Here is a 56,143-nt window from a genome sequence, read left to right as displayed (position 1 = left end):
AGCCGCTGGAGATCGTCACGGCGAAGGGCCGGACGACGTTCATGGTGGAGATCGCCGACGACGACCGTGAGCGCGCGCAGGGCCTCATGTACCGCAGATCCCTGGCGGCCGATCGCGGCATGCTGTTCGACTTCAAGACCGAGCGGTCGGTCTCGTTCTGGATGCGCAACACCTACATCCCGCTGGACATGATCTTCATCCGCGCCGACGGCCGCATCCGCTCGATCGCGCGCAACACCACGCCGATGTCCGACCAGGGGGTGCCCTCCGGCGGGCCGGTCCGGGCCGTGCTGGAGATCCCCGGCGGCCGGGCGGCGGAACTCGGCGTCCTGCCGGGCGACCGCGTCGTCCACCGGATCTTCCCCCGTGGCTGACGACCTGCGCGACGCCGAAGGCGTGCCGCCGCCGCCGGCGGGTTTCGTCCGCTCCGAAGGACGGGGGAACTTCTCCAGCCACAACGGGCCCTACTTCCACAAGGCCGAGCAGGGCGAACTGACCGAGCACGCCTTCTTCGCCCTGCAGCGGCACGCCAACGGCCTGGGCCTCGTCCATGGCGGCATGCTGTCGAGCTTCCTGGACGGGCTGATGGGCGCCGCCGTCTTCCGCGCCGCCCGCCGGCCGGGCGTGACCATCCACCTGTCCGTCGACTTCCTGCACATGGCCCGGGTGGGGGAGTGGATCATGGGCGAGGCGAGGGTGACCCGGGCCACCAAGGACGTCGCCTTTGTCGAGGCGCGCGCCCATGTGGCCGGCCGCGACGTCGTCCGGGGCTCCGGCGTCTTCAAGCTGATGCACCGCCGCGGCGGCTGAGCGCAGAGGCCGTGGAGCGCCCCGGCCGCAGATTGCGGCGCAGGGCGCGGCGTGGCATGAGACGCTTCGCTGGCGTCCGTTCCGGGGCGTAGCGCAGCCTGGTAGCGCATCTGCTTTGGGAGCAGAGGGTCGCGTGTTCGAATCACGCCGCCCCGACCAGCCGCCGGCGGCCGTATCGAGATTGGGACACGCACATGCTCGCGCGCATCTTCCGCCCCGCCAAGAACGCCATGCAGTCGGGCCGCGCCAAGTCGCGCGACTGGGTTCTGGAATTCGAACCGGCCAGCGCGCGCCGGCCCGACGCCCTGATGGGCTGGACCCAGACCGACGACACCCGCGCGCAGGTGCGCATGTCCTTCGACTCCAAGGAAGAGGCCGTCGCCTACGCCGAACAGAACGGCATTCCCTTCGAGGTCTTCGACCCCAAGCCGGCCAAGCGGATCATCAAGGCCTACGCCGACAACTTCGCCTTCGGGCGCAAGATGCCCTGGACGCACTGAGCCCTGCGTCGACGGGCCAGGGCGCCCTTAGCTCAGCTGGATAGAGCATCCGCCTTCTAAGCGGACGGTCGCAGGTTCGAATCCTGCAGGGCGCGCCACCTTCCTCCGGCGGATCCGCCGGCCGCCTGATCTCGCCTCAGACGCGCGCGCAGACCCCCGCCACGAGGCGGTCGATCACCAGGTCGAGACGGGACAGCGCCGCCGCGTCCAGCTCCGCCCAGCCCAGGATCGAGAGCGAAACGTCGCGGCCGGCATGGAAGGCCAGAAGGCTTGAGATCAGCATGAGGGCTGCGGCCCGGTCGTCCGCCGTGGCGGCGTCGCGGTCCTGGGCGCCGGCGATCAGCCGGGCGACGAGGTCTGCGCCCGGCTTCCAGAGGCCCTCGTACAGCAGCCGGAAGGCCGGCCCCCGCTCGCGGATCTCGCGCTCGACGAAGGCGCCGCGGGCCTGCGCCTCGTCGGCGCCGGCGAAGACCCGCAGCAGCATGCGAAGCACCTGACGCAGACAGGCGCGGCAGTCCTCGGGCGAGGCGCCCGCCCTGACAGCCTGTTCGGCTTGGAAAGCGACCGGGCCGGCGTGTTCGTAATAGCGGGCGACGATGTCCTGGGCGCAGGCGCGATACAGCCCCTCCTTGCCGCCGAAGTGGTAGGCGATGACGGGGAGGGTGACGCCCGCCGCCTCGGCGATCTTTCGGGTCGTCGCACCGGCGTAGCCGCGGGCACCGAACTCCGAGAGCGCCGCGGCGATCACGGCGGCGCGGGTCTCCTCACCCTTGGCGTAGCCGGCCCGCCGGGGCGGCGCCTCGATGGCGTGCGCCTCAGCCATGGGCGCCGCGATAGGTGGCGGCGTCGGAGACGAAGTCGGCGTGACCGTAGCGGGCGAGGAGGCCATGCAGCTTCTTCACCAGCCGGCGGTCGGCCGCCTCCCGAACCACGGGGATCGACCTGAGGGTCTTGTAGAAGCGCAGCTGCGAGAAGATGCGCACGGCGGCCACCAGGGCCAGCTGACGGTCGGCGAGCGTATAGGGCACGCCCATCCGGGCGGCGCGACGGACGTCCCCGCGCAGGAAGTGCCGGATGAAGAAGGCCTTGGAAAAGCTCCGCTCCAGCTGGCGGTCCACCTGGCCGGCGAGGGACGCCTCGTGGGACAGCTCCGTCGTCATGGTGCCGCGCACCAGGGCGCCGCAGACCTCGTCGTCGAAGGCGCTGCGCAGGGTGGCCTGGCGGGCCAGCATCAGGCGGGCGATCTCCTGCGGCGTCTCGCCCAGAAGTTCCTCCGGCAGGCCCAGCAGGAAGCAGCGATAGCGGGCGATCTCGATGCGGGCCCGCTCGTCGGCGGTGAAGTCGCGGCCCTCGCGCAGGCACTGAAAGGCTATGAGGAAGGAGCTGATCTGGCCCGCCGGCATCTGGTCCACCTGGGGGATCGGCACGCCGTAGACCCTGCTGTCCCAGAGGCCCGGCTTCTGCATGACGTTGAAGCGGACCATGGCGTGCATCAGACGCACCATGGCCGCCGCCTTGAAGGCCGGGCCGAAGCGCTCCAGCGCGCCGGGGATGACGGTGAGGGTGAAGAAGGTCGCCGTCTCGTGCACCCGCTTGGCCGCCAGCCTGTCCGACAGCGAGCCGGTCAGCGCCATGGGCAGGGCCGAGTACTTGTTCATGAAGGTGGCGAGGAAGGCCCCGCGGATCGCGAACGGCACGAGGTGGGCGTAGGAGTTCCGCTCCAGCCGCGCCCCCTCGTTGACGAGGTCCATGTCGAGCCAGTTCGGCCGACGTTCCATGTCGGCGATCAGGGCGGCCAGTTCTGGGGGCGCGTCGGCGACCGCCTCCACCCCCCGTTCGCAGGCCAGGGTCAGCATGTCGATCAGGCGGCGGAAGCCGAAGGCCGGGATGAGGGCCGCATAGGCGTCGGCCGCGGCGTCTCCCATCAGGGTGTAGGCGGCCATGGTCTCCAGCAGGTCCGGATCGGCCAGGATGTCGGGGACGAGGCTTTCGAAGCCGTCGACGGCCTCACCGTCGGGCGCGGTCGTGAATCGCTCCGGCATCCGGGAGAAGTCGATCCCGCCATAGATGGCCGGCGTCTCTGCGGCCTGGGCCTCGACACGGCGCCAGAGTTCCGAACGACTGCGCTGCATCTCCATGGGCGGGCTCCTCGACAGGCTCTCGCAGAGATATCTATCGATTGATAGGATTCAAGGTCGTCACCTTGCCGCAGCATGTCGCGCGCCCGGCGAGGAGGGGGCCGACAAACGGCGTTCCGCCTTGGGAACGTCAACAGGCGGTCACCGTTTACTGCGCTACTCCGCCCCGGATGCGGGCGGGCGTAGGAGTGAGCGTATGGCGTGGTTTGTGGCGCCTGGGCCGGATTCGGCCCTCGACAATGTGGTGGCGGTTCGTCCTGTGGACGGCGGGTGGAGCGTCATCTCCTGTCTCTCGGACCAACCCCTGATGTTCGTGTCCGGCGCGGCCGCCGAGGCGAAGGCCCGCAGCCTGGCCCAGGTGATCGCCCGCGCGGGCGGGGACGCCCTGGTGGTCATCCATGACCGCCGCGACGTGATGGTGGGGACGTTCCGGTACTTCGCCGAAGACTCGCCGGCGGCGGAGGTCACCGCGCCGCGAGCGGCGACCGATCGGATCGCAGCCGAATGACCGTCTCGGCGCGCCCGGGCATCTCCCTCAGGATGTGCCGGGTGAGGCGTTCGTAGAGCTGTACGAACCGCGCCACCTCGGCGTCGGACATGGTCCGGCCGGGATCCTGTCCGGCCGCCTGCCGCCGGGCGCGCAGCTTCCGCTCCTGCTCCTGCCGCCATCCGGCCACCACCTCGAAGTCCGGCGGCGCCAGAAGCGCGAGGTGGTCGATCCGGGCGAACAGGCTCTGGTAGGCGCCGGCGAGGGCCTCGTTGACATAGCTGCGCCACACCCCGTCCGGATCCTCTTCCGCCTCCCGCCTGTTGATCGGGGTCGCCAGTTCGGCGTCGGCCTGGGGCCGGGCGCCGACGCACCAGCCTTCGAAAATGGTGACCTGCGGAGGATCTCGCACGATCGGCCAGGTCGAGGCCGGCCGCCGATCGTCGGCGGCCTTGTCGAAACGGGGAAGGGCGGTGGGGCCGGAGCCGGCGAGGCCGTCCAGGACCTGCAGGCCAAGAGCCACGTCGTGCGTTCCCGGCGGCCCCCGGACGGCCAGGAGCGGATGGACGTCCGCGGCCAGGGCGAGACGCGCCGTCCGCGACAGATAGAGGTCGTCGATCGACAGCCATGCGCAGCTCAGGCCCTGGGATTCCAGCGCCCGGGCCAGGGCGAGGGTCATGGTCGACTTACCCGAGGCCTGCGGGCCGCAGAGACCGAGAACGAAGGACGAGGGCTTGGCTCGGGCCTCGGCTGCGACTCGCTCGGCCAGCGGCAGGACGACCCCCTCCACCGTCGCCAGATAGGACCCCGGAAGCGCCTGCTCGGCCAGGAAGGCGTCGATCCAGGCCGGCGCCACGGCTTCAGCCCCTGCGGGCCGCCGCAAGGCCGCGCTCGAGATCGGCGATGAGGTCGCCGACATTCTCCAGCCCGATGTGCAGTCGGATCAGGGCGCCGCCATATTCGGGCGGCGTGGCGCGCACCTTCAGCTGCGGGTCACAGTCGATCGCCAGGCTTTCGAAGCCGCCCCACGAGAAGCCGAGGCCGAAGACTTGAAGCGCATCGAGAAACGCCGCCGCGCTGAGCTCCGGCGCGAGGACGAAGGCGAAGAGCCCGCAGGTTCCGGCGTAGTCCCGCGCCCAGAGGTCGTGCCCCGGGGCTCCGGGGAGGGCGGGATGGAGCACCTGCGAAACCTCCGGCCGGGTCTGCAGCCAGCGCGCCGCCTCCAGGCCCGAGGCGCCGTGACGGGCGAGGCGCACCGCCAGCGTCCGCAGGCCCCGCAGCATCAGATAGGCGTCGTCGGGTGCGACCGCCCAGCCGAGATCGAGCACGCCGTCCGAAAGGGCCCGCGCCACCTGCGGATCGCGGGCCGCGGCCGACCCCATGAAGACGTCGGAATGGCCGCCCACATACTTGGTGAGCGCCTGGACGCTGATGTCGACGCCGTGGTCCAGCGGCTTGAAGAGATGGCCCGCCGCCCAGGTGTTGTCGATGAGGGTGAAGGCGCCGTGCGCCCGCGCCATCCGAGCGATGGCGGGGACATCCTGCATCTCGAAGCTCAGGGAACCCGGAGATTCGAGGACGATCAGCCGCGTGGCCGGGGTGCAAAGTCTCCCCACCTCGTCGGCGTCGAGGCCGGGATCGTAGTAGCGCACCGCGACCCCGAAGCGCCGCAGCACCCGGTCGCAGAAGCGCCGCGTCGGCTTGTAGACGGTGTCGACCACCAGAACCTCGTCGCCGGCCTTCAGCACCGCGAGCATGGCCCCGGTCAGCGCGGCGAGTCCGGAGGGGTAGAGGGCGACTTCGCGCGCATTCTCCAGTTCAGCCAGGGCCGAGGCGAGCGCCGCCTGGGCCGCCAGGCCCTGCCGGCCATAGGTCTGGTGGTGGGCGTCGTCGTACAGCGCCGCCGCATCAGGCAGCAGGACGGTGGAGCCGCGCTGAATGGGCGGGCCCACGGTGCGGGCGAGCGGCTCTGCGGCCTGGCCCATGTGGATCAGGCGGGTTTCTTCGGTCATGCGGGTTGACGGGGGGCGAACATCAGGGGCGTAACTTTGGCCTACTAGACCCCCCAAGGCCCAACCGATCAAGGAGTCCCCCATGATCCGACGCCTCGCGGCGTCCGCCGTTCTGTCCCTGGCGCTGGCCGCCTGCGGCCGGGAGGCGGCCGAGGCGCCGGAGCCCGAACCGGCGGAGCCGGTCGAGCAGGTGGCCGTGGCGCGCGACTTCGCGCCGACCGAGAGCCCGACGCTCGAGGCCGTGCGGCGGCGTGGCCATGTGCGCTGCGGCGTGCATTCGGGGCTGGCGGGCTTTGCGGTTCAGGACGTGCGCGGCGCCTGGCGTGGCTTCGACGTGGATATCTGCCGGGCTGTGGCTGCGGCCGTGCTGGGGGACGCCGACGCCGTCCGGTTCCGCCCGGTGTCGGCGCAGAATCGTTTCGCCGAACTTCAGGAAGGCCGCATCGACCTCCTGTCGCGAAACACCTCCTGGACGCTCTCGCGGGACGCAGGGCTGGGCATCGATTTCGCCGGCGTCACCTATTATGACGGCCAGGGCTTCCTCGCCCCACGCTCGCTGAACCTGACCAGCGCCGACGAGCTCAACGGCGCGCGCATCTGCGTCCAGGCCGGGACGGTGGCCGAGGTCAACCTCGCCGACTACTTCCGTGCGCGCGGGCTGGAATACACGCCCGTCGTGGTGGACAGCGAAGCCGAGGCCCGCTCGGCCTACGAGGCGGAGGCGTGCGACGTCTTCTCCGCCGACGTCTCCGCCCTGGCCTCGGCGCGTTCGATCACCAACAATCCCAACGCCCACGTCATCCTGCCGACGGTGATCTCCAAGGAGCCCCTCGGCCCGGCCGTCCGGCAGGACGACCCGGCCTGGACCGACATCGTCAGATGGACCATCAACGCCTTGATTTTGGCCGAGGAACTGGGCGTGAATTCAACGACCGTGGAAAGCTCTCGCGAGACGGCCTCCGATCCGGAGACTCGACGACTGCTGGGCGTGGACGGCGAACTGGGGGCCTTGCTCGGGCTCGAGCCGGACTGGGCGTTTCAGGCGATCTCCCAGGTGGGCGCCTACAACGAGGTCTTCCGCCGCAACCTCGGCGCGGACTCAGGACTGAAGCTGGAGCGGGGTCTCAATGCGCTCTGGAACGCGCCTGATCCCGGCCTGCTCTACGCGCCGCCCGCGCGCTAGAGGCGCAGCATCATGGCGCAGCGGCGCGCCGGATCGAGCCCGCGTCCGGTCTCACGGTCCAGATAGGCGATCAGCCACTCAGGAGCGTCCGGGCGCTCGACGATCGCGAAGCCGGCCGAAGCGTAGAAGGGCGCGTTCCACGGGACGTCGCGGAATGTGGTCAGGCTCAGCCCGCCGAACCCGCGCCGCCGGGCTTCGGCGATCGCGAAGCTGAGAAGCGCCCGTCCGACGCCGCGGCCTTGCTCTTCGCGCCGCACGTCGAATTCCAGGATGTGCAGACTGTCGGGCTCCTGGCGCGCGGCGAGGAACGCTGCGGGCCGGCCGCCGGTCTCCGCCACCCAGACCAGGCCATCGGCGACGATGGGCCGCCAGATGTCGGGCGGGGTGAACTCGATGGGGTCGTCGGCCGCCTCGCCGGGGAAGATCTCGATCCCCGCGTCGCGGAAGAGCGAGGCGGCCGATATCTCGATCTCGGAGAGATGGGCCACGTCCTGGGGGCCGGCCAGCCGGATGAGCGGCGGACTCACGGGCCTTGCACGACGGGCGTGTCGGTCCGTCCGCCCCACTCGCTCCAGGAACCGTCGTAGATCGCCACGTCGTGGCGGCCGAGCACGGCCAAGCCGAGGGTCAAGACCGCGGCCGTCACGCCCGAGCCGCAGGTGGCGACGATCGGCGCCTCAAGCGAGACGCCGGCGCGTTCGAAGGCGGCCCGAAGCTCGTCCGGCGGACGCATCCTGCCGTCGCTGACCACCTCGCTCCAGGCCAGGTTCAGAGCTCCGGGCATGTGGCCGCGGCGAAGGCCTTCGCGCGGCTCGGCCGCCTCGCCCCGGAACCGCGGCCCGGGCCGGGCGTCGAGCACCTGGGCCGTCCGCCCCTGCAGGCTGCCGCGGACCTGTTCGAGATCGCGCACCAGATGGGCGTGGAAGACCCCGGCGGCGTCGGCCGCGGCAGGACGCGGCGCGGGATCGCCGGTCTCCAGCGGACGCCCGGCGGCGCGCCAGGCCGGCAGGCCCCCGTCAAGGACGGCCACGTTCGGATAACCCATCACCCGCAGCGTCCACCACACGCGGGGCGCGGAGAAGACGCCCTGTCCGTCATAGACGACGATGACGCTGGCCGGGGAAAGCCCCAGCCCCGCCGCGGCCTCTGCGAAGGCGTCCGGCCGGGGCAGCATGTGGGGCAGGTCGCTCGTGCGATCGGCGATCTCGTCGATGTCGAAGAAGACCGCTCCGGGGATATGCCCCTTCCGGAACTCCTTGAGGCCGGGCCGATTCTCCGCGGGCATGTGCCAGGTGGCGTCGACCACGCGCACGTCCGGATCGTCCAGGCGGGCGGCGAGCCAGTCGACGTCGACGAGAGGGCCCGGAAGCATGGTCAGAGCCAGGGCGGGGCCGGCAGACCCTTCTCTGCGAGAAAGGTCGGATTGAAGATCTTGCTCTGGTAGCGCGCGCCCTGGTCGCAGAGGATCGTCACGATGGTGTGGCCGGGTCCGAGATCGCGGGCCAGGCGGATCGCCCCGGCGACGTTGACCCCGGTGGAGCCGCCCATGACCAAGCCCTCGTGCTCGACCATGTCGTAGATGGCCTGCAGCATCTCCTCGTCGGAAATGCGATAGGCCCTGTCGACCTTCAGGCCCTCCAGGTTGGCGGTGATCCGCCCCTGGCCGATGCCCTCGCTGATCGAGCCACCCTCGGACTTCAGCTCGCCCTCGGTGTAGTAGCTGTAGAGGGCCGCGCCGTAGGGATCGGCCAGGCCGATCGTGACGTCGGGCCTGTGCGCCCGCAGCGCCTCGGCGACGCCGGCCAGCGTCCCGCCGGACCCCACGGCGCAGATGAAGCCGTCGATTCCGCCCTGCGTCTGACGCCAGATCTCAGGTCCCGTCGTCTCCACGTGCGCCTGCCTGTTGGCGACATTGTCGAACTGATTGGCCCAGATGGCGCCGTTCGGGTCGCTCTGCGCCAGTTCCTCGGCCAGACGCCCGGAGTAGCGGACGTAGTTGTCGGGGTTCGAATAGGGGACGGCGTCCACCTCGACCAGTTCAGCGCCATAGAGCCGGATGGCGTCCTTCTTCTCCTGGCTCTGGGTGCGCGGGATGACGATGGTCGAGCGATAGCCCAGCGCCTTGCCCACCATGGCCAGACCGATGCCGGTGTTTCCCGCCGTGCCCTCCACGATGCGGCCGCCCGGCTTCAGCAGGCCCCGCCGCTCGGCGTCGCGGACGATGAAGAGGGCGGCGCGGTCCTTGACCGACTGGCCCGGGTTCATGAACTCCGCCTTGCCCAGGATTTCACAGCCGGTGAGTTCGCTGGCGCGGTTGAGGCGGATGAGCGGCGTGTTGCCGATGGCGTCGAGGACGCTGCGTGCGATCGTCATGGGGCGCTACTTAAGCGCAGGCTCGCCCCGCGAACAGAGGGCGCGCGTGCAGGAAACCTCAAGGCCGGGTCAAGCCGAGCTGAACGACATTGGTCCGCTCCGTCCGGAAACCCGCCTCGCAATAGGCGAGATAGAAGCTCCACAGGCGGCGGAAACGCTCGTCGAAGCCGAGCGACCGTATGTCGTCCCAGGCGGCTTCGAACCGCCGCGTCCACTCGGCGAGCGTATCGGCATAGTGTTGGCCGAACCGCTTGATTCCGCTCCAGGCGAGACCCGCGGCGCCGGTCTCGGCCTTCAGCCGCGCTTCGCTGATCAGCATGCCGCCGGGAAAGATGTAGCGCTGGATGAAGTCGGCCCGGCGGCGATAGTCGTCGAACAGCTCGTCCTGGATCGTGATGATCTGCAGGCTGGCGCGGCCGCCGGGATTGAGGACCTCGGCGATCTTGCCGAAATAGGCGGGCCAGTACTTCTCGCCGACGGCCTCGAACATCTCGATGGAGGCCACGCGGTCGAAGCGTCCCTCGACGTCGCGGTAGTCCACCATGCGGATCTGCGCCCGGTCGGCCAGTCCCTGGTCGAAAATGCGCCTGGCGGCGAAGTCGTACTGCTCCTGGGAGATGGTGATGGCCGTCACCTTGGCGCCCACTTCGCGGGCGGCGAACTCGGCAAAGCCGCCCCAGCCGCAGCCGATCTCAAGCACGCTGTGGTCGCGATCCAGCTCCATCTGGCAGGCCAGCGACCGGTACTTGTTCCGCTGGGCCTCGGCCAGCGGCTGCCCCGGCGCCTCGTACAGGGCGGCGGAGTAGGTCATGGTCGGGTCGAGCCAGCGCGAATAGAAGGCGTTGCCCAGGTCGTAGTGGGCATGGATGTTGCGCCGGGCGCCGGCCCGCGTGTTGGGCCGGAACAGATGGACGAGCCGGTTGAACGCCCCCATGACCCGATTGCCCAGGACGATCCGCGCCAGCCGGTCGAAGTTCAGGCTGAAGACGCAGAGCAGGGCGGCGAGATCGGGCGTCTCCCATTCGCCGGCCATATAGCCCTCGGCGAATCCAATATCGCCGGCGGCCAGCACCCGGTTCATGAACCGGAAGTCGCGGACCATCAGGCGGGCTTCCGGCCCCCTCTCGGCGCCCTCGAGCCGGAGTTCGCGCCCGGAGGGCAGGACGAAGGTGAGGGTTCCGACGCCCCAGTTGCGGGCCAGGATGCGCAGGGCGCTGCGGAAGGCGGCCGGGGCGCCGAGCAGTTCCGGGGCCTGGTGGAAGGCCCGCCGCGAAGCCGCCAGTTCCGCCAGCGAAGACGAGTCGTGGGCGATGGTCATGGTCGCTTCCCCCTCGTTTGGTAAGGACACTAGCACGGATCGGCGAGGAGGTGACCCGCGACCCAGGCCAGGGGTACGGCTCGGGACCCCAAGCGGACGCATCCCCGGGCGGGGGAATTCAGGCTTGTTTCGCGGTCAGGCGGGCGCCACTTAGGCCCGATCCGCGACTCCGAGGGATCGTTTCATGGCCGGGCTCACACTTCAGAAGTGGAACATCACGTTCGGCGGCGACGCGCCGCTCGTGGTCATCGCCGGGCTGAACGTGCTGGAGGACCTGGAGCTGGCCCGCGACGCCGCGCGCCACCTGAAGGCCGTGACCGCCGATCTTGGGCTGCCCTATGTCTTCAAGGCGAGCTTCGACAAGGCCAACCGCTCCTCGATCCGCAGCTATCGCGGCCCGGGCCTGGAGGAGGGGCTGAAGATCCTCCGCCAGATCAAGGACGAGTTCGACGTTCCGATCTGCACGGACCTGCATGAGATCGCCCAGGCCGAGCCCGTGGCCGCCGTGGCCGACCTCGTGCAGATCCCCGCCTTCCTGTGCCGGCAGACCGATCTCGTCGTCGCCACGGCCGAGGCCACCAAGGCCGCCGGCGGCCTGCTGCACGTCAAGAAGGGCCAGTTCCTGGCCCCCTGGGACAGCCGCAACATCCTCGACAAGATCAAGGAGGTCGTCGGCGTCGACATGACCATCATGTGCGAGCGCGGCGTCAGCTTCGGCTACAACAACCTCGTGGTCGACATGCTGGGCATCGGCGAGATGCAGAACCTCGGCGTCCCGGTGACGATCGACGCCACCCATGCCGTGCAGCTTCCGGGGGCCAATCCGAGGTCGAACGGCGCCTCCACCGGAGGCCGCCGCGAGGGCGTGCCGGTCATCGCCAAGGCGGCGGTGGCCGCCGGCGCTGACGGCGTCTTTCTGGAGTTCCATCACGATCCGGACCGCGCGCTGTGCGACGGGCCGAGCTGCCTGCCGCTGACTTCGGCCGAGGGCCTCCTGCGGACGCTCAAGGCGGTTCACGAAGCCGTCCGGGCCTGAGCCATGGACCTCTCCGCCCTGCAAGGCCTGCTCTCCACCGTCCCGGGCATCCGCGTGGCCTGTGTCGGCGACCTGATGCTCGACCGCTTCGTCTATGGCGAGGTGAGCCGGGTGTCGCCCGAGGCGCCCATCCCGGTGCTGGCGCGGCAGAGGGAGCTGGTCATGCTGGGGGCGGCCGGAAACGTCGCCCGCAACGTGGCGGCGCTCGGCGGACATGTCTGCCTGGTCGGAATCCTGGGCGGCGACGCCGAGGGGCACGAGGCCCTGCGGCTGGTCTCGGCCGAGCCCGGGGTGGAAGGCTTCATCGTCACCGACGCCAGCCGGCCGACCACCCTGAAGACCCGCTTCGTCTCGGGCGGTCAGCAGCTCCTGCGCGTCGACAATGAGATCAGCGCGCCGGCGTCGGGCGAGGCCGAGGAGCGGCTGGTGCGCACGATCCGCGACGTGGCCAGCGACGTGGGGCTGATCCTGCTGTCGGACTACGGCAAGGGCGTGGTGACCCCGGCCGTCATCGCCGCCTGCCGTGAGACGGGCGCGCAGATCATCGTCGACTCCAAGGCCCGGAGCTTCGCCCGCTACGGCGAGGTGGACATCGTCAAGCCGAACGCCGCGGAACTGGCCCACGCCACCGACATGCCGACCTCCACGAACGAGGAGGTCGCCGCGGCGCTGGAGCACGCCCTGACCCTGTGCGAGGCGCGCGCCATTCTGGTCACCCGTTCGGCCAAGGGCATCTCGCTGGCCGTGCGCGGGGAGCCGGTGCGGCATTTCCCAGGCGTGCCCAAGGAGGTCTTCGACGCCTCGGGCGCAGGCGACACCACCCTGGCCGCCCTGGGCCTGGCGCTCGCCGCAAAGGCTCCGGTCGAGGAGGCCATCGCCTTCGCCATGCTGGCGTCCGGCGTGGCGGTCGGAAAGGCGGGAACCGCCGTCGTCACGCCGGCCGAACTGGTCGAAGCCTCGCTCTCGGCCCACCTGGCGCCGGCGGAGGCCAAGGTGGCCACGGCGCAGCGCATGGCCGACGAGGTCGCCCGCTGGCGCGCCCAGGGGCTGCGCGTCGGTTTCACCAACGGGTGCTTCGACATCCTCCACAAGGGGCATGTGGCCTACCTCAACCAGGCGCGGAGCTGGTGCGATCGGCTGATCGTCGGCGTCAACGCCGACGCCTCGGTCAAGCGGCTGAAAGGCGAGGGACGTCCGGTCAACGACCTGGAGAGCCGCGCCATTGTCCTCGCCGGTCTCGGCTGCGTCGATCTGGTCGTGCCGTTCGAGGAGGACACGCCCCTGAAGCTGATCGAGGCTGCGCGCCCCGACGTGCTGATCAAGGGGGCGGACTATACCGAAGCCCAGGTGGTGGGCGCCGATCTGGTCAAGGGCTGGGGCGGAGAGGTGCGGCTTGCCGAGATCGTGCAGGGCTTCTCCACCACGGCCGCCATCGCCCGCATGCAGGAGAAGGCATGAGCCGCCGTATCGTCTTCGTGACCGGCGGGGCCGGTTTCATCGGCTCCAACATCGTCGCGCGCCTGGCGCAGGACCGGGCGCTGGACGTGGTCGTCTGCGACCGCCTGCGGGAGGCCGAGCTCGGCAAGTGGCGCAACATCGCCAAGCATCCGATCGGCGACTTCGTGGCGCCGGAGGACATGTTCGACTGGCTGGAGAAGCGCTGGCGCGACGTCGAACTGGTCGTCCACATGGGGGCGGTGTCGTCCACCACGGAGCCGGACGCCGACAAGATCGTACAGTCGAACTTCTGCCTCTCGCGCGACCTCTTCCGCTGGTGCACGGACCGCCAGCGGCGGCTGATCTACGCCTCGTCGGCGGCGACCTACGGCGACGGTCATCTGGGCTTTGGGGACGACAACAGCTTCGAGGCTCTGGCGGCCCTGCGTCCGCTGAACGCCTATGGCTGGTCGAAGGCCCAGTTCGACCTGTTCGCCGTCCGTCAGGCGGCTCGCGAATATGCGCCGCCGCAGTGGGCGGGCCTGAAGTTCTTCAACGTCTACGGCCCCAACGAATACCACAAAGGGTCGATGAAGTCGGTCGTGGCCCAGATCTGGCCGAAGGTTGCGGCCGGGGAGACCGTGCAGCTCTTCAAGTCGCACCGCGAGGGCGTGCCCGACGGCGGCCAGATGCGGGACTTCGTCTATGTCCGCGACGTCGCCGACGTGGTCGCCTGGCTGGCCGCCAATCCGCAGGTGAGCGGGGTCTACAATCTGGGTTCGGGCCAGGCGCGCAGCTTCGCCGACCTGGCGAAGGCGACCTTCGCCGCCGCCGGCCGCGCGCCTGCGATCGACTATGTCCCCACGCCGATCGCCATCCGGGACAAGTACCAGTACTTCACCGAGGCCGGCATGACGCGGCTTCGCCAGGCGGGCTACGAGGCGCCGTTCACCGCCCTCGAGGATGGGGTCAAGGACTACGTCACAAGCTATCTGGCGACCGACGATCCCTATCGCTGAGCGGCTTTCGCAGGCCCCGTCGGCTGTGGAATAGTCGCGCAGCATGCTCGACCGATCCCGACGCACGAAGATCTGGCTGGCGCTCGCCGGCGCCCTCGTCCTGGCGATCGTGGCCACGGGCGTCCTGGTCTGGCGAGACGACATCCTGCGGACGGGTCTCGACCCGAAGGTGCCGTTCCAGACCTATGATCCGCCGCCCGCGCCCGACTATTCGGACCGCGCCGCCTGGCGGCTACTGCCCACCGATCCCCTGACCTGGAGCGACGAAGCGCCGCCCGCCGACGTCTTCTTCGTCGGACCGACCCTCTATGACGGGGGGCGGCACTGGAATGCGCCGATCGACGATGCGCGCGCCGACCGCTTCTTCCGGCGCACGGTCGGGCCGAACTATGTCGGGCCCTTCGTGGAGGCGGGGCGCGTCTTCGCGCCGCGATACCGGCAGGGCAGCCTCTACACCATGCTGACCTTGCGGGATGACGCGCGTGAGGCGCGCCGATTCGCCTACGAGGACGTCCGCCGCGCCTTCCGGCACTACCTGGCCGCCTACAATTCCGGCCGGCCGCTGATCCTCGTCGGGGTGGAGCAGGGCGGCGTCCTGGCGAGCCGCCTGCTGGCCGAGGAGATCGCCGGCGACCCGGAACTGGCGCGCCGCCTCGTCGCCGCCTACCTCGTGGAGACGGCGGTGGAGGCTCAGAACCCGCCGTTCACGCCCTGCGTGGCGGCGGCCGAGCCCGGATGCCTGGCGGCCTGGGTTTCGGCCTATGAAGGCGAACGCGACCGGGCGCAGAACCTGAGGGACCGGTCGCTCGTCTGGAACGGGCAGGGGGAGCTGACCAATCTGTCCGGCCCGCCGCTCTGCTTCAATCCGCTCCTCGGCCGCGTCAGCCAGGAGGCCGCGCCGGCGCGGCTGGCCAAGGGGGCGACCAACGCCACGGGGCTCGAATGGGGCGCCCGTCCGGCGCTGCAGACACGGCAGGTCTCGGCCAAGTGCGAGCGCGGCGTGCTGATGGTTTCGCGTCCCCGCTCGGCCGCCTTCAAGCGGGCCGGCTCCTGGGCCGACCGGCGCAAGGTGCCGGGCTACAACCTCTTCTACGGCGACCTGGAGGCCGACGCCGAGGCGCGCCTGGCGACCCTGCTGGCCGACCCGAACTTCCCCCGCGCGGCCCGCCCGATCGTGGAGACCGCCGAGGTGCCCCGGGCCCCCGTCCACCGGATCGACTAGCCCGCCTCCTGCGCTGCCTGGGGCCGCCAGTCGAACAGGGCCTGCAGGACCCGCAGGGCCTGCCCCCGCTCGGAGGTCAGTTCCGGATCGCGGGCCAGGATCAGGCGCGCATCGTCGCCGGCGGCGGCGATCAGGTCGCGGTGGGCGATGGGATCGGCGAAGACATAGTCCGGAAAGCCGCTCTGGCGCAGGCCGAGCGGATCGCCGCCGCCGCGCAGCTCCAGGTCCGTCTCGGCGATCTGGAAGCCGTCGTCGGTCCGGCGCAGGACATCCAGGCGCTTCTGGCCGGTCTCGGAGAGAGGCGGGTCGTAGAGAAGCACGCAGGCGCTCTCCGCCCGTCCGCGGCCGACGCGGCCGCGCAACTGGTGCAACTGAGCCAGGCCGAAGCGCTCGGCCTGCTCGATCACCATGATGGTGGCGTTGGGCACGTTCACCCCGACCTCCACGACGGTCGTGGCCACCAGCACCGACAGGCGACCTTCGGCGAAGTCGGCCATGACGGCGTCCTTCTCCGCCGGCGGCATCTTGCCGTGGACCAGGCCGACGCCCGCCCCCACCCGGGCCCGCAGTTCCGCGGCGCGGCGTTCGGCGGCGGCGAGGTCCGTCTTCTCCGATTCCGAGACCAGCGGGCAGATCCAGAAGGCCTGGGCGCCGGACTGGGCGGCCGCCTTCAGCCGCGCCTCGACCTCGAAGATGCGGGCCATGGGAACCGCGCGCGTGGCGACGGGCGTGCGCCCTGGCGGCTTCTCGTCGATGCGCGAGACATCCAGGTCGCCGAAGACGGTGAGTTCGAGGGTCCGCGGGATCGGGGTGGCGGACATGGCCAGCAGGTGGGTCGCCTCGCCCTTGGCCTGCAGACGCTGGCGTTCGGCGACGCCGAAGCGATGCTGCTCGTCGATCACGGTCAGGCGCAGGTCGTGAAACACGACGTCGTTCTGGAAGAGCGCGTGGGTGCCGACGGCGACCTGGACCGCGCCGCTGGCCAGGGCGCGGAGTTTCTCGGCCCGCGCGGCGCCCTTGTCGCGCCCCGTCAGAAGCACCGCCGCGATCCCCTGGGCTTCCAGCGGCGCGGCCAGGGTCTCGAAGTGCTGGCGGGCGAGGATCTCCGTCGGCGCCATCAGGGCGCTCTGGCCGCCGGCCTCCGCCACGTCGGCCATGGCCAGCATGGCCACGACGGTCTTGCCGGAGCCGACGTCGCCCTGGACCAGGCGCGACATCCGCTCCCCGCTGGCGAAGTCCCGGCGCACGTCGGCGAGCGCCCGGCGCTGCGCGCCGGTCAGCGCAAAGGGGAGGGCGGCCTCCAGCGCCTCGGCCACCCGTCCGGAGGCGATCGGACGCGTCGGTTCGGCCCGCCGCACGGCCCGGCGCTGGCCCATGGCCAGTTGGTGGGCCAGCAACTCGTCATAGGCCAGGCGGCGGCGATGGGGCGCCTGCAGCGAGAAATCCGCCTCGACGGCCGGCGAATGCAGTCGCCGCAGCGCCTCAAGCCAGCTGGGCCAGGCCTGGCGGGCGAGCCAGGCGGGGTCCTGCCACTCCGGCAGGTCGGCGGCGCGCGCCACCGCGTCGAGGACGATCCTGCGCACCGTGCGGGCGGGCAGGCCCGCAGTGGCCGGATAGACGGGCTCGATCTCCGGGATCTGGTCGGCCTTCTCGACCGGCAGCAGGTAGTCCGGATGGGCGACCTGAATCTCCGACCCGAACCGTTCGACCTTGCCGCTCACCAGCCGGCGCGCGCCGACCGGATGCTGCGCCTCGAGCCGCCCGCCCATGCCGCCGAAGTAGACCAGGGTGAGGAACCCCGTGCCGTCGAAGGTCCGAACCCGCCAGGGCTGGGACGGGTTGCGGGGCGGCTGGTAGGCGTCGATGGTGACGGCGAAGGTCTGGACCGCCCCCTCCAGCGCGCTGGCCACGGTGGCCGGGACGCGGTGGATGACGCTGTGCGGCGCCAGGAAGGCCACGTCGCGCACGTGTGGTCCGGCCAGCTTCGCCAGCAGAGGCGCGACGCGCGGCCCCACGCCCTTCAGGGCGCCGATCTCGGCGAAGAGGGGATACAGAATCTCCGGGCGCATGGCGGCGAACATAGCGCGGCCGCCGTCGGCGCGCGCCCTGGACCGCCGAGCGCCGCTGTGATGATCTCACCGGCACATCGAACAAGGGGGAGTTTTCGATGAAGCCCTGGATGATCGCGCTCACGACGGCCGCGGCGCTGGCCGCCTGCAGTCCGCCGGCCGACGCGCCGGAGACGCCCGAACCCGTGACGCCGGCCGTGGCGACCGCTGAGACGGCTACGCCCGAACTGACCGGCTTCACCCATGCCGCGGGCGAGGACCTCTTCGGCTACTACATTCCCACCCAGGAGGTCCGCATCGGCGACCTGAAGCTCGATCACCTTCACATCGGCGGCGAGACGGAGTTCCAGGCCTGGGCCCGCGGCGAGCGGAGCGAGACCTATGCGCCCGTGATGCTGGAGTTCTCCGATCTCTCGAGCCCGACGGTGACCAACGAACTCGGTCAGGTGGTCCATACCAAGACCGTTCGCGTCCTGCCCTCGGCCTACAAGCTGGGCCAGGGCGACTTCCGCTTCGTCGGCAGCCATCCGGAAATCGGCGACGTCCGCATCGACGGGACGATCGACCTGGAGCAACTCAACGCCGAGCGGCTGGACGCCAATGTCGCCGCCGGAGAGGCGCAGCCCGTCCTGCGCGCCGCCGCCGAGATCGGACCCGAACAGCTGAAGACCCTGTCCTTCTACTGGTTCGGCGGCGACTGACCGGAACGCCGGACGGTCGGACACGTTGAGGGCGCTGGCGCCGGCCGACCGGGCGCTCTATATCCGCGCCCTCAATGGCCGAAACGCACGACATCCGACTCAAGCGCCTGAAGTACCGCGCATGGCACCGCGGCTTCGTCGAAGCGGACCTTATCCTGGGCCCGTTCGTCGACGCCTATGCCGCCGACTTCACGCCCGCCCAGCTCGACGAGCTGGAGCATCTGTTCGATCAGCCGGACCAGGACCTCTACGCGTGGATCGTCGAGCGCACGCCGACGCCGCCGGAGTTCGACGGCGAGATGATGAGCCGCATCAAGGTCTTCAGAGACCAGGCGCATCTTCGCAACGGAGCCTCCAATGGCTGACGGCGCGGCGGGGCCCAGCACGACCCAGCTGAAGCGTCTGAACACCGACCCCGAGCGCATCGACATCGTCGGCGCGCCGGAGGGCGTGGACGCGCTCACCCTGGCCGACATCGTCCGCGCCCGCGGAGCCTTGAGCGTCTACATCGCGCGCGACACCACGCGGATGTCCGCCTTCGCCGACGCCTTCGCCTTCTTCGCGCCGGATGTGGAGATCCTGCGCCTGCCGTCGTGGGACTGCCTGCCCTATGACCGCATCGGCCCCTCGGCCGGGGTGGCGGCCCAGCGGATGAGCACGCTTGCCCGCCTCGCCAAGGGCGGGTTCGAGCCGAAGAAGCCGGCCCTGCTGGTCGCCGCCGTCCCCGCCACCATCCAGCGCGTGCCGCCCCGGGCCACGGTGCAGGCCGCCTCCTACGCCGCGCGGACCGGCAATCAGGTCGAGATCGCCGACCTGGAGCGCTATTTCGCGATCAACGGTTATCAGCGCGCCTCGACCGTCTCCGAGAAGGGCGAGTTCGCCATCCGCGGCGGCGTCATCGACGTCTTCCCGCCCTCGGCCGAGGAGCCCGTCCGCCTCGACCTCTTCGGCGACATCCTGGAATCGATCCGCGCCTTCGACCCCGAAACCCAGCGCTCGACGAAGCAGCTGAAGGAGGTCGAGCTTCTCGCCGTCAGCGAGGCCCTGCTCGATGCGGACTCAGTCTCGCGCTTCCGCAAGGGCTATGTCGCCGCCTTCGGCGCGCCCGGCGACGACCCGCTCTATGCCACCGTCAGCGAAGGCGGCCGGCGCGCCGGCATGGAGCACTGGCTGCCTCTCTATTACGAGCGCCTGGAAACGGTGTTCGACTATCTGCCGGACGGGACCCTGATCGCGGTGGATCACCTGGCCACGGACGCCCGCGACGAGCGCCTGGCCATGATCGCGGACGCCTATTCGGCGCGGATGGAGGCGGATCGCAAGTCGAACTACCGGCCGCTGGCCCCAGATCTGCTCTATCTCACGGCGCAAGAATGGGAGTCCGCGCTCGCCGTGCGGCCCACGCGGCGCTTCTCGGCCTTCAACACGGTCGAGGGCGAACAGGTCGTCGATCTCGGCGCGCGCGCGGGGCGCAACTTCGCTCCGGAACGCCAGCGCGACAGCGTCAATCTGTTCGAGGCGGCGGTGGATCACGCCAAGGCGCTGTCGGAGGCGGGCAAGCGCGTCCTCTTCGCCTCCTGGACCGAAGGCGCCTCAGAGCGCCTCGGCGTCATGCTGACCGACCACGGCCTCGGCAAGGCGCCCTTTGCAGCCTACTGGCAGGCCGCCAAGGCGGCCGATCCGAAGATCCCGCAGCGGGTCGTCCTGCCGCTGGAGGCGGGGTTCGAGACCGACAGGCTGGCGGTCATCTCCGAGACCGACATCCTCGGGGACCGGCTGGCGCGGCCGCGCAAGCGCCGGCGGGCGGCCAACTTCCTGGCCGAGGCCTCGGCCCTCACGCCCGGCGACCTCGTGGTCCACATCGACCACGGCATCGGCCGCTATGACGGGCTGAAGACGCTCGAAGTCCAGGGCGCCCCGCACGACTGCCTGGAGCTGCAGTACGGCGGGGAGTCCAAGCTCTACCTGCCGGTCGAGAACATCGACCTGCTGACCCGCTACGGCTCCGAGACCGAGGGGGTCATGCTCGACCGCCTGGGCGGCGCGGCCTGGCAGGCGCGCAAGGCGCGCGCCAAGGAACGCCTGCGCGAGATGGCCGAGGGGCTGATCCGTCTGGCGGCCGAGCGCGCGCTCAAGACCACGCCGGAGATCGATCCGCCGCAGGGGGTGTTCGACGAGTTCTGCGCCCGCTTCCCCTACGAGGAGACCGACGACCAGCTGGCCGCCATCGGCGACGTCCTGACCGATCTCGGCTCGGGCAAGCCCATGGATCGGCTGGTCTGCGGCGACGTGGGTTTCGGCAAGACCGAGGTGGCGCTGCGGGCGGCCTTCGTGACCGCCATGAGCGGCCAGCAGGTCGCCGTGGTCTGCCCGACCACCCTGCTGGCGCGACAGCACTTCAAGACCTTCGAGACGCGGTTCCAGGGCTGGCCGGTGAAGGTGCGGCGCCTGTCGCGCCTGGTTCCCGCCAAGGAAGCCGCCGAGACCCGCGAGGGCCTCAAGAACGGGGAGGTCGAGATCGTGGTCGGCACCCACGCGGTGCTCTCCAAGCAGGTCGGCTTCAAGGACCTCGGCCTCGTCATCGTCGATGAGGAGCAGCACTTCGGGGTCAAGCACAAGGAGAAGCTCAAGGAGCTTCGCGCCGACGTGCACATGCTGACGCTCACCGCCACGCCGATCCCGCGCACCCTGCAGATGTCGCTCTCGGGGATCCGCGAGATGTCGATCATCGCCACGCCGCCCGTCGACCGGCTGGCGGTGCGCACCTACGTCACCCCGTGGGATCCGGTGGCCATCCGCGAAGCCCTGCTGCGCGAGAAGTATCGCGGCGGCCAGGCCTACTTCGTCACGCCGCGGATCTCCGACCTGCCCAAGCTGGAGCAGTTCCTGCGCGAGCACGTGCCTGAGGTGCGCTACGTGGTCGGCCATGGCCAGATGTCGGCCACTCAGCTCGAGGAGGTCATGTCGGCCTTCTATGACGGCCAGTACGACGTGCTGCTGTCCACGACGATCGTCGAGTCGGGCCTGGACGTGCCGACGGCCAACACCATGGTCATCCACCGCGCCGACATGTTCGGCCTGGCCCAGCTCTATCAGCTCCGCGGGCGCGTCGGCCGGGCCAAGGCGCGGGCCTATGCCTACCTGACCACGCCCGACGACAAGCAGGTGACGCTGTCGGCGGAGAAGCGCCTGCGGGTGCTTCAGTCGCTCGACAGCCTGGGCGCCGGCTTCCAGCTCGCCAGCCACGACCTCGACATCCGGGGCGGGGGCAACCTCCTGGGCGACGAGCAGTCGGGCCACATCCGCGAGATCGGGGTCGAGCTCTACCAGCAGATGCTGGAGGACGCGGTCAACGAGCTGAAGTCCCTGGCCGGCGCCGAGGGCGTGGCCGACCGGGGCTGGTCGCCGCAGATCAACACCGGCGCGGCGGTGCTCATTCCCGAGGAGTACGTGCCCGACCTCAACGTCCGGCTGTCCCTCTATCGCCGCCTGTCCGACGCCGAGAAGTCGGCCGACCGCGAGGCGCTGGCCGCCGAACTCATCGACCGGTTCGGTCCCCTGCCGCCGGAAACCGACCAGCTTCTCAAGGTCGTGGCCATCAAGGGTATGTGCCGCGAAGCCAACGTCGCCAAGATCGACGTCGGGCCGAAGGGCGCCGTCGTCACCTTCCGCAACGACGAGTTCCCCAACCCGGCCGGGCTCGTGGGGTTCGTTCAGAAGAACCACATGGGCTGGAAGCTGCGCCCCGACCACAAGGCCGTGGTCAAGGGCGAGTGGGAGAGCCCCGAGCAGCGGCTGAACGCCGCCGAGCGCATCCTGACCGAACTGTCCCGGCTGGCGACGGGCGGCGCCTGAGGCTTTCGCCTCAGGTCGCCATGGCGCGGCTGGCGGCCTCTTCGAGGGCGCGACCGACGCCCTGGGTCGGGCTGACCTCGGCGACGCCGATGTCGAACTCCACGACGAAGGGACTGCGGCCTTCGCCCGCCTCGAAGGCGGTGCAGCCGATGACGGCGGCGATCCGTTCGCCCGCCGCGCGGGCCGCGGCCGCCCCCGTGGCGGGCAGGGCGAGGGCGAAGACCTCGTGGCTGAGCCGTGCGGCGGTGTCCTCCACCCGCACCAGCCGGCCGATCATGGCCCCGATCTGGGGGATCGCCCGGTCGAGCCAGCCCTGGGCGCGAGCCTCGGCGACATCGGTCCGCTCGGCCACCTTCAGCACGCAGACCGACAGCGGCCGGTTGCGGATACGCGCGGCCTGGGCCAGCCGGCTGAGGTGGGCGGCGAAGAGGTCGCGGGTGAAGAGTCCGGTGGCGGGGTCCATCAGGCCGGAGCTGCGCGCCCGCTCCAGCGCCTTTCGGACGCCGGACTGCGCGCGATAGCTGCGGGCCAGCTCGATGACCCGGCCCGCGGTCTCGATCTCCGGAGTGCCGGGTGAGGCGACGTCGGAGACCCCGCGGTGATAGGCCTCCGACATGGTGAGGTAGGACTCCTCGCGCATGTAGAGCAGGGCCGGCACGTGGTAGAGGCGGGTGTTGCGCCGCATGCCGGCGGCGATGGAAAGCGCCTCGTTGGGATTGTCGCCGGCCCACAGCACCACGGCGTCGAACGCCCGCTCGTGCAGGTAGTCGAAGGCGGTGTAGGCGGTGAAGGCGCCGACCACCTCGGCGCCGCTGCTGGCGAGCGCGTTCGACAGGGCCAGGAACTGTGGCGCGGGTTCGCCGATCGCCAGGATGCGGAAGGGTTCGGCCTCCGGCTCCACCGGATCGAGCCGTCGGCCGCGCTCGCCGAAGGTCTCCTGCCGCAGCTCGTACTCTTCCTCGGCCACCGCCAGGCGCACGAGGTTCTCCAGGCGCAGCACCGCCTGGGCGGGGTGCAGGGGGGGAGCCAGGATCAGATCGAAGTCCTGGAGCTTATCGTCGGGCTCGCCGATGGCCACCACCGGGAGGCGGCGAGGATGGCATGCCGCCTTCAGCCGGCGCGCCAGCGTCCGCGCCTCCGGACCGCCGCTGGGCAGGTCGATGATGGCCGCCTCGATCTGCAGGTCGCTCAGCGCAGCTATGGCGGCGTAGGGCCCGCGCGCGGTGATCGTCCGCCAGCCGAGACGGTCGAGCCCCTCGGCCAAGGGGCCGGCCAGCGCGTCATCTCGCGCGACGATGAGGACCCGCGCCTGGACGCCTGCGGCCATTCTCTGCACCTTTGACGCATTCACTCAAACTCGTCCGCCCGGCGTCTCCAGACGACGGGAATCAGACGAGGACAAGATATCCCGCCCTTGGCGGTCGGGACAGGGACGAGGCGCCGTGGTTCGGCGCCCGGGAGGATCGGATGGTCGCGGAACGGCCCTTGGAAGGCAAGGTGGCGGTTGTCACCGGCGCATCGGGCGGACTGGGCGCCCATTTCGCCCGCGTGCTGGCGGGACGCGGGGCGCGGGTGGCGCTGACCGCCCGTCGGACGGGGCGGCTGGACGGAGAGGCCGAGGCCATCCGGAGCGCGGGCGGCGAGGCCCGCGCCTACGGCCTCGACGTGGCCGACGCCGCGGCGATCGCACCGTGCTTCGAGCGCGTCCAAGCCGAGCTCGGGCCCATCTCGATCCTGATCAACAACGCCGGCGTCGGCGGCGAGGGGCGGGCGCTCGACCTCACGCCCGAGGCCTGGGACCAGACCTTCGCGGTCAATGTGAAGGGCGTCTTCTTCTGCGCCCAGGCGGCGGCGCGCCAGATGATCGGGAGCGGCGTGGCCGAAGCCGGGGAGGGGCGGATCGTCAACATCGCCTCCATAGCCAGCCACACCGTTCTGCCGGGCCTTCCGGCCTACTGCGCCTCCAAGGCCGCCGTCGCCATGCTGACCAGGTCCCTGGCGCGGGAGTGGGCGAGGCGGCGCATCGCCGTCAACGCCCTCTGCCCCGGCTATGTTCAGACCGACATCAACGCCGACTGGTTCGCCACGGACGGCGGCCGTCGGCAGATCGAGGGCTTTCCCCGCAGGCGTCTGATGGAGGCCGGCGACCTCGACGCCGCGCTCCTGATGCTGGCGGGCCCGGCGGCGCAGGCGATCACGGGAACCCTGGTGACCATCGACGACGGGCAGTCTCTGCCCTGATCCGTCCGCGTCACGCCCTTGGCTGACGGCGCGTCACGGGCCTTACATGGCTCCGCAAAGAGCCACGGGAGGAAGGGTCGCATGCGCCAGGGTCCGCTGACGGGACTGAAGATCGTCGAGTTCGCCGGGATCGGGCCGGGGCCCTTCTGCGGCATGCTCCTGTCCGACCTGGGCGCCGACGTGGTGCGGATCGACCGAAAGGGGCAGGGGCGCGCCTCGCCCGCCGACGTGACCAGCCGCGGCCGCCGCTCCATCGGCATGGACCTGAAGTCTCCCGACGCCGTCGAAGCCTGCCTGAAGCTGATGGAAGGCGCGGACGCCATCTTCGAAGGCTTCCGGCCGGGGGTGATGGAGCGCCTCGGCCTGGGGCCCGACGTGGCGCTCGGGCGCAATCCGAAGCTGGTCTACGGCCGCATGACCGGCTGGGGCCAGACCGGCCCATACGCGCCCGCCGCCGGCCACGATATGAACTACATCGCCATCACGGGCGCCCTGGAGGCGATCGGAACCGAGGACAAGCCGGTTCCGCCGCTGAATCTGGTGGGCGATTTCGGGGGCGGCGCGCTCTATCTCGCCTTCGGCCTCCTGGCCGGGATCATCCATGCGCGCGAGACCGGGCAGGGGCAGGTCATCGACTGCGCCATGAGCGACGGCGCGGCTTCGCTGATGGCCATGTTCTACGGCTTCAAGGCCTCGGGCATGTGGCAGCCTGGCCGGCGCAACAACATGCTCGACGGCGGCGCCCACTTCTACGACACCTACCGGTGCAAGGACGGCCGCTGGATCTCCATCGGCTCCATCGAGCCGCAGTTCTACGCCCTGCTGCTGGAGAAGACGGGCATCACCGATCCGGCCTTCGCCCAGCAGATGAACCGCGGCGAGTGGGAGCCGCTCCGCCAGAAGCTCGCCGAGGTCATCGCCGGCAAGACGCGCGAGGAGTGGACGCAGATCATGGGCGGCACGGACGTCTGCTTCGCTCCGGTTCTGGACATGGACGAGGCGCCGAGTCATCCGCACAACCGGGCCCGCGAGACCTTCGTCGAGGTGTCCGGAGTCGTGCAGCCGGCGCCTGCGCCGCGGTTTTCCGTCACGCCGGGCGCGATCCAGGGGCCGCCGCCGGCCATCGGCGCCCATGATCGCGAAGCCTTGGGCGACTGGGGCTTCTCCGACGACGAGATCGCCGCCCTGCGGGCCGCCGGCGCCATCGCCACCGCTTCATAAGCACCTGAACAAACGGGCCTATTTCCGTTCAGCCGGGGTTCAGGCGGCGGAACTGATAGTGGCCCCAGGTTGGTCGCCGCGCTCTCCCGTCCCTCGAAGCGGCGACGGCCCGATGGAACGACACGCCCATCGGCGGCGCGTCCTGGTGAAGACCGGGGCGCGCCGTCAACCTATGGGACGGGTTGCACAGCCTCGAATTCCCTGGTCAACCTTGCGCGCATGTCGATCCACCAGGAGCTTGACCGTTTGGGCTTGCGCGACTGGGACCCGGTCCATGCGGTGCGGCTGTCGCTCGCCACGATCGGGCGAGCCCTGACCCGCCTCTGGGGACGCGACGTGATGCTCTATGTGGGCGGCACGTCCTTCTTCATCATGCTCGCCATCTTTCCCGCCGTGGCGCTGCTGATCGGCGTCTACAGCCTGCTCGCCGATCCGGCCCAGGCCGAGTTCCAGGCCGAGGCCCTGGCGCGGCTGATGCCTTCGGGCGCGCGCGAGATCTTCCAGGCGGAACTGGAGCGTCTCGCCCACGCCCCGCGGGACGCCATCTCGGCCCAGAGCGGCCTCGCCGTGGTGATCGGCGCCTATGCGGCGCATCGGGGCTTCAAGGCCCTGCTGGCGGGGCTGTCCTTCATCCACGACGAGCCCGATCCCCGCGGATTCGTGGGCTTCAACCTCCTGGCCCTGCTCGTCCTCCTCGCCGCCGCGGCCATGATGGGCCTGGTCTCCTCGCTCTTCCTCGGCCTGCGGGTGCTGTCCTCGACCTTCGACCTGCGGCCCCTGGCCGGCGTCTCGTGGCTCTACAGCGAGTGGACGTGGGCGAGCGCCGGTCTGACCCTCGGGATGAGCCTGGTCTACCGGTTCGCCATGTCGCGGCGCACGGTCGCCTGGCGCGCTTCGATCTCCGGCGGCTTCGCGGCCGCCGTGCTGTGCCTGTTCGCCTCATGGGCCAGCGCCTTCTACGTGGAGCAGATCGCCCATCTCGGCGCGACCTACGGCTCGATCTCCGCCGTGGTCGTCTTCCTGATCTGGCTGTCCTGGAGCGTGAACGCGGTCTTCTTCGGCGGCGCCCTCGCCACCGAGATCGAGATCCGCCTGGACGAGCACCGGCGACTGATGCTGCTGCGCGACCTGCGCCCGCAGAATCCTAGGCTGACTTCGCGACCAGGAAGCTGAGCCCGCCGTCGGCCTCGGCCTGTTCGAGCACCTCGGCGCCGACGGAGGCGGCGAAGTGGGGCACGTCGATGCGCGCCAGCGGATCGTCGGCCAGGAGGCGGACACGGGCGCCCGAGGGCGCAGCTTCCAGGGCTCTGCGCAGGCGGAGGGTCGGCACGGGGCAGCGATGGCCGCGGGCGTCGACGAGGATTTCGGTCGGCGGCATGGCGCCTCCGATAGCGCGCCTGCCGGACGAGGCATAGGCGCCGGCGCGCCGCACGGCTCCAAGCGGCGCTTTGCGCGTTAGGCGCAGGAGCAGAGGCAGGAGAACACCCGATGGCCAATCCAGAGGTCTTCGCCACCAGCATCCCCGCGCGGCTCGACCGGTTGCCCTGGTCGCGCTTTCACTGGCTGGTCGTGACGGCGCTGGGCGTCACCTGGATACTGGACGGCCTGGAGGTGACCCTGGTCGGTTCGCTTTCGCCGGCCATCGCCGGCCCGGACGGCCTGAACCTCACCTCCACCCAGATCGGCCTGACCGGCAGCGCCTACATACTGGGGGCCGTGGTGGGCGCCCTGACCTTCGGACGCCTGACCGACCGGTTCGGCCGGAAGAAGCTCTTCACCGCAACCGTCTTCGTCTATCTGCTCGCCACCATCGCCACCGGCTTCTCCTGGGACTTCTGGTCCTTCATGCTCTTCCGCTTCCTCACCGGGGCGGGCATCGGCGGCGAGTACGGGGCGGTCAATTCGGCGATCCAGGAGCTGATCCCGGCCCGGCGGCGCGGCTTCACCGATCTGGTCATCAACGGCAGCTTCTGGGTCGGCGCGGCCCTGGGCGCCACGGGCTCGATCTTCCTCCTGAACGCGGAGCTGATCGACCAGGCGCTGGGCTGGCGGCTGGCCTTCATCATCGGCGGGGCGCTGGCCCTGATCATCATCTACATCCGCCGCTTCATGCCCGAGAGCCCCCGCTGGCTGATGACTCACGGTCGGGTGGAGGAGGCCGAAGCCATCGTCGCCCAGATCGAGGCGAGCGTGGAGCGGCACACGGGCGAGAAGCTGCCGCCCCACACCGAGCTCGCCAGCCTGCGGCTCGTCAGGCGCACGAGCACCAGCTGGCTTGAGATCCTCAGCACGCTGATCCGCCGACACCCGAAGCGCACGGCGCTGGGCATCACCCTGATGGCCACACAGGCCTTCTGCTACAACGCGATCTTCTTCACCTACGCGCTGATCCTGACGGAGTTCTACGACATCGAGCCGGCCCATATCGGGTGGTTCATGCTCCCCTTCGCGCTCGGCAACTTCATGGGCCCGCTGCTCCTCGGACGCTTCTTCGACAGCTGGGGACGCAAGCCGATGATCACCCTGACCTACGGGCTGGCCGGCGTGCTCATGTGCGTCACCGGCTGGATGTTCAGCCAGGGCCTGCTGTCGGCGCCGGCGCAGACGGCGGCCTGGACGGTGATCTTCTTCTTCGCCTCGGCCGGCGCCAGCGCCGCCTACCTCACCATCGGCGAGAGCTTTCCGCTCGAGGTGCGGGCCATCACGATCTCGATGTTCTACGCCTTCGGCACGCTCGTCGGCGGCGTCGGCGGCCCGGCCCTGTTCGGCGCCCTGATCGACACCGGGGAGCGCAGCCAGATCCTCTGGGGCTATCTCCTTGGCGGGGGCCTGATGGTCCTGGCGGCCACCGTGGAGATGAAGCTCGGCATCGCGGCGGAACGCCGGCCGCTGGAGGAGGTGGCTCCGCCGCTCTCGCTCGCCCCCGAGGATGTGCCCTGACCGACGCGGTCGAGTGCGGCTGGGGTGGAGCCACGGCGCGGCTTGGGCATTATGGTGCGAGCCGCCGTGACCGAAACCTCCTCGCCATCGCCTGAACGTGACGCCGCCGGGCGCCGCCGCGCCCGCCGCAGACGCGCTGTCGGGGCGATCGTGCTCGGACTGCTGGCCGCCCTGGTGCTGACTCTCGCCGCCCTCTACGCCGCGCGACGGGCCCTGGCTCGGGAGGCGCTCGTCGGCTGGCTCGAATCGCGCGGCGTGGACGCTGAGGTGAGTTTCGAATCGCTGGAGCCGCGGGGACTGGTCGGCGATCTGCGCATCGGTCCGGCCGAGGCGCCGATCGTCAGCGCCGACCACGCCGAGGTGGCCTACCGCTTGACCGGCCCCTGGGCGGGCGAGGCGTTCGGGCTCGAGGTCCGCTCCGTCCGCCTGAGAGCGCCCACCGTGCGGGCGGCCCTCGAGGATGACGGCCTCAGCTTCGGCGCCCTGGACCCGATCATCGCCGAGTTCCGCGCCCGGCCGCCCCGGCCCGAGGCGCAGCCCCCGGAAATCATCGTTGAAAACGCCATCGTACATCTGCGGCACGCCGCGGGCGTCGCCCGCATCCGGGCAAGCGCGGCCTATCGCGAGGGCCAGCTCCGGCAGTTGAGCGCGCAGGTGGGAGAGACCGCGCTGGCGGGGGAGGGGTTCTCCGCCGAGGTCGGGGCCGCCCGCCTTGGCATGGTCACGCGCGACGACCGCGTCAGCTTCAGCCTGGTCGCGGAGCTCGAGCAGGGAGCCTGGGGCGATCGCCGGGTCGCACAGTCCCGGCTCAGCCTCGCCGGGTCGGCGCCCTATCCCGACCTCGGCGGACAGGTCCTCGAGGGGCCGGTCCGGATCGTGGCGAGCCTGCGCGGCGGCTCGATCTCGACGCCCGAGGGGACCGCCAAGGACCTGGTGCTGGCCGGCGGTTTCCGCGGAGACGTCGGCGGCTGGCGTGACGGCGTTCGCCTCTCCGGCGCCGTGGACGCCGCCCTGACGAGCCAGACGGCGGCGGTGGCGGGGCTCGACCTCTCCGGAGCCCGGCTCGCCATCCGCTCGGACAGGCTGACCTGGAACACGCGAGGGGCCGGCGCCCTGCAGGGCCCCCTGAGGCTCAGCCTGACGGCCGGACGCGCGGCGCTGGGCGACCTCTCCCTGCGCGATGTCAGCGCCCGGCTGACCGGCCAGGCGCACGCCGCCGAAGGCCTGGTGCGCGCCGAGCTTTCCGGACCGGTGTCCGGCCGGGGGTCCTGGAGCGCTCTTGGCCCGCCCGCCGCAGGGGATCCCGAGGAACTGGCCGCCATCAAGCGAGCGGCGGCCGACTTCGTGCTGACCGCGCCGCAGGTCCAGGTGCGTCACGACGCCGAGGGTCTGGCCGTGGCCCTTGGAGAGCCCGCCGTGGCGCGCACGGCCGGCGGCGGGCGGCTGGTAGTGCGGCCGCGCGGCGGGGCGCCCCTGTTCGGCGGCGGCGGCGGAGCGCTCGAGCTTTCCATGGAAGGCGGCGGCCTGCCGCAGATCGCCGCCGACGTCCGGCGCTACAGCACCGGCCCAGGCGGCCTGGAGGCGACTCTCGCCCTGCAGACGGCGGCTTCGTTCGGCCCTTTGCGGGAGATGGAGACGACCGTCGAGGGCGTGCTGCGCGCCGGCGAGAGCGGCCTCACCCTGGCCGCGACCGGCTGCGCGCCTTTTGAGATGGACCGGCTGGAGGCCGGCGAGAACAGCGTGGAGGACCTCGCGGCCAGACTCTGTCCGGCCGGCGAGCCCCTGGTGCGGATCGCCGACGGCCAGTGGCGCCTGGCGGCGGACGTCGAAGGCGCACGGGCCGAAATCCCCTTCCTGCAGGCGAAGGCTCAGGGCGCCGAGGGCCGCCTGCGGGTCGGCTCGGCCGCAGAGGGCCTTCGGCTGGAGGCGCAGGTGGATCAGGCGCGACTGGTCGACGCCTCGCCCACGACCCGCTTCCATCCGCTGGCGGTCTCCGGCGCCGCCAGCCTGCGTGACGAGCTGTGGCGCGGCGATCTGCAGCTCTCCACGCCTGCGGGCGCCCGGGTCGCACAGGTGAGCCTGCGGCACGACGAGGCGGCCGGCGCGGGCGGCGTCGCAATCGATACGGACCGGCTGACCTTCCGCGAAGGCGGACTCCAGCCGGCCGACCTTTCGCCCCTGGCCGAACCTCTCGGCGCGCCGGTCTTCGGCGAGGCCCGGTTCTCGGGGACCTTCGACTGGACCGGGACGGGCGCCGACAGCGCGGGCCTGCTGGAGATCTTCGGCCTCGATTTCCGCAGTCCCGCCGGCGCGCTGGAGGGGCTGAAGGGCCAGATCGCCTTCACCAGCCTCGCGCCGCTGGAGACGGCGCCGGACCAGCAGCTGACGGCCGCGCGGATCGACAGCCTGGCCCCCCTGACCTCACCGCAGGTGAGCTTCCAGCTTCAACCGGACGCCCTGGTCCTTGAGGGCGGGCGGCTCTCCGTCGGCGGCGGCCAGGCCCTTCTGGCGCCCAGCCGGATCCCCTTCAGCAACGGCGAGACGTGGGAGGGCGAGCTGACGCTCGAGGGCGTGCAGCTCTCCGACTTCGTGGAGGGTTCGCCCTTCGCCGACCGCGTCGATCTGGACGCACGGGTCAGCGGATCGCTGCCGTTCAAGGTCACGGCCGAGGGGCTGCGGTTCGAGGAAGGGCGGTTGAGCGCCATTGAACCGGGGCGGCTGTCCATCCGCCGGGAGGCGCTGACGACCATCGACGCGGCCGGGGGCGGAACCCGGGCGGAGCTGGAAACGCCAGGCGGCGAGGGCGCGGCGACGGTCACCGAGCAGCCCGACACCAACACCGCGGTGGAATTCGCCTATCAGGCCATGGAGCATCTGGCCTTCGACCTGCTGGATGCGGAGGTGAACAGCCTGCCCGGCGGCCGGCTGGGGGTGCTGTTCCACATCCGGGGGGAGCACGCCCCGCCGGAACGCCAGGAGATCCGGCTGACGCTGGCGGAGCTGATCAGCCGTAACTTCCTCAACCGCGAGCTGCCGCTGCCTTCAGGCACCAAAGTCGATTTGACGCTGGACACCTCCCTGAACCTGGATCAGCTCTTGCGCGACTACGTTGAAGCCCAGGAGTCGGCCGGTTCAGCCGAGGTTCAGGCCCCGCCGCCAGACTAGGAACTCGACCGCCGTGCGCAGACGCAATTCAGGGAGCCCAGGCTTGACCACGACCAAGAGACACATGCTCGGCGCGCTTATGGGCGTGTCCGCTTTGACCGCCGTCGCCGCCTGCGCGCCCACCGTTCGGGTCAAGGTCGACCCGATCACCATCTATGCCAAGCTGGACGCCGATGTGCGCCTGCGCCTGGACGAGGACGTCCGAGCGCTGATCCAGCAAAACCCGAACCTGTTCTGAAGGGGATGAACATGACCCGCATGAGAACGCTGGCCCTCGCCGCCGCCCTGCTGGGCGCCGCCGGGCTCGCGAGCGTCGGCCTCGGCGCCGCGCCGGCCATGGCGCAGACCGCCGAGCAGAAGTCCCTGGTGGACGCCGCCAAGGCCCAGGGGATCGTCGGCGAGAAGGCCGACGGCTATCTCGGCTTCGTCGTCGCTTCCAGCGACGCCGCCCTGCAGCGGGCGGTGCAGGCGATCAATGACGGCCGCGCAGACCTTTACCGGCAGGCCGCGGCCCGCAACGGCGTGTCCGTGGCCGCCGCCGGCGCAGCGGCCTACGAACAGGTGGTCTCCAGCCGTCTGCGGCCCGGCGAGTATTACCAGACCCCCGACGGCTCCTGGCGGCGCAAATAGGCCGCGCGCGGGGGCATGGGGATCCAGTCCACGCGGATCCGCCCGCTCAAGGATGCGCCTGAGCGGGCGGACGGCCGCTATGTGCTCTACTGGATGCAGTCGGCGCAGCGCGCGGGTTTCAATCCGGCGCTGGAGCTGGCGATCGAGGCGGCCAATCAGCGCGATCTGCCCGTCGTGGTCGGCTTCGGCCTGACCGACGGCTATCCGGAGGCCAATGCGCGTCACTACGCCTTCATGCTGCAGGGGCTGGCCGACGCAGCCGAGCGGTTGAGGGCGCGCGGCGTCACCTTCGTCCTGCGCCGCGGAGAGCCCGATCGCGTGGCCCTCGACCTGTCGCGGGAGGCCGCCCTGGTCGTCTGCGACGCCGGCTATCTGCGCCTGCAGCGGCTATGGCGCCGGCGGCTCGCCGAAGCGATCGACGTGCGCCTGGTCCGCGTCGAGGGCGACGTGGTGGTTCCGATCCTGCAGGCGTCGCGCAAGCACGAATACGCCGCCCGCACCATCCGCCCCAAGATCGAGAAGCTGTGGGACGACTACCTCGTCCCCCTGCGCGAGCGGCGGGTGGCCCAGGCGGGGCCGGCGGACCTCGCCTCCGAGCTCGATCTCGGCGACCTCGACGCGGCGCTCGCGACGCTGCAGGTGGACCGGTCCGTGCCGCCGGTGCGCCGCTTCCGCGGCGGCGAGGGGGAGGCGCGGCGGCGCCTGGCGGCCTTCGTCGGCGGGGCCCTGGCGGACTATGCCGAGGCTCGCGGCAAGCCCGAAGCCGAGGCCGTCTCCTATCTCAGCCCCTATCTGCACTTCGGGCAGATTTCGCCGGTGGAGATCGCCCTGGCGGTGCGGGAGGCCAAGGGCGGAGGCTCCGAGGCCAAGGCCAAGTATCTGGAGGAGCTGATCGTCAGGCGCGAACTGGCGATCAATCACGCCTGGTTCGAGGAGTCCTACGACTCTTACGAGGGACTGCCGGACTGGGCGCGGGCGACCCTGGCCGAGCATGCGGGCGATCGGCGTCCGCACCTCTATTCGGCCGCCGAACTGGAGGCCGGTCGGACCCACGACGCCTATTGGAACGCCGCTCAGCGCGAGATGGTCGAAACCGGCTACATGCACAACCGGATGCGCATGTACTGGGGGAAGAAGATCCTGCAGTGGTCTGAAAGACCTGAGGAAGCTTACGAGCTCATCCTGCGGCTCAACAACCGCTACCTTCTCGACGGGCGCGACGCCAATTCCTACGCCAATGTCGGGTGGCTGTTCGGCCTGCACGACCGACCCTGGCCGGCTCAGCCGGTGTTCGGAACCGTGAGGTCGATGGGGCCGAACACCTTCAAGAGCTTCGACGCCGAGGCCTATGTGAAGCAGGTCGAGCGTCTTTGCGAGCGCGAGGCTCAGGCCGCGCCCTGAGCCTCCGGAGCCTGGATCTCGGCCGCCGCCCGGGTCGCCTCCGCCTCGGCCAGCCGGCGCGCATATTCGTCGCGTATGGCGGCGCCAGCGGCGTCGTAGAAGAAGGGCAGGAAGGCGTATCGCCGCCCACGCGTCACAGGCGTCGCCTCGTGCAGCAGCGAGCAAGAGAAGATCACGGCTCCCCCTGTCGGCGCCCGATAGGTCCTGCGCCCGAATTCCGGGAACCGGAGGTCTCCGCCCTCGAAGGCCTCGGCGTTGAGGTTGATCGAGCAGGCGAACTTCCGATGGGCGGTGGCGCTTGTGGTGTTGTCCCGATGAGGGCTGAAGAACCCGCCCTCGGCGGCGTCGTAGCAGGCGACCATGTAGCGCTCGATGTGCGTCACCTGGAACTGAAACGCCTTGCGGATCTCCGGAAGCAGCCGCGTCGCGAGCCGCGCTCGGAGCAGGTCACGCAACTCCACATCCTCGACCATGGCGTCCCGCCGGCTCTTGGTCCGGTCGAGCACGCCGACCGTCTTGCCGTTGACCTCTCGCATCACCCCGGAGGGCGCGCCGCCATGGGTCTCGTAGACGCCGATCAGTCGGCGACAGAGGTCCGGCTCGAACACCCGCGGAACCACGAGCACCGGCGCATGAAGCGGCGTCCCGGCGTGGTCGTCCGGATCCGGCAGCCTCTCGAGCAGGGAGAAGATCGCTTCTGCGCGGCCGATCTCGGCCACGGCGTAGATCCGCAGAGAGGGATCGCAGACCACCCAGTGCGGTCGCTCCGTCCCGTCGGCGTCGAGCGCGAAATAGAGGCGGCTGAGCGCCCCCTCAGGATCGAAGAACCAGCGAAGGCCCCGCTCGTTCTTGGCCGCTGCGATTTCTTCCGGGTCGCGCAGAACGCCGAACGCCATGAGGCGCTTGTCGTCGAAGAGATCGCGACGCCGCTCCAGCCAACCCCGCGCCTCGGCCCGGGCGGCCGCGTCCGACGGCAGGAAGGCCAGCAGGATGAAGGCGCCGCCGAGGCTGCTGAAGCGGTACTCGGGGTTGACCGGCGAGCCCGCGGAGAAGATCGGGGCCGGCTGACCTGGACGCAGCATCGGAACCTCAGCGGGGGCCGAGATCGAGGACGACGGTGTGGCCGTTGCGGTTGCGCGACCAGGCGTCCTCGCCGGAGCCGGCGTCGATCGGCCGCTCCTTGCCGTACGAGACGGTCTGCATCCGCGCCGGCGCCACGCCCAGCCGCACGAGGGTGTCCCGAACGGCGCCGGCGCGGCGTGCGCCGAGCGCCAGATTGTATTCCCGCGTGCCGCGCTCGTCGCAATTGCCGGCGATCAGGACCCGCACCTGCGGGTTTCGCGCCAGCCATGCGGCCTGAGCCTGCAGGGTGCTCATAGCTTCGCCGGAGATTTCATAGCTGTCCAAGCCGAAGTAGACACGGTCTCCGGCCTGGGCGGCCAGCGCATCCTGCAGGGACGCCGTTTGGGGGGAGGGCGTGATCGGCGCAGGCGCGGCCGGGGCCTGAGCGCCGCCAGGGGAGGCGATGGGACCGGCGACCGTGTCAGGGGCGGGCCGCTTGGCGCAGGCGCTGAGCGTCAGAGCGGCGCAGGCGGCGATGAATAGGGGCGAGCAGCGCATGGGAGTCCTGTTCTCGATGTCGGGAGAACTGGCCGGCGGCCCCGCAAAAGCTCAAGCATAAGAAGCTTATAATCCGGGCGCATAACCCGGCCATAATTGACCCGCGGCTTCGCCCGGCTAGCCTTCCGGAACGGCCGGCCGCTACCGGCCGGGTTCGCCGTCGCGCTGCCCGTCTCGCCGGACGGCGGCGCGGCCGGCGGACTGCAAGCGCCGCTTTGCGGCGGCGCAGGGAGCGTGATGCAGGTTCCAAATTCCCACTGGGTTCGACAGCGTCCGAAGCTGCTCGGCTTTCTGGCCGCCGCGGCCATCGTGCTGCTCGCCAACCTGGCCGCCGCCGCCCTGGCCGACGCCTTGGGCTACAACCGCGTCTCGATGATCTTCCTGGCCGGCGTGCTCGTGGCCGCGGTGCTGCTGGGCTCCGGCCCCGCCTATCTGGCCGCCGTGCTCGGCTTCTTCAGCTACAACTTCTACCTCGTCGAGCCGCGGTTCTCGTTCGGCTTCGAATCCGAGGACGCCATCATCCTGGCGGTCTTCCTGGCCGTCGCCATGCTGACCGGCGGCCTTGCCGGACGCGTGCGGGATCAGGCGCGGCGGGCCGAAGCCCAGAGCCGGACGACGACGGTCCTGTTCCAGGCCGGGCGTGATTTCGCCGCCATGGACGACGAACGTCGAATTGGCCAGCGGCTCGCCGAGGGTCTGGCCGAAGCGGCCGAAGACCTTGCCGCCGTGCGGCTCGGCGAGACCCTCATTCCATTTCCGGAAGCCCAGGATCCGGAGCTTCTGAACACCGTCTTTGCGGGCGGCGTCGAAGGCTGGCGGGTGGAGCGCCTGACGGCCGACGGACGGGACGTCGGCCTGGCGGCGTGGCGCGTGGGCCCGGCGGCCGGGCTGGGCGCCGACGAGCCGCGGCTGATCCAGGTGCTGCTGGCCATGGGGGCGAGCGCCATCGCCCGGGCGCGGCTGGCGCGGGCCTGGGCCGAGGTGCAGGCCAGCGAGCGGACGGAGTCGCTTCGCAACGCGCTGCTGTCGTCCATCTCTCACGACCTGCGCACGCCGCTCGCCTCGATCCTGGCCTCGGCCACCAGCCTTCGCGAATTCGGCGACCGGTTCCATCCGGACGTGCGCGAAGACCTGGTGTTGACCATCCAGGAAGAAGCCGAGCGGCTGAACGCCTTCGTCGGCAACCTCCTGAACATGACGCGCCTGGAGGCAGGCGCCCTGGAGTTGCAGGCCTCGCCCGTGGGCATCGCCGAAGTCTTCGACCGCCTGCAGCGGCGGTTCGAGGCCCGCCGCGGATCTCGGCGCCTGGTCTTCCGCCTGGAGGAGGACGGCCTGACCGCCAGCGGCGATCCGATCCTCTTCGAACAGGCGCTGAGCAACGTCATCGACAACGCCCTGCGCTTCAGCCCTGAACCGGCGGAGGTGGAGGTCGCGGGACGGCGCCTGGACAGGCTTGCCATCGTCGAGGTCGCTGACCAGGGCCCCGGCGTCCCGGACGATGAACTCGCCCGCATCTTCGAGAAGTTTTATCGCTCGGCGAGCACGAGCGGACCGCAGCAGGGAACGGGGTTGGGACTTTCCATCGTCAAGGGGCTGATCGAAGCCATGGGGGGCGTCGCAACCGCGCGACGGCGCAGCCCTGAAGGCGGCCTGGTGGTCTCTCTCATGCTCCCGCGGGAGGCCGAATGAACGCCGGTCAGCTTCTTCTGGTGGACGACGAACCGCAGATCCTCCGGGCGCTGCGGCCGGCCCTGTCGGCCGCCGGTTACGAGGTCCGCACGGCCGAAAACGGAGAGGCCGCGCTCGCCCATCTGGCTGGCGAGCCCTGCGACGTGGTGATCCTGGATCTCGGCCTGCCGGACATGGACGGCAAGGACGTCATCGCCCACATCCGCGAGTGGTCGGAAGTGCCCATCGTCGTCCTGTCGGCGCGGGACCTGGAGCTGGAGAAGATCGCCGCACTGGATCTTGGGGCCGACGATTTCGTGAACAAGCCGTTCGGCGTGGGCGAACTGCTCGCCCGCATCCGTGCGGCGGTGCGCGGCCGCGACCGGCGCCTTTCGGGCCAGGCGCGGTTCCGCAGCGCCGAACTGGAGGTCAACTTCGCCGCTCGCCGCGCCTTCGTGCAGGGGGAGGAGATCCGGCTGACTCCCCGGGAATACGACCTGGTGCGCGCGCTCGCCCGCCATGCCGGCCGCGTTGTCACCCACAAGCAGCTGATTGCAGCCGTCTGGGGCCCGCAGGCCAGCGTGGACGCCCAGTTCGTCCGCGTCCTGGTGGCCCAGCTGCGTCAGAAGCTGGAGGAGAACCCCTCCGCGCCCCGCATCGTGCTGACCGAACCGGGCGTCGGCTATCGCCTGGCGACGGACGACGAGATGGGTTGAGCCCCTCATGCCGAGGTCCGGCCCCCGGAGCGGCATGGCCGCGACATCGAGCCCTGGCGGGCCGAAGCCGACGAAACAGAGAACTACACCTACGCTATAGCCCTCCAAAAGTGAGTCTCAAACCCCATCCGGCTGCGTCATGCCCAGAATCCGTAAAGCGTTGCTTTACAGGTAACGATGCGTTGGATACGCTGCATCCGACTCGATGAACAATCACCGGACAGCGCGCGATGACCGATGAGGATGGCCTTCGGCTAAAAAAGCCTTCCCATCCGGGCGGCTTCGTGAAGCACGAGGTCTTGAAACCGCTCGGCCTGTCGGTGACTGAGGCGGCGGATGCGCTGGGCGTCACGCGCCCGGCACTGTCGGCGCTCCTGAACGAGCGCGCGCACCTGTCGCCGGACATGGCGATCCGGATCGAAAAAGCCTTCGGCATCTCGATGGAGACGCTGATGCGCATGCAGAACAGCTACGACATTGCGCAGGCCCGCAAGCGGGAAGCGGAGATCAGGGTCGAGCGATACACGGGAATGAATACGAAAGGGCGGGCATGACGGAGCTGAGTTTCAAGGGCAAAGAGTTTGTTTATAACCACCATCTGGCGGTGCCCTTCCGTCCGCTCGTGCCCGATGAAAGCAAGGGCATCGGTCCTGTCGCGCTTGACGGCAACCTCGTCATCCACGGCGACAACCTGCACGCGCTGAAGGCGCTCCTGCCGCTCTACGCGGGCAAGGTGGACTGCATCTTTATCGATCCGCCGTACAACACCGGCAACGAGGGATGGTGCTACGACGATAACGTCAATGCGCCAATGATCCGGGAGTGGCTGGAGTCCAATCCGGTCGGTGTTGAGGACGGCCTACGTCATGACAAATGGTGTGCCATGATGTGGCCGCGCCTTCGGATGCTCCATGAGCTGCTGGCGGACCATGGCGTCATCTTTATAACCATCGATGATAACGAGGCGCACCGCCTCACAAATATTTGCTGCGAAATATTTGGTGAGGAAAATCATGTCGCCACCTTCATCTGGCGGAAAGTGGATAGCCCGAACGATAACAAGGTAGCTATCACACCTGACCATGATTACGTCCTCTGTTTTGCGCGCGATATTGGCTCTGCAAAGTTCAAGAGGATGATCGCCCCGTCCATCCTGAAAGCTTATCCGAACCGAGACGAGAACGGACGCCCTTTTAGAGATCGCCTTCTGAAGAAAAACGGACGGGCGAGTCTCCGCCGTGATCGGCCGACCATGTTCTTCCCGCTTGAAGACCCCGATGGAAATGAGGTTTTCCCCATACATGATAACGGGGAAGAAGCGCGATGGTCGATGGGGAAGAAGGGCATCAAGAAACACAAAGATGCCGGTACATTGATCTGGAAGAGGATCGAAAAGCTCGGACGTGAAGTGTGGGAGCCTTACACCCGCGAGTTTGCGCCCGAAGACGATCCCACGCGGCCGTTTCCAACGATTTGGAGCGACGTGGATACGATGCGGCAGGCCAAGGCCATGCTCAGGAACATATTTGGCACGTCTGATTTGTTCGACACGCCGAAAACCGTGAAGCTTCTGGACAGGATCATCGACATTGCTGCCGATGATGACGCAATTATCCTAGATTCCTTTGCGGGTTCTGCAACAACGGCTCACGCCGTGCTCGAAGCCAACAAGCGCGACGGCGGCAATCGCCGCTTCATTCTCGTGGAAATGGAGGAATATGCCGACAGCCTGACGGCAGAGCGCGTCCGGCGTGTCATCAACGGCTATGATTTCCAGGGCACACAGCGAACAGAGATGTTGCGGGAGCGGCTGAACTGGCGCGCGCTCAGCAATGCCGGAGAGCTGGCGCACCAGGTCGAAGGAATCGAGAACCTGCACGGCCACGAATACGACCGCATCAAGAAGGAAGTGAAAGACGGCGAGCTGATCGTCACCGGCGAAAAGACGGTGGCGGAACGCTCAGAAGGTCTTGGCGGCACCTTCACCTATTGCACCCTCGGCGATCCCGTCGAACTGGACAAGGTGCTGAGCGGTGAAACCCTGCCGCCCTATGCCGGGCTCGGCGCGGCGCTGTTCCACATGGCGACCAATCACGCGCTCGATCCCGCCGCCGTGCGCGAGGATGATTTCTATCTCGGTGCCATGGAAGGCCAGCATGTCTGGCTGATCTACAAGCCCGATCTCGATTGGCTGAAGTCGCCGGAAGCGGCGTTGACGCTGGCGCGCGCCAAAGCATTCGCCGCCTCCGATCCGGACAAGCGGCACCTTGTCTTCGCCCCGGCGCGGTTCGTGAGCCAGAAGATGCTGGCGGAACAGAACATCCCCGTGGAGTTCGTGCCGCTGCCCTTCGCGCTCTACCGGATAGATCGGAGCTGACGCCGTGTTTCGCCAGCTCGATTATCAGGACCGCGTCATCAAGACGCTCGACGACTATCTCGACCTTTTGAAGGAAAAGAAGGCGCGCGCCGACAAGGTGGCGGCGCTTGCCGCGCAAGACCCGGACCTTGGCCTTGCCATTCCGGATTTCGCGAAAGAGGCTTGGGAAGCGATGAAGGCGGCGGGGAAGCTGCCCGCTTCCCGCGCCGCGATTCCGTTCTCGCCGCGCATGGACGGCTGCGAGCGGCCCGTGCCCAACGCCGTGCTGAAAGTGCCAACCGGCGGCGGCAAGACATGGCTTGCCGTCTCCGCCGTCTCGCGGGTGATGGGCCGCTATCTCGACCGCAACACCGGTTTCGTCCTGTGGATCGTGCCGAACGAGGCGATTTATACGCAGACGCTCAAGCACCTGAAGGATCGCCAGCACCCCTACCGTCAGGCGCTGGACCGCGCGGCGGCGGGGCGCGTGAAGATCATGGAGAAAACCGACCGGCTCGATGCGCGGGACGTGGAAACCAATCTCTGCATCATGCTGCTGATGCTGCAATCCGCGAACCGCGAGACGCAGGATTCCCTGAAAATGTTTCAGGACCGGGGCGACGTGCACGGCTTCTTCCCGCCGGAAGGCGAACAACAGGCGCATCAAGCCGCCATCGACCGCACGCCGAACCTCTCCGCCTATACCGGCATGTTCCCGATGGTGAAGGATTCCCTCGGGAACGCCCTTCGGATCATTCGGCCCGTGGTCGTGATGGATGAAGGCCACCGCGCCATTTCCGATCTCGCTTTCGGCACGCTTTACGGATTCAACCCGTGTTTCGTGCTGGAGCTGACGGCCACGCCGCAGGATGTGCAGCCGCGCGGCGGCCGCAATCCGCGCGAAGGCCGCTATGCCAATGTGCTGGTGGAAGTGACGGGGCGCGCGCTGGACCGTGAAGGCATGATAAAGATGCCGCTCAACCTCGATCCCCGGCAGGGCAATGACTGGAAGGCGACGCTGAACGCGGCGCTTGCCAAGCTCAACGCGCTCGATGCCGAAGCCCGGCAACTGCGGGCCGATACGGGCCGCTATATTCGCCCGATCATGCTGATCCAGGTCGAGCGCACGGGCGCGGATCAGCGCGAAAGCGGCCATATCCACGCCGAGGACGTGAAGGAATGGCTCCTGACGGCAGGTTTCGATCAGGCGGAAATCGCGATCAAAACCGCGCAGCAGAACGATCTCAACGATCCGGAAAATCAGGACCTCTTGTCGCCCACCAACCGCGTGCGGGCGATCATCACGAAACAGGCCCTGCAAGAGGGCTGGGATTGCCCCTTCGCCTATGTGCTGTGCAGCCTTGCGGCCAGCGCCAACCTCAAGGCCATGACTCAGCTTGTCGGCCGCATTCTCCGCCAGCCCGGCGCGCTCAAAACGGACGTTGAAGCGCTCGATGAGTGCCACGTCATCACGCATCACGCCGATACTGCGACGGTCGTCGGTGCCATTAAAGACGGCCTCGAACAGGACGGCCTCGGCGATCTGGTCCTGCGCGTGACGCAGGACGACAAGAGCGGGACCGGTAAGACGGCCCGCACGATCAATCGCCGCCCGGCTTTCGCCTCCACGGAAATCTACCTGCCCAAGGTGATGGTGGTGGAAAGTGGCGACGCGCGCGAGCTGGACTACGAGACGGATGTGCTTTCCGCGCTCGACTGGCGGGGCTTCGATCCGCAGGACATCGCGGATCGGGTGCCCGAAAACGCACAGGCGGCGGAAAGCCAGCTCCAACGGATCAGGCTTGCCGAGGACGGCGACGAATTGTTCGTCGGCGAGACTGTCGCCGCGAACGCGGAAATCCTCGCCTTCGATCCGGCGCATGCTGTCCGGATGATTTCCGACATCGTGCCGAATCCCTTCGTCGGCCGCGAGATTGTCGGCGCGACGGTTGCGGCTCTGCGGGCGCGGGGCTTCGATGATGCGAAGCTCGGCCGGCTCGCTAGCCTGATCGTGGAAGAGCTGCGCAAGGGCCTCGAAGCGGCGCGGAACGCGCGCGCCGAAGCCCTGTTCAAGGCCGAGGTAGCGGCGGGACGCATCCAGTTCCGCTTGCGGCTCGATGGCCGCAACTGGCGAATGCCGTTCAGCATCGAAACGACGGAACCGGAGAACGCCCGCCAACTCCTTAACCGCGCCGGTGGCCCGCTCGAGAAGAGCCTGTTCGCTCCGGTCTATGAGAACGAGCTGAACAGCGACGAGCGGGATGTGGCGGTCTATCTCGACGGCGAAAAGACGCTGGCCTGGTGGCACCGCAATGTCGCGCGGACGCAATACGGCATTCAGGGATGGAAGAAGGCCAAAATCTATCCGGATTTCATCTTCGCCGTGCAGCGCGACGGCGAAGCGAAGCGGATCACGGTGCTGGAAACCAAGGGCGACCAACTCGACAATCTCGACACGGCGTACAAGCGCGAGGCGCTTGCGTTCCTCTCGGACCATTTCGAATGGGACGAGGCAACGCCGGTCGGCGAGCTGGAACTGGTCAACAACGGCGAGACCGTGGAAGGCACCTTGATCCTGATGAGCGAATGGAAGGCGAAACTGCCCGCGTATCTCTGACGGCGCGGTATTGGGGGGCGTATGGAATTTGATCCGGCATTGTCATTCTCGGACAACCTTGCCCGTTTCCGGGCGGAAGCGGAGCGCATCGATGCCGATTGCGCCCGCATTCTTTTCGACAATCTGGCCCTGCTGGCGCGCGACGGTGATGCGACGCGCACCCGTCAGGCCGTTCAGGAGTTCAACCGGGCGGTCCTCGCCGCGCTCGACGGCCTGCCGGAAGGGCCTGCGGCATGAGCCGGTATTTTCTCGCCTCTGCCGCCATTGAGGGATTTCGCGGCATCAATAATGACGGCGATCCCCTCGTGCTGAAGTTCAAGCACGATGCCGTCAATTCCGTCCATGCGCCCAATGGGGTCGGAAAAAGCTCGATCTTCGAAGCGCTGCACTTCGCCCTGCACGGCACGGTGCCGCGCCTGGAAGGGATGCAGGACGCCGAACAGGGTGCCAGCTACATCGTCAACAAGTTCCATCCGGCGCAACAGGCGACGGTCGCCCTTGTTTTCAAGAGCGATGACGGCACGCCCGATGTGTCGATCACCGTTACCCGGACGGCGGCGGGCGGACGGGTCGTCACGTCTCCTTCCGGCCACGCCGATCCGGACAGCTTCCTCGCCGATCTTTGCGAGGATTTCGTGCTGGTCGATTACCCGCGCTTTGCCTCCCTCGTGGACTGCTCGGCCTTGGAGCGCGGGCGCTCCTTCGCCTCGCTGGTCGGCATGAGCCGGTATTCCCAGCTCCGGCAGGCGCTCGACGGGGCCAAGAACACCCGCAACATCAATGGCGATCTTGGGCTGTCCACGCTTGACACCGAAGTGACCGCCGAAAACCGCGCCTTGGGGGCCGTTGAACAGCGCATCCTCGCCGCACATCAGGAAGTAACCGGCGCGGCCGGCGGCCAGATGGCGGATACAGCCGCGCTGAAAGCGCAGGTGACGGCCGGACTGGCGGGCATCGCGCTTTTCGCGCCGTTGCTCGCCAACGCCTCGGTGATGGACTTCGATTTTGACGCCGCTGAAAAGATCGTCGATCAGGAAGAAGGCGGCGCGGCGCGGAAAACTCTCGACGGCCTCAACACCACCGTCACGACGCTCGGCGGCTTGCAGGTCTCGGCGGCGGAACTTGCCGAGATCGACGCGCTGGTGACGGCGGCCAAGGCGCGCGACGATGCGATGCGCAAAGTCGGTGCCGCCAGCCTGCACGCCTTGCTGAAAAACGCGCTGTCGGTTGTGAACAGTGCGGACTGGCACGATCCGAAGGTCTGCCCTGTCTGCGAAAAGGCTGGCGACGGGCCGCTTCAAGATCAACTGGAAGTGAAGATCGCGCTTTACGACGAGACCGATCAGCTCGACGCGGAGTTGAAACGGCAGGTGCAGAGTGCGGGATGCGTTGGCAAGCTCCGGCAGCTTGAAGAGCAGGCGCGTCTTGGCGTTGTGGACGCTGATCGCATCGCGCCGATCCTGACGCTGGCCGCGCGCCAGTCGTCGGTTTCGACGGCGGACCTGGAACGCGCAAAAGATGCGCTTGGCGCGCTCGAAGCGAAGCGGGTTGACGTGCTCACGGCAATCAATGCCGAGATCGCGACGCTGCAAGCCGGCTTGCCGCCGTCGCTGGTCGCCGTCACCCGCACCCTTGGGCAGGCCAAGCAATTCCGCGACGCCATGAACGAATATGAGCGGACCCTTCCGGCGCTCGCGGCCAAACGGGCCAAGCTCGCAAAGCTCAATCGCTGGAAGACGTTCATCACGAACGTAGCCGGGCAGTTCGCAACGGCGGAAAGCGCGCTCGCCAATGCACGCATCACGGATATTCAGGCTAGTTGTCAGGAGCTTTTCGGGCATCTGGTGCGCGGCGGTCCGGACGTGCGGCCGACGCTGAACCGGGCGCAGAATACCGAACAGGTAGATTTGAAGCTCGCCGATTTCTTCGGCCTTCCAAACCAAAGCGCGCGGGCGCTCCTGTCGGAGAGCTACCGCAATGCCGTCGCCGCCTCCATCTTCATGGCGGCGGCTACCCGGCAACAGGGCGTGCCGCGCTTCATGGTGTTGGATGATGTGACGTCAAGTTTCGATGCCGGACATCAGTTCAGCCTGATGGATACGATCCGGACGAAATTACGCTTTGGCGCGGCGAACGGTCTGCCCGGCGGACTTCAATTCATCATCCTCAGCCATGATACGAGCCTTGAGAAGTATTTTGACCGGCTCAACGGCACAACAGAGTGGAATCACCAAAAGCTACAAGGCATGCCGCCCCGTGGGCGGCTAATGATCGCCACGCAACAGGCGGATCGCCTGAAGGCGCAGGCGGAGCAATATCTGAATGCGGGGCAGATAGATATCGGTGAACCGTTTGTCCGCCAGTATCTTGAATACAAGCTCGGCCAGATCATCACCCGTTTAGAGGTTCCGGTGCCGCCCGATTACGCGACGCGGGGCGACAAGCGTACATTGTCCACCTATGTGGACGCGATCACGGCGGCGGTCGCGCTCTATCAGGCGGCGGGGCGCTGCGTCCTCTCCGCTCAACAGGTCGCCGACCTTCAGAACCACCACATGCCTTCCATCATGGCGAACTATGTCAGCCACTATGAGACAGGCGCAGGCAATCCGTTCAACGCCTATGCCTTGCTCGGCGTTCTGCAAAGTGTGGACGCGCTTGCCGATTGCTTCTGCTGGACCGATCCTGCCAACAATCAGCGGAAATATTATCGACGACTTGATCGGCAGTAATCGCCGAAACTGCTAAAGAAGGCGAAGGGGGAGTGGGCGATGGCATCCGAACAGCAGTTGTTGGCATTTGATCAGCGTTTCTTGGACCGCCATGCTGGACCGATCATTTCTGATCTTTCGGTCGCCTTGGTCGAACTTGTCGCGAATGCGTGGGATGCCTACGCGACAGAGGTGGACATAACTTGGCCGACAAATGACGGTGCCCGGAAATTCTCGATTAAGGATAACGGTCGCGGCATGACCGCCGCGCAGTTCGAGCAGCGCTGGGGCGTCTTTGATTACAATCGGGTAAAGGCCGAGGGCGAGTATGTCTCACCACCCACAGAACTCCCCGAACTGGCGCCGCGCCGAGTATACGGACGCAATGGTAGAGGGCGGCACGGCGGCTTCGCCTTCTCCAATCCCTATGAAATAATCATAGAGGCCGCCGGCGAAAAAGTAGCCTATCGGGTTTCCAGGGGCGGGCAGCGCCCCTTCGATTGGGAAGTCATTAAGCGTGAACAGAGCACCGGGCACGGTGTGGAAATTCGCGCGGTAGAATCGACGCGGCTACGGCTTAGCGCCGCTGATGTTCGAGAGGTGCTTGGAACACGCTTTCTGACAGACCCGAACTTCAAGGTGTCGGTGGACAGCCAGCCCGTCACTTTCGATGACATTCCCCAGGATTTTTTGCGGGAGAGCTTCGTCGATATCCCCGATATCGGTCGTGCGACAATCCTCATGATCGACTCGCAGCGGGCCGACCGGACAACGCGGCAGCACGGCATCGCTTGGCATGTCAACAACCGGCTGGTCGGTGATTGCGGCTGGCGCGGCACCGACTATGAACGCGTACTCGACGGGCGGACGAGCGAAGCCAAGCGCTTCACGTTCATCGTCTTTGCCGACTTCTTGGCGGACAGCGATGCCGTGCTGCCAGACTGGTCGGGGTTCCAGCCCAACAATGAAATCTGGAAGAAGACCCAGATCGCCGTGCAGGACAAAATTCGCGAAGAAATTGCTGCGTTCAATTTCGAGCGGCGTTCGGAAGCTAAGGAGGCGGTTCGCGAACGCTATGCTTCGACCGTCGTCAGGATAGCTCCGAGCGCGCGTGAGCGGTGGAACAGCTTTGTCGATCAAGTCATCGATACCTGCCCCGGCATCTCTCCCGAACAGATTGATCAAGTGGCTGGCATTCTTGCTAATTTGGAGGCGTCGTCGTCCCAATACAGCTTGCTGGCGCGACTGCATGGCCTTCAACCAGGCGAGCTGGACCAATTGGACGGCATTCTCGCAGATTGGAGCGTCGCGACCGCTAAGCTGGCGCTAGATGAAATCCAGAATCGACTGAGGCTGATCGGCGAACTGCACGAAAAGCTTCGCGATGAACGCGCCGATGAAGTCCGCGAGCTTCAGCCTCTTATTGAGCGGAGTCTATGGGTATTCGGTCCTGAGTTCGAAAGCATCGAGTTCACGTCCAATCGCGGCATGTCGGAGGTTATCAGACGGTTGCTTGGCGGAACCGCACAGGGCAGCCTGAACCGGCCCGACTTCGTTATTCTACCCGATGGCAGTGTAGGACTGTTTGCCCGCCCCGCGTTCGATGAGCAGCACGAAGTTATTGGCGTGGAGCACTTGATTGTTGTCGAGTTGAAGCGGCCCGGCATTCCTATCGGCATGGATCAGAAGAACCAAGCATGGAAGTATGTCGTTGAATTGCAGACTCACGGATTGATTGACGATTCTACGCGTGTGACCTGTTTTGTCCTGGGATCGCGACTAACGCCGCGTGAAGGCGTCCGCGAGGAAGGGCGGACCAAGATTATCCCCATGGCCTATGAAACATTTATCCGACGTGCCGAAACTCGGATGCTTAATCTGTATGCACGGCTTTCCGAGGCACCATTCCTGCGCCAAGCTGGCTTGGATGCCGACAGCTTCGTGAAAGAGCCAATCGCACGCCAAGGTGGTTTCGACGTGTAGTTGATCTGGCAGGAAAAAAGTTCGGTAACTTAGGGCTCTGCCCTCGGCGCACTTCGAAAGGCTTCCGCCCAGCTTCCTCCGCGCGTGACGCGCTCCGTGCAGCCGGTTCCCCGCGAAGCCTCCCTCCGTTTGCACACCCGGTCTCGGCGACGGCCAGAAGGTCAGGCGCGGCGTTCCGCTTCGCTGACCTTCAGACCCGAGGATCAGAGACATGACCAACGTATCCGACAGCAGCCCCCGCATTTATGTTGCTTGCCTTGCAGCTTACAATAACGGCTTTCTGCATGGAGCTTGGATCGACGCGGATCAGGACGCCGACCAGATCAGGGACGAGATTGCCGCGATGCTTGCCCGTTCCCCTGTCAAGGACGCGGAGGAATATGCCATTCACGACTATGAGGGCTTCGAGGGCGTCGACATCTCGGAATATGCCGACATCGACAGGGTGGCGCGGATGGCCGCTTTCATCGCAGAGCATGGCGCACTTGGCACGGGCCTGCTGGAGCAGTTCAGCGGCGACATGGATCAAGCCGAATCCACGTTGGAGGATTGCTATCATGGTCAGTTCGCCAGCCTCGCCGACTACATGGAGGAATTGACGACCGAGAACGTCACGATCCCCGAGGCGTTGCGCTACTATGTCGATTGGGAGGGGATGGCGCGCGACGCCGAGACGGGCGGCGACCTGTTTACTATCGAGACCGCGCACGGCGAGGTCCATGTGTTTTCCAACAGGTGAATACATGACTGCCTGTCCGTGCTCATACGGGCAGGCAGCTCCAAAGCACCGGCTGTTGCCAAGCTAAAAACACCAAAGAATGATCGGGTTAGCCGCTCAAGGTATCTGCTTTGAGCGGCTTCTATCTTTCCCGTGTTCCTTGAACCTCTCTTTGCCGGGCGCTGCCCAGTATCCCGGCTTGGGGAGGTGACGCCATGCTCAGCATTGATTGGCGATCTCCGGCGGCATATGGGCACACAAAGCACATCCCTGCCGCTGGTTTCGCTTGGGAATATTTGCGCCGCAACGACGAATATCGTCGGGACTGCCAGATCATCGCATCGACCGGAGGGGCGGCTGCCCGCGCCCTTGAAGCGTTCGCGCATCGCTGGGGTTTGCGATTTCCCGTGCGATCCCGACGCGCCGCATGATCGGCAATCGCCGATCTGGAGTCCCCGCCTTCAACCGCAAGCCGTGATGTTGTCGCCTGTCGATCACAAGGACGACGACACCGAACCGATATTGACGTTGGCGCATCTCGACGGCCTCGACCTGCGCCGCGCTGCCGATGGCTGGCACGGCATCTGGCATGTGGATGGCGTCGCGCACCAGTTCTGGCTACCCGAGGCGATGCCGGACGCGGCTGCCTTCTATGCCGTGACCCTGCCGATGGATTCCTTTCTGGAGCTTCGTGCTCACGCTGTCCGCCGGTTCTGGCGGTCCCTTAACGGCCGTGCGCCCGGTCCCGATTTCCGGGCAGTCCCCGCCCAACTCCGGCAATGGCATATCCTGTCCCTGCGCGCGCTCGACGCCCGGCTGCATGGCGAGAGCTATCGTACCATCGCAGAAGTCCTGCTCGGCTTTCGCGGCACCAAGGAAGACTTTGAGAACGATCCGCGCAAGAACAAGTCCCGCCGCCTGGTCGCGCACGGTAACAAGATGATGCGCGGCGGCTATCGCCTTCTGCTCCACTATCCGATCAAGCCCGGCAAGCGTTGATTGTGTGGGCATTGCGCTCACGCCCTGTTGGCTGCCGCCTGCTCCAGAATCTTCCGATAGCCCTCACGCGATAACCATTGCGCGCGTTCGAGATGACTTTGCCAGCAACGGCGCGTCCGAAGTTCCTCGACCACCGGATCGCGGTGCAGCACGATCCTAGCGACTTCCTTCCAGTCCGCATCCTCGGCCTTGGCATCGAGAAGGCGCAGATAGGTGACGTAATGCCGTTCGTCATAGACGGTTATGGTGTCGCCTGTCGGCGCTTCGTCATCCACATTGGGATCGAGTTCGACGGGTGTTCGCATGGTCATTCCCCGTATCGGAGAGAACTTTGTCTGCGGTACGCCCCCGCAAACGATTCTCTCTGACTCTTGGTGATCGGGGAGTTCGAAACCGCTGTTACACGGCCCCATGGCCTTTAGCTCGGAAAGCCTGTTGTATACGCCACAGGCTCCCCGACCATAAGGTCAAGGAGTGTGGTGCCGTGACGGCCGGCACCAACCGGTAACAGAGGGGTTTCGACGCCCCGGAGCAGCGCGTCTGCTCCACCGTCATTCTTAGCCGAACCGCGTGGGAATGTCTTCGCCTATTCAGCGCCACAGGCGATGAGCCGCTGAAATCCCTCATCTATTGGCCGCGCACCGCCCCGAGAGGGGGTGCCGCCAGCGCATAGGCGCAAATGCGGCACGCTACGCGCCGCCGATCCCTCGCCATGGTCCGCCACAGTCCGCTGCCGCCACCGGCAGCCCAATCCCGACTGGAGGTGATCCATGCCCAACCCGCTTGCGGGACTGCCGCCGCGCCTGCTGCGCACCAAGGAAGCCGCGCGCTTCCTCGGCATATCCATCAGAACCCTTGAGAAACATCGGACCTACGGGACCGGGCCGACCTATCGCAAGGTCGGCGGCCGTGTCCTCTACACCGTTCGCGATCTGGAAGACTGGAGCGCGGTCGGCGAGCGCAAATCCACCCGCGACAAAACCGCCGGCACCGTATTTCCCGCGCGTCCGCTCACGCCCGAAGAACGGGGCGACTGCTAGATGCTGCGCGAGGACGATCACGACCGCGCATTGCCGGGCGAGGACAGCGAGCGCAGCCGCCTAGACCCCTTCGTGGTCGCAACGGGCGACGCGCCGCCGCGCGACCAGCGCGACTTGATGGAACGGCCGTTTTTCTCGCTGGCGAAGACCCCGCGCAACAAGCCGATTCTCTACAAGGCCGCCGACATAGAGGTGCAGGTGTTCGGGATGCCCGAGCACGGCATGGCGACCATATGGGACGCCGATGTGCTGATATGGGCGGCCTCGCAGATCGTTGCGGCCGAGAACAACGGCCTCACCACTTCGCGCTTTGTCCGGTTTACGCCTTACCATCTGTTGCGCGCCATCGGGCGGCCGACCGGCAATCATCAATACCGGCTTCTGAAAGCCGCGCTGGCGCGGCTGCAATCGACCGTCATCGCCACCACCATCCGCAACGGCCCGCATTGGCGTCGCCGGCAATTCTCATGGATCAACGAGTGGGAGGAAATGACAACGCGCGCCGGCCGCGTCGAGGGCATGGAGTTCGTCCTGCCCGAATGGTTCTACAACAGCGTCATCGACCGTTCGTTGGTCCTAACCATCGACCCAGCCTACTTCCGGCTGACTGGCGGCATCGAGCGATGGCTTTACCGCGTCGCCAGAAAGCACGCCGGCCACCAGCGCCACGGCTGGATTTTCGAGGTCGCGCACCTTCATCAGAAATCCGGCAGCGCGGCGCGGCCGTCCGACTTCGCGCTCGACCTGCGCCGCATCGCGGCCCGCCAGCCACTCCCCGGCTATCGGCTCCGGATCGAGCGGGAAGACGGCCGCGAGCTGCTGCGCATCCGCCCCGAAAAGCTGTCAACAGGCACTGTTGATAACCCTGTTAATGCCATCGGCAGATCAGGCGCACGGGGTATCGGCACATCAGGCGCACCACTATCGGCAGATCAGGCGCACGAACCGCAGCTAACACTTTGGCCTGAAACGCGGAATCCGACCGCTAACTTATCTAACAGAGAATCTAACTCTTTTTCTTTGACGCGCGCGCAGGCGAAGCGTGGTGCCGGTTCCTGCCCAAAGGGGCGAGCCATGACAGCCGCCGCGAATGCCGCCCCGTGCCCGCACAGCCCCCAGCACATCCCCGGAGATGAACAATGACCCGCCGCGCCCACCACAGCGCGCACGGCCGTCCGCTGCCGGACGGGCCTGCGCCCTTCACAACATTGGTCGAGCTGACCTTCAACAAGCGCAAGGTCGAGCACTGGATACGGTTCGGCCGCAAGAGCTATGAACAGATCATCGACCGCCGCCGCAGCGTCGTCGGCTTCGCGCCGGGCAGCGTCTTTGCCTTCGTGCGATGGGCGAAGGGCGACCATGGCACCGTCGTTTCGCGCATCGACATTGTGCGCGCCATCGGCCGGGGCGAGCCGTTCCAGACATTGCCGTTCGTGCGCCCCGGCGGCGAAATCCTGTTGCGCCTCGACGGCTGGCCCAAGGTGCAGCGCGCGCTTGCCGCCATCGACGCCGTGGAATCGCTCGGCCTCGATCCGGCCGACGCCGCGCCGGAGCATTGGCGGCACGTCCACAACCGTTTGACCGCCAATCTGGAACCGCACGCCTACACGCCCGAGCGCCATGCCGCTTGGCTTCACCGCCGCAGGATCGACCCGTGACGCGCCGCCGCATCCTTACGGTGACGGCGCTCGCCATCATCGGCATCGCCGCTGCCAGCGCCGTCGATTGGCCCGCGAAACTGATCTGGAACGCGACGGCCAGCGCGCCCATCGGCTTCTATACGGTCGAGCCGGCCGACCGGATCGACGTGCCCGAGCTTGTCGCCATCATGCCGCCCGAACCGCTGGCCGCCTTCATGGTCGAGCGCGGCTATATCGCGCGCGGCGTCCCGCTGTTGAAGCGCGTCTTGGGCCTGCCTGGACAGCGGGTTTGCCGCACCGGCCGCACGATCACGGTGGACGGGATCGAGATGGGCGAGGCGCTGGAGCGTGACAGCCTCGGCCGCGATCTGCCCGTCTGGCAGGGCTGCCGCGTCATCGGCGACGACCAGCTTTTCCTCATGAATTGGGAAGTCCGCGACAGCCTCGACGGCCGGTATTTCGGACCCATCCCCGCAGTTTCCGTCATCGGCCGAGCGGTCCCGCTCTGGACCGATGAGGAAGGCGTCGGCCGCTACGAGTGGCGCGCGCCGACGCACTGAAATTCCCCCCGAGAACCAACCGCAGGAGATTTCCATGGCAGAAATAGGCACCTTCACGCGCACCGAAACCGGCTATGCGGGAGAGCTTCATTCGTTCGGCCTCCACGAAAAGCTGTTCATCGTCCCGGCCAAACCGAGCGACGTGAAAAACGCCCCCGACTATCGCGTGCGCCTCGATAGCGAGGACGGCCCGGACGCCGGACCCGCATGGAAAGACTCCAGCGAGAACGCTGGCGAGTTCGTTTCGATGCGATTGGAGGGACCAATCTTCCCGTTCCCGATCCGCGCCAAACTGTTCCAGTCCAACGACGATCCTTCGGTCTGGACCCTGCGTTGGAAGCACGCCCGGAAGATCGAGGATGAGGAATGACGGCCGCGCGCGTCCGGCCCGCCATCCGGTCCAAGATCGTCATCCCTTTGTTCGCGGAAAAGCCGTCTCATCCCTTCGTTCCGCTCGGCCACCGGACGGCCGGCGCGCACAGCGAAGGTCAGGGGCGGCCATCGGCCGGCGCTTGCGCCTTGCCCTTGACCGCAGCGAGCACGCTGGCAGGCTGGTGTCGAAGCGGAGACAGGACTGCATGGCATTATGCCGTCCTGATACTGGCCGGCGCGCTTTTCGCCTGCGCGGGATCGGGCGTCGCTGTCGCGCAATCCGCGTCGGTTGAGCGCCCGGCTGCCGCCCATCCCTATGCGGCGCACGTCGCCGAGGCGTCGCAGCGTTTCGGCATCCCAGAGCACTGGATTCGCGCCGTGCTGCGCGCCGAGAGCGCGGGCGATGTGCGCGCGATTTCGTCGGCCGGGGCGATGGGATTGATGCAGGTGATGCCCGACACATGGGCGGGCCTGCGCGTCCGCCATGGCCTCGGCCGTGATCCCTATGACCCGCGCGACAACATCCTCGCAGGCACGGCCTACCTGCGCGAAATGTTCGACCGCTACGGCAATGTCGCGGCGATGCTGGCGGCCTACAATGCCGGTCCCGGCCGCTATGACGACTACCTTGCGACCGGCCGCACTCTGCCGGCCGAGACGCGGGCCTATGTCGCCGCGCTGGTGCCCGTTCTCGGCGGCGCAGCTGCGACCCAACCGCCGTCATCGGCACCGCCACCACCGCCCGATTGGCGCGAGGCAGCGTTGTTCGTCATGCGCTCCGGCGACGCCCGCACGACCGTTTCGATGCGCGATTCTGTCGATGCAGAGCAGCAGGACGGCAGCATTTTCGTGGTCCGCGCGAGCGACGGAGGAACGCCATGAGGGCGGTGTTTCCGCGCTCGGCGGTGCTCATTGCGGTGTCCAGTCAGGCCGGTTTGCGCCCGACTGGATTCCCGGCAGGAAAGGCAGAGAAGGAAGAAAGGGCGGAGGGCAAGATTAAAGAAGGCGGCACCATATCGGGCCGCTTCTGGAAATTATTGTTGTCTGCACACTGGTTAGGTCGCCGGTTCCGGCACCATAGTTTTGAGGGGCCGCGTGCCGCGATTTCGCGCAAAGTCTTGGTTTTGCAGGGTTTCGAGCGGCACCATAGGCGCAGATCGGCCGTTTTCCGGCGTTTTGGGCCGGAGTCGCGCCCTTGAGCGCCGACGACGAAAACCGCTTCCGGCCGAAGCCCGGCCGCATCCGTTCCGACACGCCGAAGGCTGGCAAGACCAAGAGCTTTTTCACGCAGGTCAAGAAGATCACCCGGCAGCATCAGGCGGCAGCCTCCCGCGATCCTTCCATGCCGTCATCCGCCCGCCCGTCATCGCCGGGCCGTTCCCGTGCCGTGGTCGCCAGCGGTAAGGGCGTGAAGCGCGGCCGGGGCGCGAGCTTCGTGCGCGCCCGCAATATCTCCGGCCATTGGCATCATCGCCAGCCGGGCAGTCGCCGCGTGATCGTCAAACAGCGCAGCGTCCGGGCCGCATGGAAGGGCGGCCGTGCCCGCGCGCATCTGCGCTATGTCCAGCGTGACGGAACATCGCGCGACGGCGAGCGCGGCCAGCTCTATTCGGCGACCGAGGACCGCGCCGATGGCGACGCCTTCCTTGATCGCGGCAAGGACGACCGCCATCAGTTCAGGTTCATCGTCTCGCCGGAGGACGGCGCGGAGCTATCGGACCTGACAAGCTATACCCGCGACCTGATGAAACAGGTGGAAGCCGACCTCGGCACGAAACTCGATTGGGTAGCCGTCAATCACTACAACACCGGCCATCCCCATGTGCATGTCATCGTGAACGGCCGCGACGATACCGGCGGGGATCTAGTCATCAACGGCGATTACCTTTCCGCCGGCCTGCGCGAGCGCGCCAGCGAGCTTGCCAGTCTGGAACTCGGTCCCGTGACCGAGATCGAGCAGACCCGCAAGCTGTCCGCCGAAATCGACCAAGATCGTTTCACGCGCATCGACCGCGCCATGACCGAGGAAGCCGATGCCCGTTTCCTCGATCTGCGCCATGAACCGGCAGCGCCGCGCCGCCAGTTCGAGCGCACCCTACGCCTGCGCCGTCTTACGAAGCTGGAGAAGATGGGGCTGGCGACAGAGCACGCACCCGGCGTTTGGGAATTGAGCAAAGACATGGAACCAGCCCTGCGCGAGCTTGGCGAGCGCGGCGACATTATCCGCACTATGCAGAAGGCACTCGGCCCGCAGGGCGGCGAACGCGATCCCATGAGCTTCCAAATCCATGACGGAGCATCTGAGACGCCCATCGTCGGCCGCGTCTTGGACAAGCACCTGTCCGACGAGCTGGGCGAGAACCTGACCGTTGTGGTGGACGGGATCGACGGGCGCACGCACCACATTGCCGGCGTCGCGCCCGAGCGGCTGGACGAAGCCCACATCGGTAGCGTCGTCCAGATCGGCCCGGCCGAGGCGGCAGCCCGGCCGTCCGACCGCACCATCACCGCCATCGCAGAGGACGGCATCTATCGGCCGAGCCGTCATCTGGAGCAGGCGAAGTTCGAGGGCCGCGTTCCCGGCGGCGACTATGAAGGCTATATCGATGCTCATGTGCGCCGGCTGGAGGCATTGCGCCGGGCCGGGATCGTCGAGCGGATCGACGCCGACCAATGGCGCATCCCCGATGATCTGGTCAGCCGTGCGGCCGAATACGACGCCGGCCGCGACCGGCAGGCCAGCGTTCGCGTCCTTTCCCCGGTCGATCTGGACAGGCAGATCGGATCGGACGGCGCGACCTGGCTGGACCGGCGGCTGATCCACGGCGAAGTCGCCGACCTTGCCCCCGCTGGCTTCGGCCAGCAGGTGCGCGAGGCGATGGACCAGCGCCGCGAGCATCACATCGAACAGGGCGACGCCAGCCGAGCGCGGAATGGCCGCATCTTCTACCGGCGCAGCCTTCTCGCCACCCTGCGCGAGCGCGAGGTTGCGCGCGTCGGCGCGGAGATGGCGGAAAGCAAAGGGCTGCCGTTCCGTGCCGTCACGGATGGCGAGAACATCAGCGGCAAGTTCACCGGCACCGTGCAGCTATCGAGCGGCAAGTTCGCCGTGGTGGAGAAATCCCATGAGTTCACCCTGGTCCCGTGGCGACCCGTCATCGACCGCCAGCTCGGCCGCGAGGTTGCGGGCGTCGTGCAGGGCGGATCGGTGTCGTGGCAGTTGGGACGGCAGCGGGGGCTAGGATTGTAAGTTCATGCGACTTCCATCACGGTCGCCACGTCCTGCAAGTCAGCTTGACCTGACCCCCTGATTTTCCTCCACACTCGATTAGAGTCCGGCCCTGATGGAAGGACGGACGAGAATGAAGCGTAAGAGGTTTTCGGA

52 protein-coding genes, 2 tRNA genes and 1 pseudogene (1 of these 55 cut by a window edge) are annotated in these 56,143 nt (G+C 68.0%); 41 read left to right on the top strand and 14 right to left on the bottom strand.

Annotated features, from left to right (window positions below; translation table 11 throughout):
- From H2041_RS03765 to H2041_RS03745, 5 genes are all read left to right on the top strand, one after another.
- Positions 1-374 carry the 3' portion of a DUF192 domain-containing protein gene (locus H2041_RS03765; protein ID WP_293409616.1) on the top strand. Its footprint begins 94 nt before the window's first position, so the window shows 374 of its 468 coding nt (coding positions 95-468); its start codon lies beyond the left edge, outside the window; its stop codon occupies positions 372-374.
- Positions 367-810: a PaaI family thioesterase gene (locus H2041_RS03760; RefSeq protein WP_293409614.1), complete on the top strand. Its 444-nt coding sequence runs from the start codon at positions 367-369 to the stop codon at positions 808-810. Before H2041_RS03765 ends, H2041_RS03760 begins: the two co-directional genes overlap by 8 nt.
- 82 nt (positions 811-892) lie before the next feature.
- A tRNA-Pro gene (locus tag H2041_RS03755) sits at positions 893-969 on the top strand.
- Between the two features lie 35 nt (positions 970-1,004).
- Entirely contained in the window at positions 1,005-1,310 is a 306-nt protein-coding gene (locus H2041_RS03750) for an ETC complex I subunit (protein ID WP_293409612.1), read from the top strand.
- 21 nt (positions 1,311-1,331) lie between these two features.
- Positions 1,332-1,408: transfer RNA gene (locus H2041_RS03745), tRNA-Arg, on the top strand.
- 38 nt (positions 1,409-1,446) lie between these two features.
- Here H2041_RS03745 and H2041_RS03740 read toward each other — a convergent pair.
- Both H2041_RS03740 and H2041_RS03735 read right to left on the bottom strand, forming a co-directional pair.
- Positions 1,447-2,133, bottom strand: a complete 687-nt coding sequence (locus H2041_RS03740; RefSeq protein WP_293409610.1) for a CerR family C-terminal domain-containing protein — start codon at positions 2,131-2,133, stop codon at positions 1,447-1,449.
- Positions 2,126-3,448: an oxygenase MpaB family protein gene (locus H2041_RS03735; protein WP_293409608.1), complete on the bottom strand. Its 1,323-nt coding sequence runs from the start codon at positions 3,446-3,448 to the stop codon at positions 2,126-2,128. The genes H2041_RS03740 and H2041_RS03735 overlap by 8 nt, the downstream gene beginning before the upstream one ends.
- A 196-nt stretch (positions 3,449-3,644) precedes the next feature.
- Between H2041_RS03735 and H2041_RS03730 the strand changes: the two genes are divergently transcribed.
- Entirely contained in the window at positions 3,645-3,956 is a 312-nt protein-coding gene (locus tag H2041_RS03730) for a hypothetical protein (protein ID WP_293409606.1), read from the top strand.
- Here the strand turns inward: H2041_RS03730 and H2041_RS03725 are convergent.
- Entirely contained in the window at positions 3,913-4,818 is a 906-nt protein-coding gene (locus tag H2041_RS03725) for a kinase (protein ID WP_293409603.1), read from the bottom strand. The two genes, H2041_RS03730 and H2041_RS03725, sit on opposite strands and share 44 nt — an antisense overlap.
- Positions 4,796-5,947, bottom strand: coding sequence for a cystathionine beta-lyase (gene metC / locus H2041_RS03720; RefSeq protein WP_293409601.1), 1,152 nt, complete (start codon positions 5,945-5,947; stop codon positions 4,796-4,798). Before metC ends, H2041_RS03725 begins: the two co-directional genes overlap by 23 nt.
- A gap of 82 nt (positions 5,948-6,029) precedes the next feature.
- Between metC and H2041_RS03715 the strand changes: the two genes are divergently transcribed.
- Complete coding sequence (locus H2041_RS03715; RefSeq protein ID WP_293409599.1) at positions 6,030-7,130, top strand: amino acid ABC transporter substrate-binding protein; 1,101 nt, start codon at positions 6,030-6,032, stop codon at positions 7,128-7,130.
- Here the strand turns inward: H2041_RS03715 and H2041_RS03710 are convergent.
- The 4 genes from H2041_RS03710 to H2041_RS03695 are packed head-to-tail and all read right to left on the bottom strand — an operon-like array spanning position 7,127 to position 10,821.
- Positions 7,127-7,657: a GNAT family N-acetyltransferase gene (locus H2041_RS03710; RefSeq protein ID WP_293409597.1), complete on the bottom strand. Its 531-nt coding sequence runs from the start codon at positions 7,655-7,657 to the stop codon at positions 7,127-7,129. The genes H2041_RS03715 and H2041_RS03710 overlap by 4 nt on opposite strands.
- A complete protein-coding gene (gene sseA / locus H2041_RS03705; protein ID WP_293409595.1) occupies positions 7,654-8,502 on the bottom strand; it encodes a 3-mercaptopyruvate sulfurtransferase in 849 nt (282 codons plus the stop codon). The genes H2041_RS03710 and sseA overlap by 4 nt, the downstream gene beginning before the upstream one ends.
- Before the next feature lie 2 nt (positions 8,503-8,504).
- Positions 8,505-9,503 (bottom strand): cysteine synthase A, encoded by a 999-nt coding sequence (locus H2041_RS03700; protein WP_293409593.1) that lies wholly within the window; start codon positions 9,501-9,503, stop codon positions 8,505-8,507.
- 58 nt (positions 9,504-9,561) lie between these two features.
- Positions 9,562-10,821, bottom strand: coding sequence for a cyclopropane-fatty-acyl-phospholipid synthase family protein (locus H2041_RS03695; RefSeq protein WP_293409591.1), 1,260 nt, complete (start codon positions 10,819-10,821; stop codon positions 9,562-9,564).
- A 184-nt stretch (positions 10,822-11,005) separates the two neighbouring features.
- On the opposite strand from H2041_RS03695, the gene kdsA reads away from it, so the two are divergent.
- Genes kdsA through H2041_RS03675 form a run of 4 tightly spaced genes read left to right on the top strand, consistent with a single transcriptional unit; the run spans position 11,006 to position 15,535 of the window.
- Positions 11,006-11,857, top strand: coding sequence for a 3-deoxy-8-phosphooctulonate synthase (kdsA, locus tag H2041_RS03690; protein WP_293409589.1), 852 nt, complete (start codon positions 11,006-11,008; stop codon positions 11,855-11,857).
- A 3-nt stretch (positions 11,858-11,860) separates the two neighbouring features.
- A complete protein-coding gene (gene rfaE2, locus H2041_RS03685; protein ID WP_293409587.1) occupies positions 11,861-13,315 on the top strand; it encodes a D-glycero-beta-D-manno-heptose 1-phosphate adenylyltransferase in 1,455 nt (484 codons plus the stop codon).
- Complete coding sequence (gene rfaD, locus H2041_RS03680; RefSeq protein ID WP_293409585.1) at positions 13,312-14,313, top strand: ADP-glyceromanno-heptose 6-epimerase; 1,002 nt, start codon at positions 13,312-13,314, stop codon at positions 14,311-14,313. Before rfaE2 ends, rfaD begins: the two co-directional genes overlap by 4 nt.
- Before the next feature lie 43 nt (positions 14,314-14,356).
- Positions 14,357-15,535, top strand: a complete 1,179-nt coding sequence (locus H2041_RS03675; RefSeq protein WP_293409582.1) for a DUF3089 domain-containing protein — start codon at positions 14,357-14,359, stop codon at positions 15,533-15,535.
- Here the strand turns inward: H2041_RS03675 and recG are convergent.
- Positions 15,532-17,604, bottom strand: a complete 2,073-nt coding sequence (recG, locus tag H2041_RS03670; protein ID WP_293410068.1) for an ATP-dependent DNA helicase RecG — start codon at positions 17,602-17,604, stop codon at positions 15,532-15,534. The genes H2041_RS03675 and recG overlap by 4 nt on opposite strands.
- A gap of 98 nt (positions 17,605-17,702) precedes the next feature.
- Here recG and H2041_RS03665 point away from each other — a divergent pair, with 98 nt between their 5' ends.
- From H2041_RS03665 to mfd, 3 genes are all read left to right on the top strand, one after another.
- Complete coding sequence (locus H2041_RS03665) at positions 17,703-18,305, top strand: hypothetical protein (RefSeq protein WP_293409579.1); 603 nt, start codon at positions 17,703-17,705, stop codon at positions 18,303-18,305.
- Between the two features lie 74 nt (positions 18,306-18,379).
- On the top strand, positions 18,380-18,670 hold the full coding sequence (locus tag H2041_RS03660) for a succinate dehydrogenase assembly factor 2 (RefSeq protein ID WP_293409576.1): 291 nt from the start codon (positions 18,380-18,382) through the stop codon (positions 18,668-18,670).
- Positions 18,663-22,160 carry a transcription-repair coupling factor gene (mfd, locus tag H2041_RS03655; protein ID WP_293409573.1) on the top strand — a complete coding sequence of 1,166 codons (3,498 nt, stop codon included), beginning with the start codon at positions 18,663-18,665 and terminating at the stop codon, positions 22,158-22,160. The genes H2041_RS03660 and mfd overlap by 8 nt, the downstream gene beginning before the upstream one ends.
- Positions 22,161-22,170: 10 nt before the next feature.
- Here mfd and H2041_RS03650 read toward each other — a convergent pair whose 3' ends face one another.
- Positions 22,171-23,487, bottom strand: a complete 1,317-nt coding sequence (locus H2041_RS03650) for a diguanylate cyclase (RefSeq protein WP_293409570.1) — start codon at positions 23,485-23,487, stop codon at positions 22,171-22,173.
- A gap of 170 nt (positions 23,488-23,657) precedes the next feature.
- Between H2041_RS03650 and H2041_RS03645 the strand changes: the two genes are divergently transcribed.
- From H2041_RS03645 to H2041_RS03635, 3 genes are all read left to right on the top strand, one after another.
- The gene (locus H2041_RS03645; protein WP_293409567.1) at positions 23,658-24,401 is read left to right on the top strand and encodes an SDR family NAD(P)-dependent oxidoreductase; all 744 of its coding nucleotides are present in this window, start codon (positions 23,658-23,660) and stop codon (positions 24,399-24,401) included.
- Between the two features lie 81 nt (positions 24,402-24,482).
- Complete coding sequence (locus tag H2041_RS03640; RefSeq protein ID WP_293409564.1) at positions 24,483-25,622, top strand: CaiB/BaiF CoA-transferase family protein; 1,140 nt, start codon at positions 24,483-24,485, stop codon at positions 25,620-25,622.
- 219 nt (positions 25,623-25,841) lie between these two features.
- Positions 25,842-26,795: a YihY/virulence factor BrkB family protein gene (locus H2041_RS03635; protein WP_293409561.1), complete on the top strand. Its 954-nt coding sequence runs from the start codon at positions 25,842-25,844 to the stop codon at positions 26,793-26,795.
- Here the strand turns inward: H2041_RS03635 and H2041_RS03630 are convergent.
- Entirely contained in the window at positions 26,767-27,000 is a 234-nt protein-coding gene (locus H2041_RS03630; protein WP_293409558.1) for a sulfurtransferase TusA family protein, read from the bottom strand. The two genes, H2041_RS03635 and H2041_RS03630, sit on opposite strands and share 29 nt — an antisense overlap.
- A gap of 110 nt (positions 27,001-27,110) precedes the next feature.
- On the opposite strand from H2041_RS03630, the gene H2041_RS03625 reads away from it, so the two are divergent.
- From H2041_RS03625 to H2041_RS03605, 5 genes are all read left to right on the top strand, one after another.
- Positions 27,111-28,562 (top strand): MFS transporter, encoded by a 1,452-nt coding sequence (locus tag H2041_RS03625; protein WP_293409555.1) that lies wholly within the window; start codon positions 27,111-27,113, stop codon positions 28,560-28,562.
- Between the two features lie 150 nt (positions 28,563-28,712).
- Positions 28,713-31,727, top strand: coding sequence for a YdbH domain-containing protein (locus H2041_RS03620; protein WP_293409552.1), 3,015 nt, complete (start codon positions 28,713-28,715; stop codon positions 31,725-31,727).
- A gap of 64 nt (positions 31,728-31,791) precedes the next feature.
- A complete protein-coding gene (locus H2041_RS03615; RefSeq protein ID WP_293410064.1) occupies positions 31,792-31,965 on the top strand; it encodes a YnbE family lipoprotein in 174 nt (57 codons plus the stop codon).
- Between the two features lie 11 nt (positions 31,966-31,976).
- Positions 31,977-32,357, top strand: a complete 381-nt coding sequence (locus H2041_RS03610; RefSeq protein ID WP_293409550.1) for a YdbL family protein — start codon at positions 31,977-31,979, stop codon at positions 32,355-32,357.
- A gap of 15 nt (positions 32,358-32,372) precedes the next feature.
- On the top strand, positions 32,373-33,758 hold the full coding sequence (locus H2041_RS03605; RefSeq protein WP_293409547.1) for a deoxyribodipyrimidine photo-lyase: 1,386 nt from the start codon (positions 32,373-32,375) through the stop codon (positions 33,756-33,758).
- On the opposite strand, the gene H2041_RS03600 is transcribed toward H2041_RS03605, so the two are convergent.
- Positions 33,743-34,840 (bottom strand): 2OG-Fe(II) oxygenase, encoded by a 1,098-nt coding sequence (locus H2041_RS03600; protein WP_293409545.1) that lies wholly within the window; start codon positions 34,838-34,840, stop codon positions 33,743-33,745. The two genes, H2041_RS03605 and H2041_RS03600, sit on opposite strands and share 16 nt — an antisense overlap.
- Before the next feature lie 7 nt (positions 34,841-34,847).
- The gene (gene pal, locus H2041_RS03595) at positions 34,848-35,378 is read right to left on the bottom strand and encodes a peptidoglycan-associated lipoprotein Pal (RefSeq protein WP_293409543.1); all 531 of its coding nucleotides are present in this window, start codon (positions 35,376-35,378) and stop codon (positions 34,848-34,850) included.
- A 237-nt stretch (positions 35,379-35,615) separates the two neighbouring features.
- On the opposite strand from pal, the gene H2041_RS03590 reads away from it, so the two are divergent.
- The 11 genes from H2041_RS03590 (at position 35,616) to H2041_RS03545 (ending at position 49,146) form a co-directional block, all read left to right on the top strand.
- On the top strand, positions 35,616-37,067 hold the full coding sequence (locus H2041_RS03590) for an ATP-binding protein (protein ID WP_293409541.1): 1,452 nt from the start codon (positions 35,616-35,618) through the stop codon (positions 37,065-37,067).
- Positions 37,064-37,762: a response regulator transcription factor gene (locus H2041_RS03585; protein WP_293409539.1), complete on the top strand. Its 699-nt coding sequence runs from the start codon at positions 37,064-37,066 to the stop codon at positions 37,760-37,762. Before H2041_RS03590 ends, H2041_RS03585 begins: the two co-directional genes overlap by 4 nt.
- Positions 37,763-37,992: 230 nt before the next feature.
- On the top strand, positions 37,993-38,316 hold the full coding sequence (locus H2041_RS03580; protein WP_293409537.1) for a HigA family addiction module antitoxin: 324 nt from the start codon (positions 37,993-37,995) through the stop codon (positions 38,314-38,316).
- Positions 38,313-40,139, top strand: coding sequence for a site-specific DNA-methyltransferase (locus H2041_RS03575; protein ID WP_293409535.1), 1,827 nt, complete (start codon positions 38,313-38,315; stop codon positions 40,137-40,139). The genes H2041_RS03580 and H2041_RS03575 overlap by 4 nt, the downstream gene beginning before the upstream one ends.
- 4 nt (positions 40,140-40,143) lie before the next feature.
- Complete coding sequence (locus H2041_RS03570) at positions 40,144-42,735, top strand: DEAD/DEAH box helicase family protein (protein ID WP_293409533.1); 2,592 nt, start codon at positions 40,144-40,146, stop codon at positions 42,733-42,735.
- Between the two features lie 21 nt (positions 42,736-42,756).
- Positions 42,757-42,972: a hypothetical protein gene (locus H2041_RS03565; RefSeq protein WP_145396296.1), complete on the top strand. Its 216-nt coding sequence runs from the start codon at positions 42,757-42,759 to the stop codon at positions 42,970-42,972.
- Entirely contained in the window at positions 42,969-45,467 is a 2,499-nt protein-coding gene (locus H2041_RS03560) for an AAA family ATPase (RefSeq protein ID WP_293409528.1), read from the top strand. Before H2041_RS03565 ends, H2041_RS03560 begins: the two co-directional genes overlap by 4 nt.
- A gap of 39 nt (positions 45,468-45,506) precedes the next feature.
- On the top strand, positions 45,507-47,429 hold the full coding sequence (locus tag H2041_RS03555; protein ID WP_287959186.1) for an ATP-binding protein: 1,923 nt from the start codon (positions 45,507-45,509) through the stop codon (positions 47,427-47,429).
- A 211-nt stretch (positions 47,430-47,640) separates the two neighbouring features.
- Positions 47,641-48,168 carry an antirestriction protein ArdA gene (locus H2041_RS03550; protein ID WP_194531982.1) on the top strand — a complete coding sequence of 176 codons (528 nt, stop codon included), beginning with the start codon at positions 47,641-47,643 and terminating at the stop codon, positions 48,166-48,168.
- Between the two features lie 194 nt (positions 48,169-48,362).
- The gene (locus tag H2041_RS19085; RefSeq protein ID WP_312352484.1) at positions 48,363-48,578 is read left to right on the top strand and encodes a DUF6499 domain-containing protein; all 216 of its coding nucleotides are present in this window, start codon (positions 48,363-48,365) and stop codon (positions 48,576-48,578) included.
- Positions 48,517-49,146 carry a DUF2285 domain-containing protein gene (locus tag H2041_RS03545; protein ID WP_293409519.1) on the top strand — a complete coding sequence of 210 codons (630 nt, stop codon included), beginning with the start codon at positions 48,517-48,519 and terminating at the stop codon, positions 49,144-49,146. The genes H2041_RS19085 and H2041_RS03545 overlap by 62 nt, the downstream gene beginning before the upstream one ends.
- 17 nt (positions 49,147-49,163) lie before the next feature.
- Here the strand turns inward: H2041_RS03545 and H2041_RS03540 are convergent, their stop codons facing one another.
- Positions 49,164-49,451: a DUF2285 domain-containing protein gene (locus H2041_RS03540; protein WP_293409517.1), complete on the bottom strand. Its 288-nt coding sequence runs from the start codon at positions 49,449-49,451 to the stop codon at positions 49,164-49,166.
- Between the two features lie 465 nt (positions 49,452-49,916).
- On the opposite strand from H2041_RS03540, the gene H2041_RS03535 reads away from it, so the two are divergent.
- The 8 genes and pseudogenes from H2041_RS03535 (at position 49,917) to H2041_RS19080 (ending at position 56,008) form a co-directional block, all read left to right on the top strand.
- On the top strand, positions 49,917-50,186 hold the full coding sequence (locus H2041_RS03535; RefSeq protein WP_024353481.1) for a helix-turn-helix domain-containing protein: 270 nt from the start codon (positions 49,917-49,919) through the stop codon (positions 50,184-50,186).
- A pseudogene (locus H2041_RS03530) lies at positions 50,187-51,020 on the top strand (replication initiator protein A); the annotation flags it as partial. It abuts the gene before it with no gap.
- Between the two features lie 305 nt (positions 51,021-51,325).
- Positions 51,326-51,844, top strand: coding sequence for a DUF2840 domain-containing protein (locus H2041_RS03525; protein WP_293409513.1), 519 nt, complete (start codon positions 51,326-51,328; stop codon positions 51,842-51,844).
- Positions 51,841-52,386, top strand: coding sequence for a S26 family signal peptidase (locus H2041_RS03520; protein WP_293409510.1), 546 nt, complete (start codon positions 51,841-51,843; stop codon positions 52,384-52,386). Before H2041_RS03525 ends, H2041_RS03520 begins: the two co-directional genes overlap by 4 nt.
- A gap of 34 nt (positions 52,387-52,420) precedes the next feature.
- Positions 52,421-52,756, top strand: a complete 336-nt coding sequence (locus H2041_RS03515) for a DUF736 domain-containing protein (protein ID WP_125334611.1) — start codon at positions 52,421-52,423, stop codon at positions 52,754-52,756.
- Between the two features lie 224 nt (positions 52,757-52,980).
- Positions 52,981-53,640 carry a lytic transglycosylase domain-containing protein gene (locus tag H2041_RS03510; RefSeq protein WP_367132871.1) on the top strand — a complete coding sequence of 220 codons (660 nt, stop codon included), beginning with the start codon at positions 52,981-52,983 and terminating at the stop codon, positions 53,638-53,640.
- The gene (locus tag H2041_RS03505) at positions 53,637-53,957 is read left to right on the top strand and encodes a hypothetical protein (RefSeq protein WP_293409500.1); all 321 of its coding nucleotides are present in this window, start codon (positions 53,637-53,639) and stop codon (positions 53,955-53,957) included. The genes H2041_RS03510 and H2041_RS03505 overlap by 4 nt, the downstream gene beginning before the upstream one ends.
- A gap of 143 nt (positions 53,958-54,100) precedes the next feature.
- On the top strand, positions 54,101-56,008 hold the full coding sequence (locus tag H2041_RS19080; RefSeq protein WP_367132867.1) for a relaxase/mobilization nuclease domain-containing protein: 1,908 nt from the start codon (positions 54,101-54,103) through the stop codon (positions 56,006-56,008).
- Positions 56,009-56,143: the final 135 nt, after the last annotated feature.

It is taken from the genome of Phenylobacterium sp. (genome assembly GCF_013911965.1).
Classification (GTDB): Bacteria; Pseudomonadota; Alphaproteobacteria; order Caulobacterales; family Caulobacteraceae; genus Phenylobacterium.
The sequence above is the reverse complement of the archived record's forward strand: the minus strand, read 5'-3'. Positions and strand labels throughout refer to the sequence as shown.

Coding starts and splice junctions, on each gene's coding strand:
- H2041_RS03750 (WP_293409612.1), top strand. CDS start 1,005: ATGCTCGCGCGCATCTTCCGCCCCGCCAAGAACGCCATGCAGTCGGGC.
- H2041_RS03740 (WP_293409610.1), bottom strand. CDS start 2,133: ATGGCTGAGGCGCACGCCATCGAGGCGCCGCCCCGGCGGGCCGGCTAC.
- H2041_RS03735 (WP_293409608.1), bottom strand. CDS start 3,448: ATGGAGATGCAGCGCAGTCGTTCGGAACTCTGGCGCCGTGTCGAGGCC.
- H2041_RS03730 (WP_293409606.1), top strand. CDS start 3,645: ATGGCGTGGTTTGTGGCGCCTGGGCCGGATTCGGCCCTCGACAATGTG.
- metC (WP_293409601.1), bottom strand. CDS start 5,947: ATGACCGAAGAAACCCGCCTGATCCACATGGGCCAGGCCGCAGAGCCG.
- H2041_RS03715 (WP_293409599.1), top strand. CDS start 6,030: ATGATCCGACGCCTCGCGGCGTCCGCCGTTCTGTCCCTGGCGCTGGCC.
- sseA (WP_293409595.1), bottom strand. CDS start 8,502: ATGCTTCCGGGCCCTCTCGTCGACGTCGACTGGCTCGCCGCCCGCCTG.
- H2041_RS03700 (WP_293409593.1), bottom strand. CDS start 9,503: ATGACGATCGCACGCAGCGTCCTCGACGCCATCGGCAACACGCCGCTC.
- H2041_RS03695 (WP_293409591.1), bottom strand. CDS start 10,821: ATGACCATCGCCCACGACTCGTCTTCGCTGGCGGAACTGGCGGCTTCG.
- kdsA (WP_293409589.1), top strand. CDS start 11,006: ATGGCCGGGCTCACACTTCAGAAGTGGAACATCACGTTCGGCGGCGAC.
- rfaE2 (WP_293409587.1), top strand. CDS start 11,861: ATGGACCTCTCCGCCCTGCAAGGCCTGCTCTCCACCGTCCCGGGCATC.
- rfaD (WP_293409585.1), top strand. CDS start 13,312: ATGAGCCGCCGTATCGTCTTCGTGACCGGCGGGGCCGGTTTCATCGGC.
- H2041_RS03675 (WP_293409582.1), top strand. CDS start 14,357: ATGCTCGACCGATCCCGACGCACGAAGATCTGGCTGGCGCTCGCCGGC.
- recG (WP_293410068.1), bottom strand. CDS start 17,604: ATGCGCCCGGAGATTCTGTATCCCCTCTTCGCCGAGATCGGCGCCCTG.
- H2041_RS03665 (WP_293409579.1), top strand. CDS start 17,703: ATGAAGCCCTGGATGATCGCGCTCACGACGGCCGCGGCGCTGGCCGCC.
- H2041_RS03660 (WP_293409576.1), top strand. CDS start 18,380: ATGGCCGAAACGCACGACATCCGACTCAAGCGCCTGAAGTACCGCGCA.
- mfd (WP_293409573.1), top strand. CDS start 18,663: ATGGCTGACGGCGCGGCGGGGCCCAGCACGACCCAGCTGAAGCGTCTG.
- H2041_RS03650 (WP_293409570.1), bottom strand. CDS start 23,487: ATGGCCGCAGGCGTCCAGGCGCGGGTCCTCATCGTCGCGCGAGATGAC.
- H2041_RS03640 (WP_293409564.1), top strand. CDS start 24,483: ATGCGCCAGGGTCCGCTGACGGGACTGAAGATCGTCGAGTTCGCCGGG.
- H2041_RS03635 (WP_293409561.1), top strand. CDS start 25,842: ATGTCGATCCACCAGGAGCTTGACCGTTTGGGCTTGCGCGACTGGGAC.
- H2041_RS03630 (WP_293409558.1), bottom strand. CDS start 27,000: ATGCCGCCGACCGAAATCCTCGTCGACGCCCGCGGCCATCGCTGCCCC.
- H2041_RS03625 (WP_293409555.1), top strand. CDS start 27,111: ATGGCCAATCCAGAGGTCTTCGCCACCAGCATCCCCGCGCGGCTCGAC.
- H2041_RS03615 (WP_293410064.1), top strand. CDS start 31,792: ATGCTCGGCGCGCTTATGGGCGTGTCCGCTTTGACCGCCGTCGCCGCC.
- H2041_RS03610 (WP_293409550.1), top strand. CDS start 31,977: ATGACCCGCATGAGAACGCTGGCCCTCGCCGCCGCCCTGCTGGGCGCC.
- H2041_RS03605 (WP_293409547.1), top strand. CDS start 32,373: ATGGGGATCCAGTCCACGCGGATCCGCCCGCTCAAGGATGCGCCTGAG.
- H2041_RS03600 (WP_293409545.1), bottom strand. CDS start 34,840: ATGCTGCGTCCAGGTCAGCCGGCCCCGATCTTCTCCGCGGGCTCGCCG.
- pal (WP_293409543.1), bottom strand. CDS start 35,378: ATGCGCTGCTCGCCCCTATTCATCGCCGCCTGCGCCGCTCTGACGCTC.
- H2041_RS03590 (WP_293409541.1), top strand. CDS start 35,616: ATGCAGGTTCCAAATTCCCACTGGGTTCGACAGCGTCCGAAGCTGCTC.
- H2041_RS03585 (WP_293409539.1), top strand. CDS start 37,064: ATGAACGCCGGTCAGCTTCTTCTGGTGGACGACGAACCGCAGATCCTC.
- H2041_RS03580 (WP_293409537.1), top strand. CDS start 37,993: ATGACCGATGAGGATGGCCTTCGGCTAAAAAAGCCTTCCCATCCGGGC.
- H2041_RS03575 (WP_293409535.1), top strand. CDS start 38,313: ATGACGGAGCTGAGTTTCAAGGGCAAAGAGTTTGTTTATAACCACCAT.
- H2041_RS03565 (WP_145396296.1), top strand. CDS start 42,757: ATGGAATTTGATCCGGCATTGTCATTCTCGGACAACCTTGCCCGTTTC.
- H2041_RS03560 (WP_293409528.1), top strand. CDS start 42,969: ATGAGCCGGTATTTTCTCGCCTCTGCCGCCATTGAGGGATTTCGCGGC.
- H2041_RS03555 (WP_287959186.1), top strand. CDS start 45,507: ATGGCATCCGAACAGCAGTTGTTGGCATTTGATCAGCGTTTCTTGGAC.
- H2041_RS03550 (WP_194531982.1), top strand. CDS start 47,641: ATGACCAACGTATCCGACAGCAGCCCCCGCATTTATGTTGCTTGCCTT.
- H2041_RS19085 (WP_312352484.1), top strand. CDS start 48,363: ATGCTCAGCATTGATTGGCGATCTCCGGCGGCATATGGGCACACAAAG.
- H2041_RS03540 (WP_293409517.1), bottom strand. CDS start 49,451: ATGCGAACACCCGTCGAACTCGATCCCAATGTGGATGACGAAGCGCCG.
- H2041_RS03535 (WP_024353481.1), top strand. CDS start 49,917: ATGCCCAACCCGCTTGCGGGACTGCCGCCGCGCCTGCTGCGCACCAAG.
- H2041_RS03525 (WP_293409513.1), top strand. CDS start 51,326: ATGACCCGCCGCGCCCACCACAGCGCGCACGGCCGTCCGCTGCCGGAC.
- H2041_RS03515 (WP_125334611.1), top strand. CDS start 52,421: ATGGCAGAAATAGGCACCTTCACGCGCACCGAAACCGGCTATGCGGGA.
- H2041_RS03505 (WP_293409500.1), top strand. CDS start 53,637: ATGAGGGCGGTGTTTCCGCGCTCGGCGGTGCTCATTGCGGTGTCCAGT.
- H2041_RS19080 (WP_367132867.1), top strand. CDS start 54,101: ATGCCGTCATCCGCCCGCCCGTCATCGCCGGGCCGTTCCCGTGCCGTG.